Source organism: Pseudomonas zhanjiangensis, from assembly GCF_041027545.1.
Lineage (GTDB): Bacteria > Pseudomonadota > Gammaproteobacteria > Pseudomonadales > Pseudomonadaceae > Aquipseudomonas > Aquipseudomonas zhanjiangensis.
This window is the reverse complement of the sequence record NZ_JBFTEG010000012.1, coordinates 56,416-109,876: the sequence shown is the minus strand read 5'-3', so window position 1 is coordinate 109,876 and position 53,461 is coordinate 56,416. Positions and strand designations below refer to the sequence as shown.

The 53,461-nt window shown below is 68.5% G+C and carries 57 protein-coding genes and 2 riboswitches (2 of these 59 running past the window's edge); of the genes, 28 read left to right on the top strand and 29 right to left on the bottom strand.

All coding sequences use genetic code 11. The features are described from left to right. Positions 1 to 455: the 3' end of a tetratricopeptide repeat protein gene (locus tag AB5S05_RS15550; RefSeq protein ID WP_369288429.1), read on the top strand. It extends 643 nt beyond the left edge of the window; the window shows 455 of its 1,098 coding nt (coding positions 644–1,098); its start codon lies beyond the left edge, outside the window; the stop codon is at positions 453 to 455. A gap of 64 nt (positions 456 to 519) precedes the next feature. Here AB5S05_RS15550 and AB5S05_RS15545 read toward each other — a convergent pair whose 3' ends face one another. From AB5S05_RS15545 to AB5S05_RS15530, 4 genes are all read right to left on the bottom strand, one after another. Beyond that, positions 520 to 1,041, bottom strand: coding sequence for a DUF3299 domain-containing protein (locus AB5S05_RS15545; RefSeq protein WP_369288428.1), 522 nt, complete (start codon positions 1,039 to 1,041; stop codon positions 520 to 522). 8 nt (positions 1,042 to 1,049) lie between these two features. Continuing rightward, positions 1,050 to 2,312, bottom strand: a complete 1,263-nt coding sequence (locus AB5S05_RS15540; protein ID WP_369288427.1) for an ABC transporter permease — start codon at positions 2,310 to 2,312, stop codon at positions 1,050 to 1,052. 1 nt (position 2,313) lies between these two features. Then, positions 2,314 to 3,021, bottom strand: coding sequence for an ABC transporter ATP-binding protein (locus AB5S05_RS15535; RefSeq protein WP_369288464.1), 708 nt, complete (start codon positions 3,019 to 3,021; stop codon positions 2,314 to 2,316). Between the two features lie 75 nt (positions 3,022 to 3,096). After that, positions 3,097 to 3,663, bottom strand: coding sequence for a DUF2796 domain-containing protein (locus AB5S05_RS15530; RefSeq protein WP_369288426.1), 567 nt, complete (start codon positions 3,661 to 3,663; stop codon positions 3,097 to 3,099). 129 nt (positions 3,664 to 3,792) lie between these two features. On the opposite strand from AB5S05_RS15530, the gene AB5S05_RS15525 reads away from it, so the two are divergent. Beyond that, positions 3,793 to 4,152, top strand: a complete 360-nt coding sequence (locus AB5S05_RS15525) for a hypothetical protein (protein WP_369288425.1) — start codon at positions 3,793 to 3,795, stop codon at positions 4,150 to 4,152. Between the two features lie 10 nt (positions 4,153 to 4,162). Here AB5S05_RS15525 and trxA read toward each other — a convergent pair whose 3' ends face one another. The 3 genes from trxA to AB5S05_RS15510 all read right to left on the bottom strand — a co-directional run bounded on the left by trxA (position 4,163) and on the right by AB5S05_RS15510 (position 6,202). Continuing rightward, positions 4,163 to 5,035 carry a thioredoxin gene (gene trxA / locus AB5S05_RS15520; protein ID WP_369288424.1) on the bottom strand — a complete coding sequence of 291 codons (873 nt, stop codon included), beginning with the start codon at positions 5,033 to 5,035 and terminating at the stop codon, positions 4,163 to 4,165. 70 nt (positions 5,036 to 5,105) lie between these two features. Beyond that, on the bottom strand, positions 5,106 to 5,762 hold the full coding sequence (locus AB5S05_RS15515) for a class I SAM-dependent methyltransferase (protein WP_369288423.1): 657 nt from the start codon (positions 5,760 to 5,762) through the stop codon (positions 5,106 to 5,108). Then, positions 5,759 to 6,202 carry a hypothetical protein gene (locus tag AB5S05_RS15510; RefSeq protein WP_369288422.1) on the bottom strand — a complete coding sequence of 148 codons (444 nt, stop codon included), beginning with the start codon at positions 6,200 to 6,202 and terminating at the stop codon, positions 5,759 to 5,761. The genes AB5S05_RS15515 and AB5S05_RS15510 overlap by 4 nt, the downstream gene beginning before the upstream one ends. 131 nt (positions 6,203 to 6,333) lie before the next feature. On the opposite strand from AB5S05_RS15510, the gene nrdR reads away from it, so the two are divergent. The 13 genes from nrdR to AB5S05_RS15445 all read left to right on the top strand — a co-directional run bounded on the left by nrdR (position 6,334) and on the right by AB5S05_RS15445 (position 16,073). Beyond that, complete coding sequence (gene nrdR / locus AB5S05_RS15505; protein ID WP_369288421.1) at positions 6,334 to 6,798, top strand: transcriptional regulator NrdR; 465 nt, start codon at positions 6,334 to 6,336, stop codon at positions 6,796 to 6,798. After that, positions 6,798 to 7,907, top strand: coding sequence for a bifunctional diaminohydroxyphosphoribosylaminopyrimidine deaminase/5-amino-6-(5-phosphoribosylamino)uracil reductase RibD (ribD, locus tag AB5S05_RS15500; protein WP_369288420.1), 1,110 nt, complete (start codon positions 6,798 to 6,800; stop codon positions 7,905 to 7,907). The genes nrdR and ribD overlap by 1 nt, the downstream gene beginning before the upstream one ends. Before the next feature lie 133 nt (positions 7,908 to 8,040). Next, a riboswitch (FMN riboswitch) is annotated at positions 8,041 to 8,203 on the top strand. Between the two features lie 125 nt (positions 8,204 to 8,328). Then, positions 8,329 to 8,991: a riboflavin synthase gene (locus AB5S05_RS15495; RefSeq protein ID WP_369288419.1), complete on the top strand. Its 663-nt coding sequence runs from the start codon at positions 8,329 to 8,331 to the stop codon at positions 8,989 to 8,991. 12 nt (positions 8,992 to 9,003) lie between these two features. Further along, complete coding sequence (gene ribBA / locus AB5S05_RS15490; RefSeq protein WP_369288418.1) at positions 9,004 to 10,098, top strand: bifunctional 3,4-dihydroxy-2-butanone-4-phosphate synthase/GTP cyclohydrolase II; 1,095 nt, start codon at positions 9,004 to 9,006, stop codon at positions 10,096 to 10,098. 133 nt (positions 10,099 to 10,231) lie between these two features. Then, the gene (ribH, locus tag AB5S05_RS15485) at positions 10,232 to 10,708 is read left to right on the top strand and encodes a 6,7-dimethyl-8-ribityllumazine synthase (RefSeq protein WP_271349001.1); all 477 of its coding nucleotides are present in this window, start codon (positions 10,232 to 10,234) and stop codon (positions 10,706 to 10,708) included. Further along, entirely contained in the window at positions 10,705 to 11,202 is a 498-nt protein-coding gene (gene nusB, locus AB5S05_RS15480; RefSeq protein WP_438943585.1) for a transcription antitermination factor NusB, read from the top strand. The genes ribH and nusB overlap by 4 nt, the downstream gene beginning before the upstream one ends. A 16-nt stretch (positions 11,203 to 11,218) precedes the next feature. Further along, on the top strand, positions 11,219 to 12,187 hold the full coding sequence (gene thiL / locus AB5S05_RS15475; protein ID WP_369288417.1) for a thiamine-phosphate kinase: 969 nt from the start codon (positions 11,219 to 11,221) through the stop codon (positions 12,185 to 12,187). Beyond that, entirely contained in the window at positions 12,180 to 12,692 is a 513-nt protein-coding gene (locus AB5S05_RS15470; RefSeq protein ID WP_369288416.1) for a phosphatidylglycerophosphatase A family protein, read from the top strand. The genes thiL and AB5S05_RS15470 overlap by 8 nt, the downstream gene beginning before the upstream one ends. 19 nt (positions 12,693 to 12,711) lie before the next feature. Further along, entirely contained in the window at positions 12,712 to 13,440 is a 729-nt protein-coding gene (locus AB5S05_RS15465; protein ID WP_369288415.1) for a substrate-binding periplasmic protein, read from the top strand. A 53-nt stretch (positions 13,441 to 13,493) separates the two neighbouring features. Beyond that, positions 13,494 to 14,108, top strand: coding sequence for a retropepsin-like aspartic protease family protein (locus AB5S05_RS15460; protein WP_438943584.1), 615 nt, complete (start codon positions 13,494 to 13,496; stop codon positions 14,106 to 14,108). Positions 14,109 to 14,227: 119 nt separating this feature from the next. Further along, a complete protein-coding gene (gene ribA, locus AB5S05_RS15455; RefSeq protein ID WP_369288414.1) occupies positions 14,228 to 14,848 on the top strand; it encodes a GTP cyclohydrolase II in 621 nt (206 codons plus the stop codon). After that, the gene (locus tag AB5S05_RS15450; RefSeq protein ID WP_369288413.1) at positions 14,845 to 15,264 is read left to right on the top strand and encodes an MFS transporter; all 420 of its coding nucleotides are present in this window, start codon (positions 14,845 to 14,847) and stop codon (positions 15,262 to 15,264) included. Before ribA ends, AB5S05_RS15450 begins: the two co-directional genes overlap by 4 nt. Next, positions 15,261 to 16,073: a cobalamin-binding protein gene (locus AB5S05_RS15445; protein ID WP_369288412.1), complete on the top strand. Its 813-nt coding sequence runs from the start codon at positions 15,261 to 15,263 to the stop codon at positions 16,071 to 16,073. The genes AB5S05_RS15450 and AB5S05_RS15445 overlap by 4 nt, the downstream gene beginning before the upstream one ends. 54 nt (positions 16,074 to 16,127) lie before the next feature. Here the strand turns inward: AB5S05_RS15445 and AB5S05_RS15440 are convergent, their stop codons facing one another. The 4 genes from AB5S05_RS15440 to AB5S05_RS15425 all read right to left on the bottom strand — a co-directional run bounded on the left by AB5S05_RS15440 (position 16,128) and on the right by AB5S05_RS15425 (position 25,449). Then, positions 16,128 to 18,038 (bottom strand): TonB-dependent receptor, encoded by a 1,911-nt coding sequence (locus tag AB5S05_RS15440; RefSeq protein ID WP_369288411.1) that lies wholly within the window; start codon positions 18,036 to 18,038, stop codon positions 16,128 to 16,130. A gap of 99 nt (positions 18,039 to 18,137) precedes the next feature. Continuing rightward, positions 18,138 to 18,368: riboswitch (cobalamin riboswitch) on the bottom strand. Positions 18,369 to 18,417: 49 nt separating this feature from the next. Next, positions 18,418 to 20,313: a 1-deoxy-D-xylulose-5-phosphate synthase gene (gene dxs, locus AB5S05_RS15435; protein ID WP_369288410.1), complete on the bottom strand. Its 1,896-nt coding sequence runs from the start codon at positions 20,311 to 20,313 to the stop codon at positions 18,418 to 18,420. Between the two features lie 160 nt (positions 20,314 to 20,473). Then, positions 20,474 to 23,761, bottom strand: a complete 3,288-nt coding sequence (locus AB5S05_RS15430) for a carboxyl transferase domain-containing protein (RefSeq protein ID WP_369288409.1) — start codon at positions 23,759 to 23,761, stop codon at positions 20,474 to 20,476. After that, positions 23,758 to 25,449: an AMP-binding protein gene (locus tag AB5S05_RS15425; protein ID WP_369288408.1), complete on the bottom strand. Its 1,692-nt coding sequence runs from the start codon at positions 25,447 to 25,449 to the stop codon at positions 23,758 to 23,760. The genes AB5S05_RS15430 and AB5S05_RS15425 overlap by 4 nt, the downstream gene beginning before the upstream one ends. 158 nt (positions 25,450 to 25,607) lie before the next feature. Between AB5S05_RS15425 and AB5S05_RS15420 the strand changes: the two genes are divergently transcribed. Together AB5S05_RS15420 and AB5S05_RS15415 are read left to right on the top strand one after the other, a co-directional pair. After that, entirely contained in the window at positions 25,608 to 26,528 is a 921-nt protein-coding gene (locus tag AB5S05_RS15420; RefSeq protein ID WP_369288407.1) for a LysR family transcriptional regulator, read from the top strand. A gap of 98 nt (positions 26,529 to 26,626) precedes the next feature. Next, positions 26,627 to 27,433 carry a formate/nitrite transporter family protein gene (locus tag AB5S05_RS15415; protein WP_369288406.1) on the top strand — a complete coding sequence of 269 codons (807 nt, stop codon included), beginning with the start codon at positions 26,627 to 26,629 and terminating at the stop codon, positions 27,431 to 27,433. 18 nt (positions 27,434 to 27,451) lie between these two features. Here the strand turns inward: AB5S05_RS15415 and ispA are convergent, their stop codons facing one another. The 3 genes from ispA to AB5S05_RS15400 all read right to left on the bottom strand — a co-directional run bounded on the left by ispA (position 27,452) and on the right by AB5S05_RS15400 (position 29,441). After that, a complete protein-coding gene (gene ispA, locus AB5S05_RS15410) occupies positions 27,452 to 28,339 on the bottom strand; it encodes a (2E,6E)-farnesyl diphosphate synthase (protein WP_369288405.1) in 888 nt (295 codons plus the stop codon). Continuing rightward, the gene (locus tag AB5S05_RS15405) at positions 28,336 to 28,578 is read right to left on the bottom strand and encodes an exodeoxyribonuclease VII small subunit (protein ID WP_090445121.1); all 243 of its coding nucleotides are present in this window, start codon (positions 28,576 to 28,578) and stop codon (positions 28,336 to 28,338) included. The genes ispA and AB5S05_RS15405 overlap by 4 nt, the downstream gene beginning before the upstream one ends. A 92-nt stretch (positions 28,579 to 28,670) precedes the next feature. Continuing rightward, a complete protein-coding gene (locus AB5S05_RS15400; protein WP_369288404.1) occupies positions 28,671 to 29,441 on the bottom strand; it encodes a sulfite exporter TauE/SafE family protein in 771 nt (256 codons plus the stop codon). 129 nt (positions 29,442 to 29,570) lie between these two features. Here AB5S05_RS15400 and AB5S05_RS15395 point away from each other — a divergent pair, with 129 nt between their 5' ends. Continuing rightward, positions 29,571 to 29,843, top strand: coding sequence for a hypothetical protein (locus AB5S05_RS15395; protein ID WP_369288403.1), 273 nt, complete (start codon positions 29,571 to 29,573; stop codon positions 29,841 to 29,843). 35 nt (positions 29,844 to 29,878) lie between these two features. Then, on the top strand, positions 29,879 to 30,085 hold the full coding sequence (locus AB5S05_RS15390) for a DUF2905 domain-containing protein (RefSeq protein ID WP_369288402.1): 207 nt from the start codon (positions 29,879 to 29,881) through the stop codon (positions 30,083 to 30,085). Positions 30,086 to 30,097: 12 nt separating this feature from the next. On the opposite strand, the gene AB5S05_RS15385 is transcribed toward AB5S05_RS15390, so the two are convergent. The 3 genes from AB5S05_RS15385 to AB5S05_RS15375 all read right to left on the bottom strand — a co-directional run bounded on the left by AB5S05_RS15385 (position 30,098) and on the right by AB5S05_RS15375 (position 32,779). Beyond that, the gene (locus AB5S05_RS15385; protein ID WP_369288401.1) at positions 30,098 to 31,111 is read right to left on the bottom strand and encodes a type 1 periplasmic-binding domain-containing protein; all 1,014 of its coding nucleotides are present in this window, start codon (positions 31,109 to 31,111) and stop codon (positions 30,098 to 30,100) included. A gap of 222 nt (positions 31,112 to 31,333) precedes the next feature. Then, positions 31,334 to 31,861: an inorganic diphosphatase gene (gene ppa / locus AB5S05_RS15380; RefSeq protein ID WP_369288400.1), complete on the bottom strand. Its 528-nt coding sequence runs from the start codon at positions 31,859 to 31,861 to the stop codon at positions 31,334 to 31,336. A 105-nt stretch (positions 31,862 to 31,966) separates the two neighbouring features. Continuing rightward, positions 31,967 to 32,779: a M90 family metallopeptidase gene (locus tag AB5S05_RS15375; RefSeq protein WP_369288399.1), complete on the bottom strand. Its 813-nt coding sequence runs from the start codon at positions 32,777 to 32,779 to the stop codon at positions 31,967 to 31,969. A 119-nt stretch (positions 32,780 to 32,898) separates the two neighbouring features. Here AB5S05_RS15375 and AB5S05_RS15370 point away from each other — a divergent pair, with 119 nt between their 5' ends. Continuing rightward, entirely contained in the window at positions 32,899 to 34,497 is a 1,599-nt protein-coding gene (locus AB5S05_RS15370; protein WP_369288398.1) for a serine/threonine-protein kinase, read from the top strand. 39 nt (positions 34,498 to 34,536) lie between these two features. Here the strand turns inward: AB5S05_RS15370 and AB5S05_RS15365 are convergent, their stop codons facing one another. Then, positions 34,537 to 34,992, bottom strand: coding sequence for a GNAT family N-acetyltransferase (locus AB5S05_RS15365; RefSeq protein WP_369288397.1), 456 nt, complete (start codon positions 34,990 to 34,992; stop codon positions 34,537 to 34,539). Between the two features lie 256 nt (positions 34,993 to 35,248). Here AB5S05_RS15365 and mpl point away from each other — a divergent pair, with 256 nt between their 5' ends. From mpl to AB5S05_RS15350, 3 genes are read left to right on the top strand one after another with little or no spacing between them, the layout of a single operon-like run. Continuing rightward, complete coding sequence (gene mpl / locus AB5S05_RS15360; protein WP_369288396.1) at positions 35,249 to 36,601, top strand: UDP-N-acetylmuramate:L-alanyl-gamma-D-glutamyl-meso-diaminopimelate ligase; 1,353 nt, start codon at positions 35,249 to 35,251, stop codon at positions 36,599 to 36,601. Between the two features lie 2 nt (positions 36,602 to 36,603). Beyond that, positions 36,604 to 37,233, top strand: coding sequence for a flavin prenyltransferase UbiX (gene ubiX / locus AB5S05_RS15355; RefSeq protein ID WP_369288395.1), 630 nt, complete (start codon positions 36,604 to 36,606; stop codon positions 37,231 to 37,233). Next, complete coding sequence (locus tag AB5S05_RS15350; protein WP_369288394.1) at positions 37,226 to 37,510, top strand: YceK/YidQ family lipoprotein; 285 nt, start codon at positions 37,226 to 37,228, stop codon at positions 37,508 to 37,510. The genes ubiX and AB5S05_RS15350 overlap by 8 nt, the downstream gene beginning before the upstream one ends. A 5-nt stretch (positions 37,511 to 37,515) precedes the next feature. Here AB5S05_RS15350 and AB5S05_RS15345 read toward each other — a convergent pair whose 3' ends face one another. The 9 genes from AB5S05_RS15345 to AB5S05_RS15305 form a co-directional block, all read right to left on the bottom strand. Next, positions 37,516 to 37,920 carry a VOC family protein gene (locus AB5S05_RS15345; protein ID WP_369288393.1) on the bottom strand — a complete coding sequence of 135 codons (405 nt, stop codon included), beginning with the start codon at positions 37,918 to 37,920 and terminating at the stop codon, positions 37,516 to 37,518. A gap of 85 nt (positions 37,921 to 38,005) precedes the next feature. Further along, the gene (locus tag AB5S05_RS15340; protein WP_369288392.1) at positions 38,006 to 38,872 is read right to left on the bottom strand and encodes an MBL fold metallo-hydrolase; all 867 of its coding nucleotides are present in this window, start codon (positions 38,870 to 38,872) and stop codon (positions 38,006 to 38,008) included. Positions 38,873 to 39,053: 181 nt separating this feature from the next. Next, on the bottom strand, positions 39,054 to 40,826 hold the full coding sequence (locus AB5S05_RS15335; RefSeq protein ID WP_369288391.1) for an acyl-CoA dehydrogenase C-terminal domain-containing protein: 1,773 nt from the start codon (positions 40,824 to 40,826) through the stop codon (positions 39,054 to 39,056). Between the two features lie 51 nt (positions 40,827 to 40,877). After that, positions 40,878 to 43,412 (bottom strand): EAL domain-containing protein, encoded by a 2,535-nt coding sequence (locus AB5S05_RS15330; RefSeq protein WP_369288390.1) that lies wholly within the window; start codon positions 43,410 to 43,412, stop codon positions 40,878 to 40,880. Positions 43,413 to 43,875: 463 nt separating this feature from the next. Next, the gene (locus AB5S05_RS15325) at positions 43,876 to 44,487 is read right to left on the bottom strand and encodes a class I SAM-dependent methyltransferase (RefSeq protein WP_369288389.1); all 612 of its coding nucleotides are present in this window, start codon (positions 44,485 to 44,487) and stop codon (positions 43,876 to 43,878) included. A gap of 8 nt (positions 44,488 to 44,495) precedes the next feature. Continuing rightward, the gene (locus tag AB5S05_RS15320; RefSeq protein WP_369288388.1) at positions 44,496 to 44,846 is read right to left on the bottom strand and encodes a DUF5629 family protein; all 351 of its coding nucleotides are present in this window, start codon (positions 44,844 to 44,846) and stop codon (positions 44,496 to 44,498) included. Between the two features lie 43 nt (positions 44,847 to 44,889). Continuing rightward, positions 44,890 to 45,531 carry an oxidoreductase gene (locus tag AB5S05_RS15315; protein ID WP_369288387.1) on the bottom strand — a complete coding sequence of 214 codons (642 nt, stop codon included), beginning with the start codon at positions 45,529 to 45,531 and terminating at the stop codon, positions 44,890 to 44,892. Between the two features lie 31 nt (positions 45,532 to 45,562). Beyond that, positions 45,563 to 47,281, bottom strand: a complete 1,719-nt coding sequence (locus tag AB5S05_RS15310; protein ID WP_369288386.1) for a C13 family peptidase — start codon at positions 47,279 to 47,281, stop codon at positions 45,563 to 45,565. 131 nt (positions 47,282 to 47,412) lie between these two features. Next, positions 47,413 to 47,868: a MaoC family dehydratase gene (locus tag AB5S05_RS15305; protein WP_369288385.1), complete on the bottom strand. Its 456-nt coding sequence runs from the start codon at positions 47,866 to 47,868 to the stop codon at positions 47,413 to 47,415. Between the two features lie 229 nt (positions 47,869 to 48,097). On the opposite strand from AB5S05_RS15305, the gene AB5S05_RS15300 reads away from it, so the two are divergent. From AB5S05_RS15300 to AB5S05_RS15290, 3 genes are read left to right on the top strand one after another with little or no spacing between them, the layout of a single operon-like run. After that, on the top strand, positions 48,098 to 48,460 hold the full coding sequence (locus AB5S05_RS15300) for a CidA/LrgA family protein (RefSeq protein ID WP_369288384.1): 363 nt from the start codon (positions 48,098 to 48,100) through the stop codon (positions 48,458 to 48,460). Beyond that, positions 48,457 to 49,173, top strand: a complete 717-nt coding sequence (locus AB5S05_RS15295; RefSeq protein WP_369288383.1) for an LrgB family protein — start codon at positions 48,457 to 48,459, stop codon at positions 49,171 to 49,173. The genes AB5S05_RS15300 and AB5S05_RS15295 overlap by 4 nt, the downstream gene beginning before the upstream one ends. A gap of 10 nt (positions 49,174 to 49,183) precedes the next feature. Further along, on the top strand, positions 49,184 to 49,774 hold the full coding sequence (locus AB5S05_RS15290; protein ID WP_369288382.1) for an LON peptidase substrate-binding domain-containing protein: 591 nt from the start codon (positions 49,184 to 49,186) through the stop codon (positions 49,772 to 49,774). 18 nt (positions 49,775 to 49,792) lie between these two features. On the opposite strand, the gene AB5S05_RS15285 is transcribed toward AB5S05_RS15290, so the two are convergent. Together AB5S05_RS15285 and AB5S05_RS15280 are read right to left on the bottom strand one after the other, a co-directional pair. Next, positions 49,793 to 51,109 (bottom strand): bifunctional DedA family/phosphatase PAP2 family protein, encoded by a 1,317-nt coding sequence (locus tag AB5S05_RS15285; RefSeq protein WP_369288381.1) that lies wholly within the window; start codon positions 51,107 to 51,109, stop codon positions 49,793 to 49,795. Beyond that, the gene (locus tag AB5S05_RS15280; protein WP_369288380.1) at positions 51,106 to 51,822 is read right to left on the bottom strand and encodes a DNA-3-methyladenine glycosylase; all 717 of its coding nucleotides are present in this window, start codon (positions 51,820 to 51,822) and stop codon (positions 51,106 to 51,108) included. The genes AB5S05_RS15285 and AB5S05_RS15280 overlap by 4 nt, the downstream gene beginning before the upstream one ends. A gap of 249 nt (positions 51,823 to 52,071) precedes the next feature. Between AB5S05_RS15280 and AB5S05_RS15275 the strand changes: the two genes are divergently transcribed. Further along, entirely contained in the window at positions 52,072 to 53,340 is a 1,269-nt protein-coding gene (locus tag AB5S05_RS15275; RefSeq protein WP_369288379.1) for a glutamate-5-semialdehyde dehydrogenase, read from the top strand. Beyond that, on the top strand, positions 53,333 to 53,461 hold the 5' portion of the coding sequence (gene nadD / locus AB5S05_RS15270) for a nicotinate-nucleotide adenylyltransferase (protein WP_369288378.1). 546 nt of this gene lie beyond the right edge of the window; only the first 129 of its 675 coding nucleotides appear in the window; it begins with the start codon at positions 53,333 to 53,335; the stop codon falls past the right edge of the window. Before AB5S05_RS15275 ends, nadD begins: the two co-directional genes overlap by 8 nt.

Below are 53,461 nucleotides of genomic sequence, written 5' to 3'. Positions count from 1 at the left end.
GCGGCGACCACGGCAAGGCCCTGGCTACCCTGCGCGCCGCCTACCGCAAGGGCCTGCGCTTCAACGCGAGGGAGCTGGACAACCTGGTGCTGCTCGCCGGCGGCGCGCGCCAGCCGTGGCAAGGCGCCAAGCTGCTCGCCGGGATGCTCGAGCAGGGCCTACTGCCGCGCACCGCGGCCCGCGACGAGCGCCTCGGCCAGCTCTGGTGGCAGGCCCGCGAGCGTGCGCAGGCGGCGGCCATCTTCCGCGAACTGGCGGGGCGTAGCGGGCGTGCCCAGCACTGGCTCAATCTGGCCCAGCTGGAGCTGGAGCAGGCTCATTGGCAGGCCGGCCTGCAGGCGCTGGCCAAGGCCGAGCGCGCCGGCGCCGAGCGGCGTCGGGTGCGTGCCTGGCGCCAGTGGGCCGAGAGTGAACTGGATGCCGAGCGGGACAAGCGCCTGGCCAGCGCCGGCTGAGCGCTTGCGGGAACGAAAAAAGCCAGGCCCTGGAGCCTGGCTTTTTTTCGTTTCGCTGTCGGGCTCAGCCGTCCGACAATTCGTAGGCGTAGATCTTGTCCGCGCGCATCTGGTAGCCGGCCTCGGCCAGTTCGCTGCTGCTGGGGGCAACCCGCAGCGCGCCTTCGATCCAGAACGGCTGGTACAGGGCGTCGAGCAGCACGCCCAGCTCGGCGCTGACGTGGACGATCTGGTTCGACGGTGGTGGCGGCACATGGATGCAGGCGCCGAAGTAGGGCACCAGCAGGAACTCAATGACCCGGCCTTCGTCGGTCACGTCCAGCGGCACTATGTAGCCGGGCAACTTGACCTGCTGGCCGTCCAGTGCCTCGACCACGGGGGCGGCCGGCGACTGCTGGGTGGCCGCCGGCGCAGACTCGGCGAGGGCATCGGCCAGCTGCGACAGATCATGGATCGGCGTCGGCTCGACCGGTTGCGGCGGCGCATCGGCCGGGATCATCTGCGCCCAGGTCAGCTCGCGCACCTCGGTGGCTGACAACGGCAGTGCCAGGACGAGCAACAGGGCGGCGAGCAGGGGACGAAACATGCGCAACCTCATAGGCGAATGGACAGGCCGTCGGCCAGCGACTGGCGGTAGGCGCGCCAGGCCGGCACGCCACCCATCAGCAGGGCCGCCGCGAGAATAGCGCCGAGCAGCGTCCACTCATAGGCCGTCGGCAGCTTCAGCGGCAGATACAGGCCATAGTGTGCCTGCACATGACCCTGGGCGGCGGCGATACCCAGGTACAGCAGGGCCAAGCCGAGAGCGGCGCCGGCCAGGGCCAGGGCCAGGGCCTCCAGCACCAGCAGACTGGCGATGTGCCAGGGCCGTGCGCCGACCGAGCGCAAAATCGCCATCTCCCGGCGGCGCTCGTTGAGGCTGGTGAGGATGGCCGTGAGCATGCCGATCAGGCCGGTCAGCACGACGAACAGCGAGACCACCAGCAGAGCCTTTTCCGCGGTGCCCATCAGGCTCCACAGCTCCTGCAGGGCCACACCGGGGAGGATCGCCAGCAGCGGCTCGCTGCGGTACTGGTTGACCTCGCGCTGCACGGCGAAGGTGGCGATCTTGCTCTTCAGCCCCAGCAGCATGGCGGTGATGGCCCGGGGATGTAGATCCAGCGAGCGTGCCTGTTCGGCCGAGACCTTGCCGGCGCCGCGTGCCGGCATGCCGCTGCGCCAGTCGACGTGCAGCGCCTCCATGCCGGCCAGGGAGATGTGCAGGGTACGGTCCACCGGGGTGCCGGTGCGCTTGAGGATGCCGGCCACGCGGAAGGGCTTGTCGTCGTGCCGGGTCAGGCTCACCGCGCTGACCCCGTGGGCCAGCACGATCTGCTCGCCGAGGCGGTAGCCGAGCGCCGCGGCCACCTCGGCGCCGAGCACCACCTCGAACAGGTCGGCGAACGGCTTGCCCTGGGCCAGCTGCAGGGTCTGGCCGCGACCGTAGCGGTAGTGCGCGAAGTAGCCGGCGTCGGTGCCCATCACCCGGTAGCCGCGGTGCGAGTCGCCCAGGGAGATGGGGATCGCCCATTTGACCTGAGGGTGGGCGGCCAGGTGCTCGAAGCTGTCCCAGCGGATGTTGTTGGTGGCGTTGCCGATGCGGAACACCGAGTACAGCAGCAGGTTCAGCGAGCCGGAGCGGGCGCCGACGATCAGGTCGGTGCCGCTGATGGTGCTGGCGAAGCTGGCCCGCGCCTCGCTGCGCACACGCTCGACCGCCAGCAGCAGGCAGACCGAGAGGGCGATGGCGAAGACCGTGAGCAGGGCGGTGAAGCGGCGGTTGGCCAGGCTGGCCAGGGCGATGCGCAACAGGTGCATATCAAACCTCCTGCGGGCGCGCGGCGCGGTTGAGCTCGGCCAGCGACAGGCTGCGATCGAACAGCGGCGCCAGGCTCTGGTCGTGGCTGACGAACAGCAGGCTGGCGCCGGCCTCGCGGCATTCGGCGAACAGCAGCTGGAGGAAGGCCTTGCGAGCGTCGGCATCCAGCGCCGAGGTCGGTTCGTCGGCGATCACCAGCTCGGGCTGGCCGATCAGCGCCCGGGCGGCGGCCACCCGCTGCTGCTGGCCGATCGACAGTGAGTCGGCGCGGCGCTCCAGCAGTTCCGACTTCAGGCCCAGGTGGGCGAGCAGGGCCGCGGCGGCGGCATCGATGCTGCCGTGGCGCTGGCTGGCGCGGCGGGCGCGACTGTTCGAGAAGCGGCAGGGCAGCTCGACGTTCTCGCGCACCGAGAGAAACGGCAGCAGGTTGAACTGCTGGAAGATGTAGCCGGTGTGGTCGACCCGGAAACGGTCGCGGGCGCCGGCCGACAGCGTGCCCAGGTCCTGGCCGAGCAGGCGCACGCTGCCGCGCCCGGGGCGCTGCACGCCGCCGAGTAGGCCGAGCAGGGTGGTCTTGCCGCTGCCGCTGGGACCCTTGAGGAACAGGCTTTCGCCGCGCTGCAGGGTGAAGGCGGGAATATCCAGCAATTCGGCCTGGCCGGGCCAGGCGAAGCCGAGGTCGGAGAGTTCGATCAATGGGGGGAACATGGTCTGCCTGGCAGGTGCGGGGGCCGACAGCATAAAGGCTTCTCCCGCTGCTGTCGGCGGCCTTGTGGATGGGCGTCAGAAACTCAGGCGTGGCTGCTCCGGCGTCAGCTCGGCGCCTTGCTGGCCGCTGTGACCGATCAGCTGCACGGCGACCTGACGGAGGGCCGGAAAGCGCGCGAACAGCGGGCTCAGGTCCAGCGCCTGCAGGGCCTGGGGGTGCTCGCAGCGCAGTTGGTAGCTGGCGTCGATGTAGCTGTGCGGGTGGTCGTGCTCCGCATTGCCGAACAGCGGGCTTTCCAGGGCGCTCTCGGTCAGGCGGCAGTCGGCGGCCGCGGCCAGGTCGAACAGCTGCGACGGCTGCTCCAGCAATGCCCGGGCGGCGTCGAGGCGGGCCTGGTCGGCGGCGTTGCCAGGAGCGTGCTCGAAGCCGACCAGGTTCATCGCCGGGCTCTCCAGGCGGATTTCCAGGGTGCTGCCGTCCAGCGCGACATCCAGGCTGGCGACGCCATGTTCGTGCTTGCCGAGGCTGGCGTGCGCTTCTTGATGCTCATGCTCATGCTCATGCTCATGGGATTCGATTTGGGCCTGGGCGGCAGCCAGGGGGAGCAGGGCGAGGGACAGGGCGAGCAGGGTGCGGCGCATGAGAAGTCTCCGGTCAGGTTCGATTTTGTTGGTTATGTTATAACAAATTGACTCGAGGCCTGGCCAGCGGCGTTTGGCGAGTGCGGGCCGGCGTGGCAGCATGGCCTGGTTTCTGACGAGGGGATGGCGATGCTGCGAATCAAGGGGCGGATCGGCGACTGGCCGGTGGACCTGACGCTGGAGCTGGATGCCGAGGATTGGGTCCAGGTAGCTGCGCAACTGGTGGCCCAGCTGCCGCCGCGCGAGGAAGCCGACGCCACGACGCAGGCGCCAGTGGCCGTGCAGGGCGATGCGTTATGGCAGAGCTGTCTGCAGCTGCTGCGCCAGGCCGGGCGGATCGAGGGGCCGCAACTGCTGGCGCAGCTGGTCGGGTTGGCCGGCGGCGAGGCAGCCGGCAAGCGCCTGCTGGTGCGCCTGCGCCACTGCCCGCAGGTGCGGGTGGAGGCCGGCGAGGACGCGCCGGTCTATCACTGGACGGGCACGAGCTAGCCGCAGGCGCTCAGTAGATCGCCTGGTACAGCTTGCGCCGGTAGGCGGTGACCAGCGGGTGCTCGTTGCCGAGCAGGTCGAACACCTGCAGCAGGGTCTTGTGCGGCAGCCCGTCGGCATAGTTGCGGTTGCGCACGAACAGCTTGAGCAGGCCGTCCAGGGCCGGCTCGTACTGCTGGCGGGCCAGTTGCTGGATCGCCAGCTGGTGGGCCGCCTCGTCGTCCTCGGGGTTCTGCGCCAGGCGGGTCTTCAGCTCGGCGATCTCCGGCAGGTCGACGACCTGGCGCAAGAAGGTCAACTGGGCGCGGGCGCCGGCCAGGGCCTGCTTGTGTTCATCGCCCTTGACCGCGTCGAGGATGGTTTCGGCTTCGCCCAGCTCGCCGCGCTCGGCCAGGCAGCGGGCATAGAGAATCAATGCGGCGGCGTTTTCGCTGTCTTCGCCGAGCAGCTGCTTGAGCAGCGCTTCGGCCTCGCCGATGCGGCCCTCGGCGAACAGCTCCTGGGCGCTTTGCAGCAGGTCGGCCTCGGGGGCTGGGGGCTCGGCGACATGTGGCTTGAGCATCTCGCGGATTGCCGACTCCGGTTGGGCGCCGGCGAAACCGTCGACCGGCTGGCCGTCCTTGAACAGCACCACGGTGGGCAGGCTGCGGATGCCGAAGCGGGCGACTATGTCCTGTTCGGCGTCGCAGTCGACCTTGGCCAGTAGCAACTCGCCCTGGTAACTCTCGGCGATCTGCGCCAGCAAGGGCATCAGCGCCTTGCACGGCGCGCACCACTCGGCCCAGAAGTCCACCAGTACCGGCTTGTGGAAGGAGTTCTGGATCACCAGTTGCTCGAAGTTGGCGGCGCCGGATACGTCAAAGATATAGGGGGTGTCGCTCATGGTCGGTCTCGCTGGGCGAAAGTGCTAAGCACTATAGATGTGGGCGCATCCTTGCAGAATCAAGGCGGCGTCAGGGGCGTTGTGCGTGGTAGAGGCTGACGTGGCGGAACTCGGCCGGCTCGGCCAGGTCCGGCCAGGTGCAGGCCTCCATCAGGTCCAGGCGCTGATACAGCGGGTGCTGGAAGTCGCGCACCCGTGAGTCGGCGACCAGGGCCTGGCGGCCGCGGCTGAGAAATTGGTCGAGCAGCGGCAGGTTGGCGCGGTCGTAGAGCACGTCGGCGACGATGATCAGGTCGAAACGGTCCTGCTCCTGGAAGAAGTCCGTCGAGTAGCTCAGCTCGACGCCATTCAGCGCGGCATTCGCCCGGCAGGCCTCGAGGGCCAGCGGGTCGAGGTCGCAGGCCACCACTTCGGCGGCGCCGGCCTTGGCCGCGGCGATCGCCGCCACGCCGGAGCCGGCGCCGAAATCCAGCACGCGCTTGCCGCGCACCCAGTCCGGCCGCTCGGCCAGCCAGCGCGCCAGGACCAGGCCGCTGGCCCAGCAGAAACACCAGTACGGCGGTTCCTCGAGGATGCGCCGGGTCTCCTCGGGGCTGAAGGCGCGGTCCATGTTCGCCGCATCGATCAGCCACAGTCGCAGGTCGGTGCCGGGCAAAGTCGCGGCGCCCAGGCGGGCATCGCCGAGCAGTTGGTTGAGGGCGGCTTGCAGTTGTGCGGGGGCATTCATCGCATGGGCACCAGGCGCAGTTCGCCGACGTTCTGGTCGGCAGCGTGGGGAATGGTCAGCGGTGGCAGGCGCAGGATCAGGCGCCCGGCCAGGTGGGCGCGGCCGCGCAACTCGACACGGATGCCACGGGCGAAGTCGCGCGGATTGAAGATCAGCTGGAACGCCTGGGGTTCGCCGTTGCCATGGAACTGCAGGATGCCGAGCATGTCCCGTGGCAGGCCGCGCTCGTCGATCACCAGCAGGGCCAGTTCCACCTCGGCCCCCTCGGGGGCACCGTGCAGGAGGCCGCTGAGCGCGTGCCAGTCGGCCGGCTTCACCTCGGCCGCTGGCGGCGCGACAGGCGCGGGTTCGGCTGATGGCGCGGGGGGCGTGGGCGCCTGGCCGCCGCAGGCCGAGAGCAGGCCGACCAGGGCGAGCGGTGCAAGCGAGCGCAGCAGCATGGGAATGTCCATCGAAACAGGTGTCAGCAAGAGTAGTAGGGCGGGCGTCTGTATACCGCAAAGCCCTCGGCTTGTCTTGCCTTGGGGATGCGCTACCATGGCGCTTTTCCGTCCAAGGCGATTGCCCTCCTATGCACTGCCCCTTCTGCGCCGCCAACGATACCAAGGTCATCGACTCGCGCCTGGTCGCCGAGGGCGAGCAGGTGCGCCGCCGCCGCGAATGCCTGGCCTGCGGCGAGCGTTTCACCACCTTCGAGACCGCCGAACTGGTGATGCCGCGCCTGATCAAGCAGGACGGCAGCCGCCAGCCGTTCGACGAGGACAAGCTGCGCGCCGGCATGCAGCGCGCCCTGGAGAAGCGCCCGGTGAGTATCGAGCGCCTGGAGGCGGCCATCGCCCACATCAAGCACAAGCTGCGTGCCACCGGCGAGCGCGAGATCAAGTCGCTGGTACTCGGCGAGCTGGTCATGGGCGAGCTGCAGAAGCTCGATGAAGTGGCCTACATCCGTTTCGCCTCGGTCTATCGGCGCTTTCAGGACCTCAACGAGTTCCGCGAGGAAATCGATCGGCTGTCCCGCGAGCCGGCGAAAGAGTGATGGGCGCCAGCGATCACGGCTTCATGGCCCTGGCTCTGGAACTGGCGCGCAAGGGCCTGTATTCCACCCACCCCAACCCGCGGGTCGGCTGCGTCATAGTCGCTGACGGACAGGTCGTCGGCGAGGGCTGGCACCTGCGCGCCGGCGAGCCGCACGCCGAGGTGCACGCGCTGCGCCAGGCCGGCGAACGGGCCCGCGGTGCCACCGCCTATGTGACCCTGGAGCCCTGCAGTCATCACGGGCGCACGCCGCCCTGTGCCGATGCGCTGATCGCCGCCGGCGTCGCCCGGGTGGTCGCGGCCATGCAGGACCCCAATCCGCAGGTCGCCGGCACGGGCCTGGCGCGCCTGGCCGAGGCCGGCATCGCGGTGCACAGCGGCGTGCTCGAGGCCGAGGCGCGCGCGCTCAATGCCGGTTTCGTCAAGCGCATGGAGCAGGGCCTGCCGCTGGTGCGGGTCAAGCTGGCGATGAGCCTGGACGGGCGCACCGCCATGGCCAGCGGCGAGAGCCAGTGGATCACCGGGCCGGCCGCGCGCAGCGCGGTGCAGCGCCTGCGCGCCCGCTCCAGTGTGGTCCTGAGCGGCGCCGATACGCTGTTGGCCGACGCAGCCCGGTTGACCGTGCGCGGCGAGGAACTGGGCCTGGATGCCGAACTGACCGATCTGGCCGTTGCCCGGCCGCCGTTGCGGGTGCTGGTCGACGGCCGCCTGCGGGTACCGCTCGATGCGCCCTTCTTCCAGGCTGGATCGACTCTGGTGGCAAGCTGCGCCGGTGAGCAGGGCGAGCGATACCGGGCCGGCGGCCATGAGTTGCTGGCGTTGCCGGGCGAGGGCGGCCATGTCGATTTGCGCCGGCTGCTGGTGGAGCTGGCGGCGCGCGGGGCCAATGAGGTGCTGGTCGAGGCCGGCCCGCGCCTGGCCGGGGCCTTCGCCGAGCAGGGCCTGGTCGACGAGTACCAGTTGTTCGTCGCGCCCAAGCTGCTCGGCTCCAGCGCCCGGCCGCTGCTGGAGCTGCCGCTGGCGCGGATGGCCGAGGCCAAGGCGCTGAAGATAGTCGAGGTGCGGGCGGTCGGCGACGACTGGCGGATCATCGCGGTGCCGGTCGAGTAGGGCGGGGGCCGCTTCGAGCATTTCGCCGCGACGCCGGCATTGGCGGATACGACGGCACCGGCACGACTTGTCGCGCGGCCATGCAGCGACGCGACAAATATGGTAAAACGCAACGCGGTCACGCAGGTGGCCACAACGTTCTCAGGGCGGGGTGTGATTCCCCACCGGCGGTAATGGCGCCACGCGTCTAGCCCGCGAGCGCTTGCCGAGGGCCCTTCAGTGGCGCATCGGCAGGGTCAGCAGACCCGGTGCGATTCCGGGGCCGACGGTATAGTCCGGATAAAGAGAGAGCGGGATTCCCTCCTCGGGCACCCATTGTGTGGCCGTGAAATCCCTATCGATCGGCACTGCCCTGTTTTGACCAAAACAGGAGTTCGTCCATGCTGTTCTGCATCACCTTCAGCCGCGCACCGGAGGACCCATGTTCACCGGCATAATCGAATCCATCGGCAGCATCCGGGCGATGACGCCCAAGGGTGGCGACGTGCGCGTGTACGTGGCTACCGGCAAGCTCGACCTCGGCGACGTCAAGCTAGGCGACAGCATCGCGGTCAACGGCGTGTGCCTGACCGCGGTGGAGCTGCCCGGCGACGGCTTCTGGGCCGACGTCAGCCGCGAGACCCTGGCGCGAACCGCCTTCATCGACCTCAAGCCCGGCAGCCGGGTCAACCTGGAGAAGGCCCTGACCCCGACCAGCCGCCTCGGCGGGCATCTGGTCAGCGGCCATGTCGACGGTGTCGGCGAAGTGGTCTCGCGCGAGGACAACGCCCGCGCAGTGCAATTCAAGATCCGCGCGCCGCGTGAACTGGCCAAGTACATCGCCCACAAGGGTTCGATCACCGTCGACGGCACCAGCCTGACGGTCAACGCGGTGGACGGCGCCGAGTTCGAGCTGACCATAGTGCCGCACACCCTGGCCGAGACCATCATGGTCGACTACCGCCCCGGGCGCCGGGTCAATCTCGAGGTCGACCTGCTGGCGCGCTACCTGGAGCGCCTGCTGCTCGGCGACAAGGCCGCCGAACCCAAGGCGTCGGGCCTGACCGAAGGCTTTCTGGCCGAACACGGCTATCTGAAGAATTAAGGAACCGCTTGCATGGCACTCAATAGCATCGAAGAGCTGATCGAAGACATCCGCGCCGGCAAGATGGTCATCCTCATGGATGACGAGGACCGCGAGAACGAGGGCGACCTGATCATCGCCTCCGAATGCGTCACCGCCGAGCACATCAACTTCATGGCTAGATTTGCCAGAGGATTGATCTGCATGCCGATGACCCGCGAACGCTGCGAGCTGCTCAAGCTGCCGCTGATGGCGCCGCGCAACGGCTCCGGCTTCGGCACCAAGTTCACCGTCTCCATCGAGGCCGCCGAAGGCGTCACCACCGGCATCTCCGCCGCCGACCGCGCGCGCACCGTACAGGCGGCCGCGGCGAAGAACGCCAAGGCCGACGACATCGTCAGCCCCGGCCACATCTTCCCGCTGATGGCCCAGCCCGGCGGCGTGCTGGCCCGCGCCGGCCACACCGAGGCGGCCTGCGACCTGGCGCGCATGGGCGGTTTCGAGCCGAGCGGGGTGATCTGCGAAATCATGAACGACGACGGCACCATGGCCCGCCGTCCCGAGCTGGAAGAGTTCGCCGCCGAGCACGGCATCAAGATCGGCACCATCGCCGACCTGATCCACTACCGGCTGATCCACGAGCGCACCGTCGAGCGGGTCAGCGAGACCCTGCTGGACACCGAGCTGGGCCAGTTCAACCTGGTCAACTACCGCGATGCGGTGGAAGGCGACGTGCACATGGCCCTGACCCTGGGCAGCATCTGCGCCGAACAGCCGACCCTGGTGCGGGTGCACAACATGGACCCGCTGCGCGACCTGTTCATGGTCAAGCAGGAAGGGCGCTGGAGCCTGCGCGCGGCCATGGCCGAGGTGGCCAAGGCCGGCAGCGGCGTGGTGCTGCTGCTGGGCAATCCGCTGACCGGGCCGGACCTGCTGGCCCATCTGGAGCGTCAGCTCGGCCATGAGCAGAAGGCGGTCAACCCGACTACCTACAGCACGGTCGGTGCCGGTTCGCAGATTCTCCGCGATCTCGGCGTGCGCAAGATGCGCCTGATGAGTTCGCCGATGAAGTTCAACGCGATATCCGGCTTCGATCTGGAAGTTGTAGAATACCTGCCCTCCGAATAACGCGGCCGCCGGCCGTGACCTCAAGCCGACTCCCCCGGGAGTCGGTGGCGCACGGCGCCGGGAGCGGGACCATTATCTGTTTCGGGGTGCCCAGCGGGCGCCCCGGCTCTTTAAACACTGTGAGATTTCGTTTATGACCCTGAAGACCATCGAAGGTACTTTCATCGCTCCCAAGGGCCGTTTCGCCCTGGTGGTCGGCCGCTTCAATAGCTTCGTCGTCGAGAGCCTGGTAAGCGGCGCCGTCGACGCCCTGGTGCGCCACGGTGTGAGCGAGAGCGAGATCACCATCATCCGCGCGCCGGGTGCCTTCGAGATCCCGCTGGTGGCGCAGAAGGTCGCCCAGCGCGGTGACTTCGACGCCATCATCGCCCTCGGTGCGGTGATCCGCGGCGGCACCCCGCACTTCGAATACGTCGCCGGCGAATGCACCAAGGGCCTGGCCCAGGTGTCCATGGAGTTCGGCGTGCCGGTCGCCTTCGGCGTGCTGACCGTCGACTCCATCGAGCAGGCCATCGAGCGCTCCGGCACCAAGGCCGGCAACAAGGGCGCCGAAGCGGCCCTCTCGGCCCTGGAAATGGTCAGCCTGCTGGCGCAGTTGGAGGCCAAGTGAGCCAGAACGACAGCAACGGCCAGAAGCCGCAGCCGGCCAAGGGGCCGAAAGCACCCAGCGGCAAGATTCTCGCGCGCCGCCAGGCGCGCTCCCTGGCCATGCAGGCGCTGTACTCCTGGCACATGGCCGGGCAGGCGCTGAACGAGATCGAAGCGCAGTTCCGCGTCGATAACGACTTCAGCGCGGTCGACGGCGCCTATTTCCACGAGATCCTGCATGGCGTGCCGCGCCAGAAGAGCGAGATCGACGGCCTGTTCGAGCCCCTGCTCGATCGCCCGCTGGATGAAATCGACCCGGTCGAGCTGGCCATCCTGCGCCTGAGCACCTACGAGCTGAAGAACCGCATCGACGTGCCCTATCGCGTGGTGATCAACGAAGGCATCGAGCTGGCCAAGGTGTTCGGCGCCACCGACGGGCACAAGTTCGTCAACGGCGTGCTGGACAAGTTGGCACCGCGCCTGCGGGCCGACGAAGTCCGCGCCAACAAGCGCTGAGACGGGCGCCCCGGCCTTGGGTGAGTTCGAGCTGATCCGTCGCTACTTCGCCGCCGCGTCCTGTGCGCGGGCGGGCGAAGGCGTGGCCCTGGGCATCGGCGACGACTGCGCGCTGCTGGCGCTGCCGCCGGGCGAGCAGCTGGCGGTGTCCACCGACACCCTGGTCGCCGGGGTGCATTTCCCCGAGGCCTGCGAGTCCTTCCTGCTGGCGCAGCGCGCCCTGGGCGTGGCGGTCAGCGATCTGGCGGCGATGGGCGCCACGCCCATCGGCTTCACCCTGGCCCTGACTATCCCCAGCGCCGATCCGGCCTGGCTGCAAGGCTTAGCCGCAGGCCTGGACCGCATGGCTCAGGCCTGTGGCGTGCGCCTGATCGGTGGCGACACCTCGCGCGGCCCCCTGTGCCTGACCCTCACCGTGTTCGGCCGGATCCCGGCCGGCCAGGCCCTGACCCGCAGCGGTGCCAGGGCCGGCGAGCTGCTCTGTGTCGGCGGCTATCCGGGCGAGGCGGCGGGCGCCTTGCCGCTGGTGCTGGGCCAGCGCCAGGCCGCCGCCGAGATCGCCGAGCCGTTGCTGGCGCGTTATTGGGCGCCGCAGCCGCAGCTGGACCTCGGTCAGGCCCTGCGTGGCAAGGCCACGGCGGCGCTGGACGTGTCCGACGGCCTGCTGGCCGACTGCGGCCATATCGCCAAGGCGTCGGGCGTGGCCTTGCTGGTCGAGCAGGCGCGCCTGCCCCTGTCGCCGGCCCTGGTGGCCTTGGTCGGCGAAACGATGGCGCGCGACTGCGCCCTGAGCGGTGGCGATGACTACCTGCTGGCGTTCACCCTGCCGGCCGAGCACCTGGCTGATCTGCAGGCTCAGGGCTGGCCGATCCATGTGATCGGCCGGGTCGAGGCCGGCCAGGGCGTGCAGCTGCTGGATAAACAGGGCCGTCCTGTCACGCCGCCGGTGCGCGGCTACGAGCATTTCCGGAGTGACGGTGACTGAAGCCCCCCGCGTGCCGCCATCGGTATGGCGCAATCCCTGGCATTTCCTCGCCTTCGGCTTCGGCGCCGGCACCCTGGCGAAGGCGCCGGGCACCTGGGGGTCGCTGGTGGCCCTGCCGTTCGTGCCGCTGTGGCAGCTGCTGCCGGGCTGGGGCTATTGGCTGATGCTCGGTGTCACCCTGCTGTTCGGCTTCTGGCTGTGCGGCAAGGTCGCTCGCGACCTGGGCGTGCATGACCATGAAGGGATCGTCTGGGACGAGATGGTCGGCATGTGGATCACCCTCTGGCTGGTGCCGGAGGGCTGGGTCTGGTTGCTGCTAGGCTTCCTGCTGTTCCGCCTGTTCGACATCCTCAAGCCCTGGCCGATTGGCTGGGTCGACAGGCATGTGCACGGCGGCGTCGGCATCATGCTCGACGACGTGCTCGCCGGGGTGTGTGCCTGGCTGGCCCTGCAGCTGCTGGTGTGGGGCTGGGCCAATGGCCTGGCGACAGGATTGGGCGTCTAGCGCAACCGGAGGTACTGGCATGCGAGGCTGGTGGCTGGTGATATTGCTGGGGGTGCTTGGAGCCGCCGGGGCTCGGGCCGAGTCGAGCCTGCCCGCGCAGATCCGTCTGGCCAGTGAGGTCTGGGAGGGCCACACCCAGGCCGATGGCCGCGGTCTGGCCTGGGACATCCTGCGTCAGGTGTTCGAGCCGGAAGGTGTCCAGCTGGTGATTCAAAGTGTGCCCTACACCCGCTCGATCGGTCTGGTGCAGCGGGGCGAGGCCGATGCCTGGGTCGGCTCCTACCGCAATGAGGTCGACCAGGGCGTGTTCTACCCGCGCAGGCATTACGACACCGACCAGATCAGTGCCCTGGGGCGGGTCGAGCAGCCGCGGCCGCGTCTGGAAGAACTGGGCGAATTTCGCCTGGTGTGGATGCGCGGCTACGCCTACCAGCGCTATCTGCCGAACCTGCAGCGCTATCAGGAGGTCCAGCGTCGCAGTGGCATCCTGGGCATGCTCGAGCGGGGTAATGCGGATTTCTATATCGATGCCCGTACCGAGGTCGAGGAGGTGCTCGCCGGCGCCGCCGATCCGGCGCGTTACCGGATCACCGACCTGACTCACTTGCCGTTGTACCTGGGCTTTGCCGACAACCCGCGCGGCCATGCGCTGGCCGAACTCTACGATAGGCGCATGGGGCGGCTGATCGAGCGCGGCAGTCTGCGTCCGCTGTTCATCCGCTGGAAACAGCCCTATCCCTTCGACTGACCAGGAGTACATGTCGTTTGATTCGAAGTCTGATCGTTGTAATTGGTGTCTTGATGCTGGCAGCGGCCGGTTCGATCCGGGCGGCGTCGCAGGTGCAGGTGGTTGGCCTGTTTCCCGGTGCCGCGGTGATCAACGTCGATGGCCAGCGCAAGCTGGTCAAGGTCGGACAGACCGGGCCGGGCGGCGTGGTGGTGGTCAGCGCCGACAGCCGCGGCGCGGTGCTGCGGGTCGATGGCGTCGAGCGCGCCTTTGGCCTCAGTCGTGAATACAGCGAAGGTTTCGCCGAGCCGAGCAAGCGCCGCCTGAGTATCGCCAAGGGCCTTGGCGGTCATTACTGGGTGGCCGGTTCGATTGACGGCCATCCGGTGCAGTTCCTGGTCGACACCGGCGCCACCTCGGTGGCCCTCAACGAAGGCCAGGCCCGGCGCTTGGGCATCGACTTCCGGGTGGTCGGCCGACCGCTGCAGGTCAGCACCGCCAGCGGTACTGCGCGCGGCTGGCGGGTCAGCCTCGACCGCGTCAAGGTTGGCAGCCTGGAGGTGTTGGGGGTCGAGGCGGTGGTGCTCGAAGGCGGCTCGCCGAGCGAAGTGCTGCTGGGCATGAGCTTTCTCAACCGGGTCGGCTGGAAGGTCGAGCAGGACGTGCTGGTGCTGGAGTCGAAGCTGTAAACGCGCGGCGAGTCGCAGGCAGTCGATGGTTATCATCGGCAATTCAGGCTGACCGGCCGGTGAGGCCTGCTGTTACAATGCCGTCCTTGTATTTCCGATCTTATTTTTAGGAGCATCCGGTGCCTGTCGTGTTCGTCGCCGCCTCCCAGCTGCCTACGCCGTTTGGCGTGTTTACCATGCACGGCTTCCTCGAAGAGGCCACCGGCAAGGAACACGTTGCCCTGACCTTTGGCGATGTCGCCGACGGCAAACCGGTGCTGGGGCGCCTGCATTCCGAATGCCTGACCGGCGATGCCTTGTTCAGCCTGCGCTGTGACTGCGGCTTTCAGCTCGAAGCCGCGCTGCGGGCAATCGCCGCCGAGGGCCGTGGCGTGCTTCTCTACCTGCGCCAGGAGGGTCGTGGCATCGGCCTGCTGAACAAGATCCGCGCCTATGAGCTGCAGGATGGTGGCGCCGATACCGTGGAGGCCAATGAGCGTCTGGGCTTCGGTGCCGACCAGCGTGACTACGCTATCTGCCGGCCGATGCTCGAGCACCTGGGCATCAAGGAACTCAAGCTGATGACCAACAACCCCCGCAAGGTCAAGGCGCTGGGCGACATGGGCATCAACGTGGCGGCCCGCGTGCCGCTGCAGATCGACCACAACCCGCACAACAAGAAGTACCTGGCGACCAAGGCCGGCAAGCTCGGGCACATGCTCGGCAGCCTGCACCAGGGCGAGGTCGAGGAAAGCCTGTGACCCGCGGCGAGGTGCGCCGCCGCCTGGCGCTGGCCTGGTGGCGTCAGCTGGGCCTGACCCTGGCGCCGCTGTTGCTGCTCAACCTGCTGTTCGGTGCCGACCAGCAACTGGGCGTGCTGGCCATGCCCCTGTTCATCGCCGGTCTGGCGTCGTTGTTCGTCAGTCTGCCGCTGTTCCATGCCTACAAGCGCGAGTTGATCGCCACCGAGAAGGCGCTGGACAGCCCGCAGGAACCGGCCGCCTGGCTGGCTCTGGCCCATCGCCGGCGCCTGGCCTTTCTCGGTGCCGGCCTGCCAGCCTGGATCGCCGCTTTGGCGGTCTTCGCCGGGCTGGAGGCCATCCCCCTGATGCTCCTGGCGCTGGCCAGCGTGGTGCTGCTCTACCTCTACCGCATACCCCGCCAGCTCGGCCAATGATCCGCCTGCTCGCCTGTCTGCTCGCCTTGCTGGCCTGGCCCGGCCTGGCCAGCAAGGCGCAGGCGGTCGAGCGCCTGGTGAGCCTGGCACCTTCGCTCAGCGAGATCGTCCTGGAGTTGGAAGCGGCCGACCTGCTGGTCGGAATGCTCGACGGCGGCGAGCGCCCGCCGGCCTTGGCCGAAGTGCCTTCGGTGGGCCGCTACGGCCAGCTGGAAATGGAAAGCCTGCTCAGGCTGCAGCCCGACCTGGTGCTGCTCTGGCCGGACAGCATTGGCCCGGCCCAGCGCCAGCAGCTGCTCGACTTCGGTATCCCTTTGCTGATCGTCGAGCCCCGCGACCTGGCGACTCTGGCCGAGCAGTTCGCCGAGATCGGCAGGCGCATCGGGCGCGCCGAGCAGGGCCGGCAATTGCGCCAGCGCTTCGGTACGCGTCTGCACGGGCTCGCCACGCGCTATCGGCGCGAACGGCCGTTGCGGGTGTTCTACCAGATCTGGGACAAGCCGCTGTACACCATCGGCGGCCGCCAGATCATCAGCGATGCCCTGCGCGTCTGCGGCGCCGAGAACGTATTCGCCGACCTCAGCCTGCCGGCACCCCAGGTCAGCATCGAGGCGGTGTTGCAGCGCGACCCCGAGGTGATACTCGCAGGCTCGGGCGCCCAGCTGGATATCTGGAAGCACTGGCCCGACCTGGCGGCGGTGCGCCTCGATCAGCTGTGGGCGGTGCCGGACAAGGGCCTGGAGCGCCCCAGCTTCCAGATGCTGGATGCCACCGAGCAACTCTGCGAACGGTTGGCCGCAGCGCAGTAGCACCCTGAACGACAAGGCCCCGCCAATGCGGGGCCTTGTCGTTGGCGGCAGCTGTTAGAAGCGGTAGCCGACGCTCAACTGAACGTCTTCCTCGGTCGCTGGATAGAGGCCCTTGTTGCCGGGCAGGAAACTCGCATAGGACGCATAGCTGTCGTAGCGCTTGCCGGTCAGGTTGTTGATTCGCAGCCTGGCGCTGAGTTGTTGAAAGTCGTAGGTCAGGCCGACGTTGAACAGCGTGTAGCCGCCTTCGCGTGGCATCACATGGCCGTCGTCGCCGGCCAGAAAACGTGGCCCTGTGTAGTTGGCTTCGAGGTAACCGGCCAAGCCCTGCAGCAATAGATAGTTAAGCTTGAGGGCGGCGGTATGCCGGGCTACCCAAGGAACATCGTTGTCTTCGAAGGCCCCGGCGCGATAGCGGGCGTCGGTGAAGCTGTACTGGCCACCGAGGCTCAGGCGGTCAGTGAGCTGACGCTGCGCCTCTAGCAGCACGCCGTCGCGACGAGTCTCATCCAGATTGATGGTGACGAAATTCACCGGGTCGAAGATCAGCTCGTTGTCCAGGTCCAGACGGTACAGGCTTAGCTGATAGCGCTGAATGCTGTCCTGCCATTCGATGCCGCCTTCCCAAGACTGGCCGGTCTGGGGAGCCAGGAAGTCGACGCCGGGCAGCGTGAAGGCGTTGTCTTCTACGTTGGCGAAGCGCAGCACGTCCTCGCGCTTGAGAAACAGGCGAGTCTGCGCATTGGCCTGCCAGCTCAAACCCAGGCTGTTGCTGTCCTCGCGGTCACTGTGTTTGCGGCCGGCTACCTTGTTGTGATCCTTCGCCTCGCTGGTGCGGTAGCCCAGGGTCAGGGTGAGATCGTTGCCCAGCGGCTGGCTGAGCTGGCTATACCAGTCGCGCAGGGTCTGCCGCGAGCGGGTGTCGCCGAATATGGAGCTGAGTTCGTAGTCGCTGACGATCTGGTCATGACCGAGAAGCCATTCGCTGCGACCCAGGGAGGTATTCCAGTGCCCGGTCAGGCGTGGGCTCAGGCTCTCGACACGGTTGCCCTGGACGAACGGCGTGGCGAACAATGCGCCCACTCCATCGGTGTCACGGTGGCTGTAGTCGATATCGGCAGTCCAGTTACTGCCGAGGTTTTGCTGGATCGCGACGCGGTGCACCTGGGTCTTGCTGTCGTTGAAGTCCTGCGGGCTCCCCGCGGCCTTGCGGTCGGCGCGGCGCTGCGCCAGGGTCAGACTGCCCGGATAGCGCAGTTCGTCGTCGATGCTCTGGTATTCATACAGGGCCCAGCCCTCGTCATGGTCGTGGCGCAGGCGGCCGAAGGCGTTGCTGTAGCTGGCGTTGTTGTTGTCGCGGTAGCCGTCGGCATGTCGCGCTTCCCCGCTGCCATAAACGGAAAAGCCGGCGCCCAGAACCCGGTTGAAGTGGCCGCGATAGGCTTCCAGGTCATGGCTGCCGCGGCTGGTCTCCACGTAGGCCTCATTCTCGCTGGGGCGGCGGGTGATGATATTGATCACCCCGCCAACCGCCTGATCGCCGTAGAGCACCGTGCCGGCGCCGCGGATGATCTCGATGCGCTCGATATTGGCCAAAGGTACGCTATTGAGATCTGGGCCACTCTGGTTGGAGTTGTTCAGGCGCCGACCGTCGACCAGTACCAGGGTATTGTTGATCGCATTTTCGCCGAATCCACGCAGGCTGATGGCGACCCGATTGCCGTCCCCGAGCGTGTCGAGGATCTGCAGGCCGGCCTGGGTGCGCAGCACCTCCACCAGGCTGCTCGCGGCGCTGGTTTCGATCTGTTTGCGGTCGATGACCGCGATGCTGGCCGGCGCCGGCTGTTGCAGCGGGGTGCCGCGGGTGATCACCAGCGGTGGCGTCTGGTAGGGATCATTGGCATCGGCGGCCAAGGCCAGGCCTGGGGTCAGGGCCACGGCCAGGGCAAGAGGGGATAGCTTCATCGATAAGTCCTCAAAAGGAAGAATTCTTTTGAGGAGGGCAGGGACAAGCACGGGCAAGCGATGGGCAGCCAGCGCTTGACGGTGATGCCCTCCGCAACACCTGTCAAATGTGCCGAGGCAGGTCTACGGGCTGCCGACTGGCCCTTTCCCGCCTTCCCAGGCGAACCCAGTGGCGTATCGGGAAAGGCTACGTGCGAGTGCTGAGCGCTCGCACGCCGTCGGTTACCGTTGCGGGGGCAGCGCAGGCCTTGTCGCTGTTCGAGACAGCGGCGCACCTGCTTCCCTTTTCACGCGGCTAGTGTGGCCGCGACCTCGGACAAGCAAAACGCCGCTACCTTAGGTGGCGGCGGCGGGTAAAGCAATGCAGCCTGTCGGCTGCTCAGTCCTGCAATCCGGCCAGGCGCTCGCGCACGCTGGCCTCGATGCCGGCGGCGTCCAGGCCGCACTCGGCGAGCATCTGCGCCGGCTTGGCGTGCTCGACGTAGCTGTCCGGCAGGCCGAGGTGAAGCATCGGCTTGAGGATGTTCTCGCGGGCGAGGAACTCGCTGACCGCGGAGCCAGCGCCGCCCATGATGCTGTTTTCCTCGATGGTCACCAGCAGCCCGTGGTCGGCGGCCAGTTGCCTCACCAGGGCCTCGTCCAGCGGCTTGACGAAACGCATGTCGGCGACCGTGGCGTTCAGCGTCTCGGCCACTTGCAGCGCCTCGGCCAGTTGCACGCCGAATACTAGCAGAGCGACGCCCTGGCCCTGGCGGCGGAGCACGCCCTTGCCGATCTCCAGGGGGAGCAGGCCGGGCTCGATGCTGGCGTTGGGGCCGCTGCCGCGCGGGTAGCGCACCGCGGCAGGGCCGTCGAACAGGTGGCCGGTGGTGAGCATGCGGCGCAGCTCGTTCTCATCGCTCGGCGTCATCACCAGCATGCCGGGGATGCAGCGCAGGTAGGACAGGTCGAAGCTGCCGGCGTGGGTTGGGCCGTCCTCGCCGACCAGGCCGGCGCGGTCGATGGCGAACAGCACGTCGAGATTCTGCACCGCCACGTCGTGGATCAGCTGGTCGTAGGCGCGCTGGAGGAAGGTCGAGTAGATCGCCACCACCGGCTTGACGCCGTCGCAGGCCATGCCCGCGGCCAGGGTCACCGCGTGCTGCTCGGCGATGGCCACGTCGAAGTAGCGCTCGGGGAAGCGCTCGCTGAAGGCCACCAGGTCCGAGCCTTCCTTCATCGCCGGGGTAATACCGACCAGGCGCGGGTCCTGCGCGGCCATGTCGCACAGCCACTGGCCGAACACATTGGAGTACTTGGGGCCGCCGGTCTTCTTCGGCGCGACCTCGGCCTTGATCGGCTCGAGCTTGGTGATCGCGTGGTAGCCGATCGGGTCGATCTCGGCCGGAGCGAAGCCCTTGCCCTTCTGGGTGATCACATGGAGGAACTGCGGGCCCTCCAGGTCGCGCATGTTGCGCAAAGTCGCGAGGAGGGTGGGCAGGTCGTGGCCGTCGATCGGGCCGATGTAGTTCCAGCCCAGCTCCTCGAACAGGGTGCCGGGCACCAGCATGCCCTTGGCGTGCTCCTCGACCTTGCGCGCGATCTCCCAGGCGCCGGGCAGGCGCGACAGCACCTTCTTGCTGCCCTCGCGCATGCTCGCGTAGGAGCGGCTGGAGATTATCTTGGCCAGGTAGTTGGACAGGCCGCCGACATTCTTGGAGATCGACATGTCGTTGTCGTTGAGGATCACCAGCATGTTGGCGTTGACGTCAGAGGCGTGATTGAGCGCCTCGAAGGCCATGCCGGCGGTCAGCGCGCCGTCGCCGATCACCGCCACCGCCTTGCGCCGCGAGCCTTGCAGGCGGGCGGCGATGGCCATGCCCAGGGCGGCGCTGATGCTGGTGCTGGAATGGCCGACGCCGAAGGTGTCGTACTCGCTCTCGCAGCGGCGCGGGAAGGCGGCGATGCCGTCCTTCTGGCGCAGCGTGCCCATGCGTTCGCGGCGGCCGGTGAGGATCTTGTGCGGGTAGGCCTGGTGGCCGACGTCCCACACCAGGCGATCGTCCGGGGTGTCGAAGACGTAGTGCAGGGCCACGGTCAGCTCGATCACGCCGAGGCCCGCGCCGAAATGCCCGCCGGTCTGGCCGACCGTATAGAGCAGGTACTGGCGCAGCTCGTTGGCCAGGATTTCCAGTTCCGCTTCGCCCAGGCGGCGCAGCTGATCCGGCGTGGTGGCGCGGTCGAGCAGGGGCGTCAGCGGGCGAGCGCGGGGAATCTCATGGAAGGTCGTCGGCATCGGGCGGATCGTTATAGGCGTAAAAGATGCGGCAGTTTACCCGAACCACCGGAAACTGCCCAAACAAGCTGCGGCGTCCTATCGCCGCTGGCCCTCCCGGGCGCGCCGGTCACGACGCACCGGGAAAGCCGGACGGCGAAAGTGGGGCTGTTGCCGCGCACTACCAGGTATCGACGGCGCGCTTCCTGCCCGAGCGCGGCGCCGGTTTCGGCGTGGCATTGAGCCCACGCAGCAGCCAGCTGCGGGTCTCCTGCGGGTCGATCACCGCGTCGATCTCGAGGAAACTGGCCATGTTGATGGCCTTGCCGCTCTGGTAGGCCTTCGCCACCAGCTTGTCGAACAGCTGCTGGCGCTCGGCGGGCTCCTCCACGGCCGCCAGCTCCTTGGCGAAGCCCAGGTGCACCGCGCCTTCCAGGCCCATGGCGCCGAACTCGGCGCTGGGCCAGGCGATGGTGAACAGCGGCGAGTGAAAGCTGCCGGCGGCCATGGCCTGGGCGCCGAGGCCGTAGCCCTTGCGCAGGACCACGGTGAAGAAGGGCACCGACAGGCTGGCGGCGGCGACGAACAGGCGCGAGACGTGACGCACCGTGGCCTGCTTCTCCGCTTCCGGCCCGACCATGAAACCGGGGGTGTCACAGAGGGAAATCATCGGCAGATCATGGGCGTCGCATAGCTGCATGAAGCGCGCGGCCTTGTCGCCTGCGACCGCATCGATGGCGCCGCCCAGGTGCATGGGGTTGTTGGCCAGCAGGCCGAACGGCCGGCCCTCGATGCGCACCAGGGCGGTGATCAGCCCCGGGGCGAACTCGCGGCGCAGCTCCAGGACGCTGCCGGCGTCGGCCAGGGTGGCGATGACCTGGCGGATGTCGTAGACCCGCAGGCGGTTCTCCGGGATCAGCTGACGCAGCTGGCGCTGGTCGGCGCACTGCCAGTCGGCCAGCGTGCCCTGGAAGTAGCCCAGGTACTGCTTGGCCACCCGCACCGCTTCGGCCTCGTCGGTCACGCGCACGTCGATCACCCCGTTGGGCCCCTGCACGGCGACCGGGCCGACCTGTTCCGGGGTGAAACGACCCAGGCCGCCGCCCTCGATCATCGCCGGGCCGGCCATGCCGATGCTGGCGTCGTCGGTGGCGATGATCAGGTCGCAGCAGCCGAGCAGGGCGGCGTTGCCGGCGAAGCAGCGCCCCGACACCACCCCGACCAGCGGCACCAAGCCGGACAGCCTGGCCATGCTGACGAAGGTGTGGCAGTCCAGGCCGGCCACGCCGACGAAGTCGCTGTCGCCCGGCCGGCCGCCACCGCCCTCGGCGAACAGCACCAGCGGCAGGCGCCACTGCTCGGCCAGCTGCAGCATGCGGTCGGTCTTCTTGTGGTTGAGCACCCCCTGGGTACCGGCGAACACCGTGTAGTCGTAGGCGATGGTCATGCAGCGCACCGCCTGCTCGCCGAAGCTGGCGGCGTTGACCGTGCCGATGCCGGCGACCAGGCCGTCGGCCGGGCTCTGCTCGATCAGTTCTTCCAGCGAGCGGCGGTGGCGCTGGGCGGCCAGGGCCAGGGCGCCGTATTCGATGAAGCTGCCGTCATCGAGCAGGTCCGCGAGGTTTTCCCGGACCGTGCGCTGGCCGCTCTTGCGCCGCCTGGCCACGGCCTGGGGGCGGCGCTCGTCGCGGGTCAGGGCGTGGCGCTCGAGCACCTCGGCCAGGTCGGCGCGGATGTGCCCGAGGTCGAGGCTCTGCTCGCTGTGCGCCTGCTCGCCGGCGACCTCGGCCGGTTCGAGGAACAGCAGCGGCTGGCCCTCGCCGAGGCTGCCGCCCGGTTGCACGGCCAGGGCGCGGACGATGCCGCTGTGGCTGGCCTTGACCACGAACTCCATCTTCATCGCCTCGAGCACCGCGACGCTCTGGCCGACGGCCACCGCGTCGCCCTCGGCGACCTCCAGGCAGACCAGCACGCCGCTGCTTGGCGCCAGCAGTGGCAGGCAGCCGGGCGGCGCGTCGATCGCTTCCGGCACCGCGTCGGCAGCCGCCGGGCTGGCGCTGAAATAGCGGTGCGGATGGGCCTGCGCCTGCGGCGCCAGCAGGCGCTCGAGCTGGCTTTCGACGAAGCGGGTGTGCACCTGGTTGGCGGCCAGCTCCGGCAGGCGCAGCAGGTTCTGCAGCAGGTGCAGGTTGCTCGCCACCCCCTCCAGGCGGAATTCGCACAGGCCGTGGTAGGCGCGGCGCAGGGCGCTCGGGTAGTCCGCCGCCTGGACGATCAGCTTGGCCAGCAGCGAGTCGTAGCTGGGGCTGACCGGGTAGCCGGCGTAGCCGTAGCCGTCGACGCGCAGGCCGGGGCCGCTCGGCGGCTCGTAGGCCGTCAGGGTGCCGACGGCCGGGCGGGTGCTGCCGTCGGCGTGCAGGGTTTCCAGGTTGACCCGCAGCTGCAGGGCGCAGCCGTTGACGGCCGGCGGCTGCGCCAGGCCGAGCTGTGCCAGCGAGGCGCCAGCCGCCAGCCTGAGCTGGGTGTGCAGCAGGTCGACGCCGGTGACCTGCTCGGTGACCGTGTGCTCGACCTGGATGCGCGGGTTGGCCTCCATGAAGTAGAAGCGCTCGGGCTGTTCGGCATCGACCAGAAATTCGAAGGTGCCCAGGCCCCGGTAGTTCACCTCGGCGGCCAGCTTGAGCGCGGCGGCGATCATCCGCTCGCGGGTGGCGGCCGGCAGGTCGGGGCTGGGGGCGATCTCCACCAGCTTCTGCTGGCGCCGCTGCAGGCTGCAGTCACGCTCCCACAGGTGGCTGACCGCGCCGCTGCCGTCGCCGAGCACCTGGATCTCGATATGCCGGGCGTGGCTCACCAGTTGCTCGACGTAGAGCGCGTCACAGCCGAAGGCGGCGCGGGCCTCCGACTGGCAGCGGGCGAAGGCCTGTTCCAGCTCGGCCTCATTGAATACCGGGCGCATGCCGCGGCCGCCACCGCCGGCCAAAGCCTTGAGCATCACCGCGCCGCCTTCGCCCAGCTCGCGGAGGAAGGCGCGCGCCTCCTCCAGGCCGACCGCGCGGCTGAGGCCGGCCACCAGTGGCACCTCGCAGCGCTCGGCCAGGGCGCGGGCGGCGGCCTTGTCGCCGAACAGCTCCAGCACCTCGGCGTCGGGGCCGATGAACACGAGGCCGGCGGCCCGGCAACGACGGGCGAACTCGGCGTTCTCGGCGAGAAAACCGTAGCCGGGGTGGATGGCCTGACAACCTTCGGTGCGGGCGATGTCGATCAGCTGGTCCATGTCCAGGTAGGCCGCCACCCCGCGGCCCTGGAGGGCGACCGCGCTGTCGGCCTTGCGCCGGTGCAGGGAGGCGGCGTCGTCCTCGGCGAACACCGCCAGCGAGCGGATGCCCAGCTCGTGGGCGGCGCGGGCGATACGGATGGCGATCTCGCCACGGTTGGCGATCAGCAGGGCGTCAAAGGGCGCGGTCACAGCAGTTCCTCCAGTTCGTTCTTCTTCACCTTGCCGGTGGCGGTCATCGGCAGGCTGTCGAGCAGGCGGATCTGCGGCACCTTGTAGACCGCCATGGCCTCGCGGCACCAGGCCTGCAGGCTGTCGGCCGTCTCCGCGCCGCCCGGCTTGAGCACCACGAAGGCCACCGGCAGCTGGCCGCGCGCAGGGTCGGGGCGACCGAGCACGGCGCTGGCGAGGATCGCCGGATGCTGGCCGAGCAGCGCCTCCAGCTCGCTGGGGAACACGCTCATGCCGTTGACCTTGAGCATTTCCTTGCGTCGGCCGAGGTAGCGGATAAAGCCCTGTTCGCTGATCTGGCCGAGGTCGCCGGTATGCAGCCAGCCATCGCGCAGCGCCTCGGCACTGGCCTGTGGGCGGTTCCAGTAGCCCTTGAGCAACGACGGGCTGCGCAGGCACAGCTCGCCTTCCTGGCCCAGCGGCAGCAGCTCGCCGCTGGCGAAGTCGCAGACCTTGAACTGGGTGCCCGGCACCGGCAGGCCGACGAAGGTCGGCGCGCTCCTGAGGTCGAAGTCGTCGTCCTGCAGGCCGGCGGTGAAGGTGTCGCAGGTGTGGCTCTCGGTCATGCCGAAGCTGAACTCGAACAGGCTGGTGCCGGTCAGCTCGCGCCAGCGCCGGCGGTACTCGGGGGTGAGCTTCTTGATGAAAGAGATGCTCCCGGTCCTTTCCAGGGAGGTGAAATCGAAGTCGCCGACCCGCGGGTGCTCGAGCACCTCGGCGGCGCTGTCGACCAGCAGGCCGCAGTGGCTGACCCGGTAGTGCTCGACTGCCGTCATGAAGGCCAGGGCATCCCAGCGCGCCAGCAGCACCAGCTGGCAGCCGCTGAACACCGGGAACAGCAGGCCGGCGTTTTCCCCGGCGATCCAGAATTCGGGGAGGAAGTTCAGCAGCACGCTGTCCGGGCGCAGCTGCAGGGCCACCGGCAGGAAGCTGGCGCAGGTGTAGAGCATGTCGCCGTGGCTGTGCACGCAGCCCTTGGGCAGGCCGGTGGTGCCGCCCGTATAGTTGAGCGCGGCGATGTCCTCCAGCTGCGGGCGATGGCTCGGCACCGGAGCGGTGCAGGCGGCCAGGGCCGGGTAGAAGTCGAGAAAGTCGTCGCCCTCGACTTTGGGCGCCAGCAGCAGGTCGGGCAGCGGCAAGCTCGGTTCGGCCGGGCACAGCTCGGACAGGCTGGTCGCCAGTACCTGCTCCAGCGAGCACTGCTCGCGCACCGCCCGCACCACCGGCAGCAACTGGTCGAAGCAGAGGATGATGCGCGCGCCGCTGTCCTCGAGCTGGTAGCTCAGCTCCAATGCCTTGCTCAGCGGGCTGACCGGTGCATAGACGGCGCCGCACTTGAGGATGGCGTAGAAGGCGATATGCAGCTGCGGGCAGTTGGGCATGAACACCGCCACCCGGTCGCCGACGCCGACGCCCAGCTCGCGTAGCAGCGCCGCGCAGCGATCGCTCTGCGCATCCAGTTCGGCATAGCTCAGGCGCATGCCGTAGAAGTCCAGGGCCGGCGCCTGCGGTTGCAGGCGGGCCCAGGCGCGCAGGTATTCGCTCAGTGGCTGGCGGCCTTGCGGGTAGTGCGGCTCGCGCGGGGTGCCGGCTGGCCAGGCGGCGGCCTGCAGCGCATGCAGGCGTTCGAGGTAGGCGTCTTGGTTCATGGGGAGACCCTGGTTGTGCTGATCTGCCGGCCAGCTTAGGCGGGGGTCGCAGGGGGCAGAACTGATGCTTATGCATCGCTATCCATGAATCTCATGCATGGTTATCTGCAGGCCTGTGAATGCTAGGCTCAAGGTCCGGGCATCGGGTTGGAATAACCATGAATCAACCACATGAATGGTCGGCGCTGAGCCGCCTCGATCTCAACCTGTTCCGCGTGTTCGAGGTGATCTACCGCGAGCGCAACCTGACCCGCAGCGCGGTGATCCTGCACCTCAGCCAGTCGGCGGTCAGCCATGCCCTGGCGCGCCTGCGCGAGCAGATCGGCGACCCGCTGTTCGTCCGCGACGGCCGTGGAGTGGCGCCGACGCCGCTGGCCGAGCAGCTGGCGCCGAGCATCCAGGAGGCCCTGAGCAGCCTGCGGCGCAGCGTCAGCGCCTGGCAGGCCTTCGACCCGCAGCGCGACCGGCGCAGCTTCACCCTGAACATGGCCGAGCAGCTCGAGCCGCTGGTGCTGCCGGCGGTGCTCGGCCACGTGCAGCGGGTCGCGCCACAGGTGCAGGTGCGCAGCAGTTGCGTGCACTGGGCCGAACTGCAGCTGGAACTGGCGGCCGGGCGGGTCGACCTGGCCATCGAGATCGCCCGGCCGACGGACGCCGAATTGCGCCAGCAGCAACTGTTGCGCGACCCGCTGTGCGTGATGGCCGGGCCGGCCTTCAGCGGCGAGCTGACGGCGCAGCGTTATCTGAGCGCCGAGCACGTGGCGGTGACCTCGCGCCGCCGCGGCATCTGCGTCGAGGACCTGGCGCTGGCCAACCTGGGCCTGGCCCGGCGCGTGCGCCAGCACTGTCAGCACTACCTGTCGGCGGCGCTGCTGGTGGCCCAGGGCGAGCTGCTGCTGAGCCTGCCCAGTCGTTATGCCGAACTGCTCAATCGCGGCTTGGGCAACCGCCTGCTGCCGATGCCGCTGGACCTGCCGCCGGTGACCCTCAACCTGTACTGGTCGCGCCATGCCGATGGCGAGGCGGGCAACCAGTGGCTGCGTGGCCAGTTGCTGGAGCTGGCGCGGCTGCAGTTCTGACGGGGCCCTGGCGGCAGCCGAGCCCGGCTGGACTAGGCTGATCAAGGCAGCCAGCGGCACCCGGCGGTGCTGCTTCTTTGCGTGAGGAGGAGCCCCCCATGGTTGACCAACACCTGTTCGGCGATGCCTACCAGCCCCGCGAGATTGCCCGGCGGGTCGAGGAGATGGGGGTGGCCAAGGCGCGCGCCGATGCCCTGACGCTGTTCGTCCTGGCCGTGCTGGCCGGTGCCTTCATCGCCCTGGGCGCGCTGTTCTACATGGTCGTCACCACCGGCAGCAGCCTGGGCTTCGGCGTGACCCGCCTGCTCGGCGGCCTGAGTTTCTGCCTCGGCCTGGTGCTGGTGGTGATTGGCGGCGCCGAGCTGTTCACCGGCAACAACCTGATGGCCATGGCCTGGGCCAGTCGCCTGATCAGCACCGGCGAGGTCCTGCGCAGCTGGGCGCTGGTCTACCTGGGCAACGTGGTCGGCGGCCTGGGCATGGTGCTGCTGGTGTGCTGGGCCGATGTCGCCAGCCTGGACGGCGGCGCCCTCGGCGAGACGGCGCTGCAGATCGCCCGCAGCAAGGCCACGCTGGGCCTGGGCGAGGCCTTCGCCCGCGGCATCCTGTGCAATGCCCTGGTGTGCCTGGGGGTATGGCTGGCGATGGGCGGGCACAGCGTCACCGACAAGATCCTCGGGATCGTCTTTCCGATCAGTGCCTTCGTCGCCCTGGGCTTCGAGCACTCGATCGCCAACTGGTTCTTCCTGCCCTACGGGCTGGTGCTGGACGGCCAGGGGCTGGTGGCGGTCGAGGGGGCGCTGGGCAACCTGCTGGCGGTGACCGCCGGAAACATCGTCGGCGGTACCCTGCTGGTCGCCGGGGTCTACTGGCTGGCCTACCGCCGCGGTGCTGGTGGCGACTAGCGCGGCGCGGCCCGCTGGTTAGTGGCGCCGCTCGACGATGTAGCGGGCCAGGTCGCGCAGCGGCTCGGCCCTGTGGTCGAACGGACGCAGAGCATGCAGGGCCTGGTCGCGCAGCTCCAGGGCGTAGGCCTTGGCCTGCTCCAGGCCGAGCAGGGCCGGGTAGGTCGGCTTGTGGTTGGCCTCATCCTTGCCCTGGGTCTTGCCCAGGGTGGCGGTATCGCTTTCCACGTCGAGGATGTCGTCCTGCACCTGGAACGCCAGGCCGATGGCCTGGGCGTACACCTCCAGGGCCTTGAGCGTGGAGGGTTCGGCGGCCCCGCTGGCCAGGGCGCCGAGGCGCACGCTGGCTTCGATCAGGGCGCCGGTCTTGTGCCGGTGCATGATCTCCAGCGCCGCCTGATCGAGCTCGCGGCCGACCGAACCGAGGTCGATGGCCTGGCCGCCGACCATGCCTTGCGGGCCGGCGGCGCGGGCCAGTTCGGCGACCATGGCCAGGCGCAGTTCGGCGTCGTGCGGGTTGCGTCCCGCGTCGGTCAGCACCTCGAAGGCCAGGCTCTGCAGGCCGTCGCCGGCGAGGATCGCGCTGGCCTCGTCGAAGGCACGATGGGTGGTGGGCTGGCCGCGGCGCAGGTCGTCGTCGTCCATCGCCGGCAGGTCGTCGTGCACCAGCGAATAGGCGTGGATCAGCTCGACCGCACAGGCGGCGCCGTCGGCCCGTTCGGCGTCACCGCCGAGGGTTTCGCAGGCGGCGTACACCAGCAGCGGGCGGACCCGCTTGCCGCCGTTGACCACGCTGTAGCGCATGGCCTGGTAAAGGCGCTGCAACTCGCCACGCGGGGCCTGCAGCAGGCGTTCCAGGGCGGCATCGACGCGGGCCTGGCACTGCGCCTGGTAGGCCGCGATCATGCCGGGCGGTCCGCGTCGAAGGGGGCTTCCTCCAGTTCGCCGTCGCGCTCGAGGAGAATCTGCACCTTCTGTTCCGCCTGGCTCAGGGCCGCCTGGCAGTCGCGGGTCAGGCGGATGCCCTGTTCGAAGGCAGTCAGCGAGTCTTCCAGCGACAGCTCGCCGCTTTCCAGGCGTTCGACCAGGTTCTGCAGGTCGGTCAGGGATTGCTCGAAATCGAGCGCGGCTTTCTTGCGGGCCATGGCGGGCGTTCTCTGGCGGGGGACTCGGGCAGGGGGTTGACCGCCGCGACACTAGCAGAGCCGGGTCCCCCGGGCAAATCGGCGGGGGCTTTTCAGGCGACGAAATAGGTGGCCCAGAAGTAATAGCCGGTCATGCTGGCGCCGACCAGGATGACCAAGGCGCGCAGCAGTGCCGGCGGCAGGCGCTGGCCGAGGGCGCCGCCGGCGTAGCCGCCGAGGGTGGCGCCCGTCAGCAGGATCGCCAGCTCGTACCAGCTGACCCGTCCGGCGACCACGAAGGTGACGGTGGCGACGCTGTAGATCACCGCCGAAATCAGGTTCTTCAGGGCATTGGCGCGGGCCAGGGGGTGGCCCTCGATGGCGAAGGCCGCCAGCTGCAGGATGCCCATGCCGGCGCCGAAGTAGCCACCATAGACGGACACGCCGACATGGGCGGTGATCGACAGCGGCCCGTGTGGCGGTTGCGCGGCGGGTGCCCGACGTGCCGCCAGGGCGCGGCTGAGCCAGGGGCTGGCGGCGAACAGCGCGGTGGCGGCCAGCAGCAGCCAGGGGATCAGGCCGCGAAACAGTTCGTCGCCGCCGGCCAGCAGCAGCAGGCCGCCGCCCAGGCCGCCAAGCAGTCCGGCCAGCAGCAGTGGCAGCAGGTAGCGGCCGAGCGGGCGCAACGAGCTGCGCGCGGCCCAGGCCCCGGCCAGGCTGGCCGGCCACAGCGCCACGGCATTGGTGGCGTTGGCGGTGACCGGCGGCAGGCCAGCGGCGAGCAGGGCCGGGAAGGAGAAGAAGGTGCCGCCGCCGGCCAGGGCATTCATGCCGCCGGCGGCGCAGCCGGCGAGCACCAGCAGGAGGATATCGGTCGGGCTCATCGGCGATCCGTGCAAAAAGAGCGCAGCTTACGCAGCTCGCAGGTTTCGGCCAAGGAGCAGCGGCGCGGCTGGGGCAGGGTGGGCTGCTATTCTTCTGCACAGGGTGCGGCGTCGAAAGGAGGTTGGGCCATGAGTCACAAGCAGCGCAATCTCCTGAACTCGATTTTCCAGGATCCACTGCGTAGCAATATCCACTGGCGCGAGGTCGAGTCCTTGCTGCATCACCTCGGTGCCACGGTCGAGCCGATCCTGGGCGCGCGCTTTCGCGTGCTGCTGAACCAGCACGAATTTATCCTCCACCGCCCGCACCAGGGTAACGTCTGCAGCAAACAGGACATCAAGCACCTGCGCGACTGCCTGAGCCAGGCCGGCATCAGCCTGTCCAGCTACGACCAGCCTTGAGGCTGAGCGGCTGCCAGCTAGAGACGGAGGCGGATATGGCGCGTGGCTTGATGATCATCGGTGCAGTGCTACTGCTGCTCGGCGCGCTGCTGCATTTCGCGCCCGGGCTGCTGAGCTGGTTTGGCCGTTTGCCGGGAGATATCCACATCCAGTCCAAGCGCGGCGAGCTGTTCATTCCGCTGACATCCATGCTGGTGCTCAGCATCGCCCTGACCCTGCTGGTCAACCTATTCCGGCGTTAGCCGGGACGAACCTCACTTCGGCTGCCACAGGCGCAGGTAGCCGGCTTCGTGCTGGCGGTCGGGGGCGGCGTCGCCGTTGGCGGTGCGCCCGGTCACCAGCAGCGGCCGGGCGACATAGCCACTGGGCGGCTCGCCGGCCAGGGCCCGGTTCAGCTCGTCGAGCACCTGCCAGCCGTGGGCCTCGAGCGGTTCGGCCACGGTGGCGATCTGCTGGGACAGGCCGGACTGGATGCGCCCCAGTGCCTTGGCCGAACCGTCACCGGCCGAGACCAGGCGAATATCGCGGCGGCCGAGGCGGGCCAGGGGCACGTTGATATGGTCGAAATACAGGTCGTTGATCGCCAGGGCGTGCGTCCAGCTCGGGCCGAAGCGTCGTTGCAGCTGCAGGGTGCGGGTGGCGATGTCCTCGGCGGCCCGGGCGATGGGCAGGTCCTCGATGCTCAACAGGCGGCAGCTGGCGCAGCGGGCGATACGGGCAGCCATGCGCTCGGCCTTGGCGGTGGCGATGGCGAACTGGCTGTCGGTGAAGATCACGATACCGCTGGGGTGCTCGCCGATCACCAGGTCGGCGGCCAGGTCCGCCACCAGCAGCGGGTCGGTGGAGACATTGTTGAACAACCAGCGGGTCGGCCCCGGCTTGTCGGCGGCGTGCCAGCCGACCAGGGGGATCTTGTGCTGCCGGAACGACGCCGGCAGGTTGCCGAGCATGTCGGCGCCGAAACCGCCGAGGACCACGCCATCGGGCGCTTCGCGCAGGGCCTGGGCGGCGAGGCGGCGCAGATGGGCGGCGTCGCCGCGTCCGTCCAGGGCATGTACCTGCCAGCCGACCCGACGGGCGGCCTGCTTGATGCCGCGGTAGACCCCCGCGACGCCACCATTGCGAAAGTCGGCGGCGATGAACAGCACCCGCTTGCCCGGTGGTACCGCCGGCCCCTGCGTCGGCCCGGGCCATTGAGCCTGGGCCAGGCTGGCCGTGGCGGCAAGCAGCCAGGCAATCAACAGTCCTGCGAGGGTACGGCAACTCACGGCATCTCTCCCTGTGTCCCTACGGCATGCGCTCCGCGCTTACGGGGCAGACCTACGGTCGGCTCGCTGGGCTACAGCATAGCGGCAGATCGCCGATGAGGTCGGGGCCGACGGCCCAGGTCGGCACAGGGCGCCCGAACAGTCCCCGCGAGCCGTCGGGGCGCCCGACGCGCAGGCATAAAAAAACCGGCTTGTGGCCGGTTTTCAGGGGGTGGTGTCGGCTTATTTTTGGTAAGCCGCCACTGCCTTGGTGATTTCCGCGCGGGCTTCGTCGGCGTTGCCCCAGCCTTCCACCTTGACCCACTTGCCCTTCTCGAGATCCTTGTAGTTCTCGAAGAAGTGCTTGATCTGCTCGAGCAGCAGGGCCGGCAGGTCGGTGTATTCCTTCACGTCCACATACAGCTGGCTCAGCTTGTCGTGCGGTACGGCGATCAGCTTGGCGTCGCCGCCGGCTTCGTCGGTCATGTGCAGCACGCCAACCGGACGGGCGCGGATCACCGAACCCGGGGCGACCGGATAGGGGGTCACGACCAGCACGTCGAGGGGGTCGCCGTCATCGGCCAGGGTGTGCGGGATGAAGCCGTAGTTGGCCGGGTAGAACATCGGCGTGGCCATGAAACGGTCGACCATCAGGCAATCGGTCTCGTGGTCGATCTCGTATTTGATCGGCGCATGGTTGGCCGGGATCTCGATGGCGACGTAGATGTCGTTCGGCAGGTCTTTGCCGGCTGGAATCTTGCTGTAGCTCATGGGGCGACTCCCAGGGATGGGCCAAAAAAAGTGGCGCGATTATAGGCACATTCCCTGGCCGTTACCATGCCGGGATACCTAGCCATTGGTCGTGCCCGGGACATCCTAGGGCGTAGTGCGATAGTCCGGGTCGGCCGCCTGCAGGCGGCGCAGACGCTCCAGCGGGTCCTGGCGGAAGAACAGCGCGAGCTGCCCATAGACCGCGGGGAAGGCCGCCGCCAGCAGGTCCGGGGCACTGAAGAAGTACTCGCAGGTGACCGCGAAGAACTCCGCGGGGTTCTCCGCGGCATAGGCGTCGATGGCGCCGGCGCCGTGCGGATGGGCATCGAGCTGGGCATTGAGCCGGTCGTAGGCACCCTGCATGGCCTCGGCCCAGTCGCTGATGCGCATGTTGCGGTGCAGCGGCGGCAGGCCGTTGGCGGCGCCGTTGAGCATGTCCAGCTTGTGCGCCAGCTCGTGGATCACCAGGTTGTAGCCCTCCCAGCCGCCGCTGGTCTGGACCCCGGGCCAGGCCAGGATCACCGGACCCTGCAGCCAGGCTTCGCCGCTGTGCGCGCCATCCCACTCGTGCACCACGCCGCTGGCGTCGCGGTGGCGCTGCGGGCTGACGAAGTCGTCGGGGTAGAGGACGATCTCGTGAAAGCCCTGGTACCAGTTCAGCTCGGCCAGGTGCAGCAGCGGCAGCTCGGCCTGGGCGGCCAGGCACAGCCGATCGACCCTGTCCAGTTCGACTCCGGGCAGGGCGGTCAGGTGCTTGTGGTGCAGAAACAGCACGGCGCGCTCGCGCAGAAGCCGGTCCTCGGTCTCGCTCAGGCCGTCGAGCAGCGGCAGGCGCTGGCGCACAGCGGCCCAGGCGGCGGGTGGCACGGGATGACGGGCGAGGATGCGCCGGCGGCGCCAGGCGCGCAGTGACCACATGATGCGGGTAGGGCTCGGAGGGCTGGGCCGTTCACCATATGCGCGACGGCATCCGCGCGGCAAGTCGGCATAAAGGCTGCAACGGCAAGGGCAGTTAGGCGGTGAGGGGGGAACAGCCGATGTCGATAGAGCGCATGGACCATCCGGCCGTCAGCCTGGTGCAGGGGGGTGGTATTGATCTGCCGAGGCAGGCGGCGCGGGGCCGGGCGATGTGGATCGCCGGCCGTCAGGGGCGCCCGCCGCTGCTGCTGGTGGCGTTGCTCTGGGCGCGCGAATGCCCCGATGTGGTGCAGCAGCTGGAGCAGTACCTGGACGCGCTGTTCGCCGACTACCGCTGCACGCCGGCGGGCTGGAGCGAGGCGCAGGCCGCGCGGCAGGTGTTGGCGGCACTCAACCAGCAACTGTACTGGCGCCAGCGCAGCGGGCGCAGCATCGCGCAACTGGACGCCGGGTTGCTCCTGCTGCAGGAAGGCGAAGCCCAGTTTCTCCAGGCCGGCGCCATGGGGCTGCTGCGCTGTCAGGCCGGCAGCCTGCACAGCCTGGTTGGTCGCGAGGGCCTGCAGCTGGGCTTGCAGGCCGAGCTGGCGCTGATGCAGTACAGCCTGCCGCTGAGCCCGGGCGAGGTGCTGTTGCTGGCGCCGCAGCCGTTGCTCGCGGTGGCCGATCTGCAGGCGTTCCGCGCGGGCTGCCTGGGGCTTACGGCCAATGGCCTGCCGGACCTGCTCGCCCCGCTGCTCGGCGCGCCGGGTGCGGCGACGCTGCTGCTGACGGGGACCAGCGATGCCGGCCCGGCGCCGCCTGTCGTGCGCGAGCAATGGCCGGCCCTGAGCGAAGCGCGGGTGGGCATGCAGGTGGATGGTTGGACCCTGCTCGCCGATTGCTCGTTCGGGCCGCCGGGACGGCTGTTTCGCGGCCGCGACGAGCGTGGTCGCGAGGCCCTGCTGTGGTTCGCCGAGGCGGCCGCCGACGAAGCCTTCTGGCAGCGCGAGTGGGCCCTGCGCCGCAGCCCGGTGGCCAGCCTGCCGCAGGTGCTGTCGGCCTATCGACCGCGTCGCCATGCCTTTCTGCTGTTCGAACCGCCGGTGGCGGGAACCCGCAGCCTGGCCGACTGGGCCGCCGCCCATGGGCCTCTGGACGGGCAGGCCCTGCTGGCCCTGCTCGAGCAGCTGATCGCCGGGGTGCGCGCGCTGCAGCGCCGGGGCATGCAGGGCCTGTGGCTGAGTCCGCGGCATATCCTGATCGACGAGGGTGGGCGCCTGCTGCTGATACCCGAGCATGCCGCGTTGCTGCCGGGCGTGCCGCGCGAGCCACTGCCGGCCGAGGCCATCCCGCTGGCGCCGGAGTTGCGTGGCGGGCAGCCGGTGGATGGTCGCGCCGACCAGTTCGCCCTGGCCGCACTGGCCTACTGGTTGCTCAGTGGGCAGTGGCCGGAAGTGGCCCGGCCGGAGGGCGGAGCCGGCAGTCGCTATGTGCCGCTGGCGAGTTTCTCCGTGCACTTGCCGGCCGGGTGGGACGGCGTTTTGGCGCGGGCCCTGGCGCCGCAGCCGGCGGCCCGTTTCGAGGCCCTGTCGGAGTTTCAGCAGGCGCTGCGCCAGCCCCTGCAGCATGCTCCGCAGTCGCCGCGCCCGCGCGGCGGGCCGGCGATTTGGAAGCTGGCGCTGCTGGGCGTGTTGCTGCTGCAGTTGGGCCTGGGCCTGTACCTCAGCCTGCTAGGCTGACACGCCGGTGCCGGCCTGGGCCGGCGAGGCGGCCCAGGCTCAATCGCCGTTGATCGGCAGCACGTAGTTCTTGAATTGCTCGTCCTCGACGAAACCGATCGACTCGTAGACTTTCTGCGCCACCTCGTTGTCGCGGCTTGTGGCCACGCGCATGCGCACGGCGTTGGTCTCCTTGGCCATCTTCTTGGCGGTCTGCAACAGGCGGTCGGCGACCAGCTGACGACGCGCGTCTTCGGCGACGTAGATGTCGTTGAGGATCCACACCCGCTTGAGCGACAGCGAGGAATAGCTCGGGTAGAGCTGGCAGAAGCCGAGCAGCCTGTCCTCGTCGTCGGCCAGGGCCAGGTAGATCATCGACTCCTTGCGACGCAGGCGGGTCTCGAGGAACTTGCGCGAGGAGTCCGGAAAGGGCAGCTCGCCGTAGAACTCACGGTATTTGACGAACAGCGGGGTCAGCAGGTCCAGGTGCTCGAGTGTGGCTGGGACGATGCGCATGGCAGGCCTCGACGTTGGTTTGCGGATGGGCGGCTTGGGCAATGCATGTGCTATGCCAGCGGACCGGGTCGATGCTGCCTAAAGCTTTTGGAAAGCGCAATCCAAGCAAGCGTTTGATTGATTTTCCTGTGGCGGGCCCGTTCACCGCGGCGAGCCGCCCCGGGGAAGGCGGCGCGCCGAGATCGAACCCAGGGGGCTGTGCTAACCTGCGGCGAGTTTCCACCGGGCCCGAACGCGCCCGTTTCAGGGGTTTTCCATGCATATCCATATTCTCGGCATCTGCGGCACCTTCATGGGCTCGCTGGCCGTGCTGGCCAAGGAACTGGGGCACCGGGTGACCGGCTCCGACGCCAATGTCTATCCGCCGATGAGCACCCAGCTGCAGGCCCAGGGCATCGAGCTGACCCAGGGCTACGACGCCGCGCAACTGCAGCCGGCGCCGGACCTGGTGGTGATCGGCAACGCCCTGTCGCGCGGCAACCCGGCGGTGGAATATGTGCTCGACCAGGGCCTGCCCTACGTCAGCGGCCCGCAGTGGCTGGCCGACCATGTGCTGCAGGGGCGCTGGGTGCTGGCGGTGGCCGGCACCCACGGCAAGACCAGCAGCTCGAGCATGCTGGCCTGGGTGCTGGAGCATGCCGGCATGAGCCCGGGCTTCCTGATTGGCGGAGTGCCGCAGAACTTCGGCATCTCCGCACGCCTGGGCGGCACGCCCTTCTTCGTGGTCGAGGCCGACGAGTACGACAGCGCCTTCTTCGACAAGCGCAGCAAGTTCGTCCACTACCGTCCGCGCACCGCCATCCTCAACAACCTGGAGTTCGATCACGCGGACATCTTCCCGGACCTGGCGGCCATCGAACGGCAGTTCCATCATCTGGTGCGGACCATCCCCGGCGCCGGGCTGATCATCCACCCCACCGGCGAAGCGGCGCTGCAACGGGTCATCGAGATGGGCTGCTGGACCCCGGTGCAGACCACCGGCGAGGGCGGCCAGTGGCAGGCACGGCTGCTCAGCGCCGATGGCTCGCGCTTCGAGGTGCTGTTCGAGGGCGTGGCCCAGGGCGTGGTCGACTGGCAGCTGACTGGCCGGCACAACGTCGCCAACGCCCTGGCGGTGCTCGCCGCGGCGCGCCACGTCGGCGTACTGCCGGCACTGGGCATCGCCGCCCTGGGTGAATTCAAGAACGCCAAGCGGCGCATGGAGAAGGTCGCCGAGGTCAGGGGCGTGACCGTCTACGACGACTTCGCCCACCACCCGACCGCCATCGCCACCACCCTCGACGGCCTGCGCCAGCGCATCGGCGATGCCCGGTTGATCGCGGTGATCGAACCGCGCTCCAACTCGATGAAGCTTGGCGCCCACCGCGACGGCCTGCCGGCCTCGGTGGCGCAGGCCGACTCGGTGTACTGGTACGCGCCGGCCAACCTCGGCTGGGACCTGGCCGCCAGCGTGGCGTCCTCGACCGTGCCGACCCGGGTCTGCGATTCGCTGGAGGCGATCATCAAAGGGGTCAAGGCCGAGGCCGCGCCCGGCACCCAGGTGGTGATCATGAGCAATGGCGGCTTCGGCGGCCTGCACGGCAAGCTGGCCCAGGCCCTGGAGGAGTGAGCATGTCCGGACCCGAGCGGATCACCCTGGCCATGACCGGCGCCTCCGGCGCGCAATACGGCCTGCGCCTGCTCGACTGCCTGGTGCAGGAAGACCGCGAGGTGCACTTCCTGATCTCCAAGGCGGCGCAGCTGGTGGTGGCCACCGAAACGGACGTCACCCTGCCGGCCAAGCCCCAGGCCATGCAGGCCTTCCTCAGCGAGTACACCGGCGCCGCCCCCGGGCAGATCCGCGTCTACGGCAAGGAAGACTGGATGGCGCCGGTTGCCTCCGGCTCCGGCGCGCCCGGCGCCATGGTGGTGGTGCCTTGCAGCACCGGCACCCTGTCGGCGATTGCCACGGGCGCCTGCAACAACCTGATCGAGCGCGCCGCCGATGTGGTGCTCAAGGAACGCCGTCAGTTGATCCTGGTGCCGCGCGAGGCGCCGTTCTCCAGCATCCACCTGGAGAACATGCTCAAGCTCGCCAACCTGGGGGTGACCATACTGCCGGCGGCGCCGGGCTTCTATCACCAGCCGCAGACCCTCGACGACCTGATCGACTTCGTGGTCGCGCGCATCCTCAATTGCCTGGATATCCCCCAGGACATGCTGCCGCGCTGGGGCGAGCATCACCTGAGCAGCGATGACTAGGGCGGCGTTGCTGCTGGGCCTGCTCGTGCTGGGCGGCTGCGCCAGCGTGCGGGTGCTGGATGCGGCCAAACCGGGGGCGCCCTTGATCTATGCCGGTGCGCGCCTGGACTGGTACAGCCTCAACGGCGGCTGCTGCCCGCTGGATCGCTTCGGTGCCGAGGCGCCGAAGTACGCCGCCCTCGACCTGCCGGCCAGCGTCCTGTTGGATACCCTGCTGCTGCCCTTCGCCCTGGCGGTCGAATTGGGTGTCAACCTGGGCGTCAGCGGCGGGCTCTAGTCGCCTCAGTGCTGGTCCGGGGCGGCGGACAGGTGCACCAGTTCCCAGATATGCCCGTCCAGGTCCTGGAAGCCGTGGCCGTACATGAAACCGTGGTCCTGCGCCTCGCTGTAGGTCGAGCCGCCGGCCGCGACGGCCGCGCGCACCAGCTCGTCGATGCGCTCGCGGCTCTCGGCGGACAGGCACACCAGCACCTCGGTGGCCTGGTGGGCGTTGCAGATCGGCTTGGGGGTGAAGCCCTGGAACTTGGCCTCGGTCAGCAGCATGACGAAGATGTTCTCGGCCACCTGCATGCAGGCGGCCGTGTCGTCGCTGAACTGCGGGTTGAAGTCGAAGCCCAGGCGGGCGAAGAAGGTGCGGCTGCGGGCGAGGTCCTTGACCGGGAGGTTGACGTAGATCTGCTGATTCATGGGAAGTCCTTTTGCACAATCGGGAGACGCAGACACCCTAGTCGAGCCTGATCCGGGCCGCCAGGGCGCGGATGATCCCGGTTGTTCAGTCTGTGAGTTGGCGCACCTGCTGCAGGCTGTCGGCCAGGCCATGGCGGCCCTTGGCGTCGCGCACCACCCGGCCCATGGCGATGCTCGGGTCGTGGGTGAACACCAGGCGGCCGCCGCGCGCCAGCAGGTCGTCGAGCAGGGCCTGCTTCTCCTCGATCAGGCCCTCGGGGAAACGGTCGTAACCCATGGTGATCGGCAGGTTCAGCCAGGGCGCGCCGGGGATCAGGTCGGCGGCAAACACCACCGGACCGCCGGGCATCGCCACTTCCGGCAGCAGCTGGCCCGGGGTGTGGCCATCGCTCCAGTGCAGGCGCCAATCTTCGCCGAGCAGTGCGCAGTGCTGGCCGTCGTCGATCAGTTCCAGGCGGCCGCTGGCCTCCAGCAGTTCGAGCAGCTCCGGAATGTAGGAGGCGCGGTCGCGCGGGTGCGGGTGGCAGGCGCGCTGCCACTGGCGCCGGCCGGTGACGAAGCGGGCGTGGGGGAACAGCAGACGCGGCGGCTGATCGGCCTTCCAGGCGGCGAGCAGACCGCCGGCGTGGTCGAAGTGCAGGTGGCTGAGCACCACGATGTCGATGTCGGCATCGCACAGGCCCAGCTCGGCCAGGCTGTCGAGCAGCACGTGGTGCTGTTCCTGGACGCCGAAGCGCTGTTTCAGTTCGGGGCTGAAGAAGGCGCCGATGCCGGTTTCCATCAGGATATTGCGCTCGTCTTCCTGCACCAGCAGGGCGCGGCAGCCAAGGTCGATGCGGTTCTCCGGGTCCGGCGCCATCCAGCGCTGCCACAGGGCCTTGGGCGCGTTGCCGAACATGGCGCCGCCGTCGAGTTTCTGACTGTTGCCGGTGAGGGTGGAGATGCTGCGCATGCGGGTCTCTGGTTGGTGTCCGGGTAGGGAATGCCTAGGGTGACAGACGCCTGTGGGAGTTGCCATTGAGCCCTTGGCACGCAAGGCAAACCGCCTTCGTGCTCGAGGGGCAGGCGAACGAGGATAGGTTAACCACGGGCGCCCAAGGGCATGCTCCTGCCGGGGGCGACACGCTGCATCTTCAGAACTGCTCGGCATCCAGGCCGTACAGCGGCGCGCTGCCGGCGCGGATGCTCGCCTCCAGGCTCAGGCTGCGCGGCAACAGGCGGGCGAAATAGAACGCCGCGGTGGCCAGCTTGCCGGCGGAGAAGGCCTCGTCCTCGGCGCGTCTGGCCTCGGCCACCGCTGCCATGCGCGCCCACATGTAGGCATAGGCGACGTAGCCGAATAGGTGCAGGTAGTCGACCGCCGCGGCGCCTATCGCGTGCGGATCCTCCTTGGCCTGGTCGAGCAGCCAGCCGCTGATCGCTTCCAGGCGCTCCAGGGCGGTGATCAGCTCGCTGCCGTAGGGCGTTTCGTGCTGGTGGGCGAAGTGACGGACTTCGGCGGCGAACTGGCGCAGCGCCGCGCCGCCGTTGCTCACCACCTTGCGCCCGAGCAGATCGAGGGCCTGGATGCCGTTGGTGCCCTCGTAGATCTGCGCGATGCGTACGTCGCGCACCAGCTGCTCCTGGCCCCACTCGCGAATATAGCCGTGGCCGCCGAGCACCTGCTGGCCGTGGAGGCAGCTTTCCAGGCCGCTGTCGGTGAAGAAGGCCTTGGCCACCGGGGTGAGCAGGGCGACCAGGGCATCGGCGGCCTGGCGCTCCTCGGCATCCTCGCTGAACTTGCTCAGGTCGAGCTGCTGGCCGACGTAGCAGGCGAAGGCGCGGCCGCCCTCGGTCATGGCCTTCATGCACAGCAGCATGCGCCGTACCTCGGCATGCACGATGATCGGGTCCGCGGCCTTGTTCTGCTCCTGCACGCCGGCGGCGCCGCGACCTTGCAGGCGCTCGCGGGCATAGCGGGTGGCGGCCTGGTAGGACGCCTCGGCGCAGCCGATGCCCTGGATGCCGATCGACAGGCGCTCGTAGTTCATCATGGTGAACATCGCCGCCAGGCCCTTGTTGGCCTCGCCGATCAGCCAGCCCTGGGCACCGTCGAAGTTCATCACGCAGGTGGCCGAGGCCTTGATGCCCATCTTGTGCTCGATCGAGCCGCAGCTCAGCGCATTGCGCGCCCCCAGGCTGCCGTCGGCATTGACCAGCCACTTGGGCACCAGGAACAGCGAGAGCCCCTTGGAACTGGCCGAGGCGCCCGGCAGCTTGGCCAGCACCAGGTGGACGATGTTCTCGGTCAGGTCCTGCTCGCCGCCGGTGATGAAGATCTTGCTGCCGCTGATCGCATAGCTGCCGTCGGCCCGGGGTTCGGCGCGGGTGCGCAGTAGCCCCAGGTCGGTGCCGGCGTGGGCTTCGGTCAGGCACATGGAGCCGGCCCAGCGGCCCTGGTACATGGGCGGCAGGTAGCGGTTCTTCAGTTCTTCGCTGGCATGGGCGTCGATCGCCAGGCAGGCGCCGGAACTCAGCGCCGAATAGAGGGCGAAGCTGGAACCCGCGGCGTAGAGCATTTCCTCGAAGGCCACCGCGAGCATCTTGGGCATGCCCATGCCGCCATAGGCCGGGTTGCCGGACAGGCCCACCCAGCCGCCCTCGATATAGGTGGCGTAGGCCTCTCGGAAGCCATCCGGGGTGTGTACCTCGCCGGCGACCCATTGCGCGCCTTGCTCGTCGCCGCTGCGGTTGAGCGGGGCGATCAGCATGCCTGTGACCTTGGCCGCCTCTTCCAGGATGGCGTCGGCGGTGTCGGCATCCACCAGCTCGGCCAGGGCCGGCAGGCGCGCCCACAGGGCAGCGGCATCGAAGACCTCGTGGAGGACGAAGCGCATATCGCGCAGGGGGGCATTGTACTCGGGCATGGTGCACCTCCAATGGCAGGGCGCCGACACAGCGGCGGCGCAGGCGACAGTTCATCGGCCTGTAGCGGGCAGCGCCGTGCGGTGCAACTGCTCGGCTGGTCCGGGCGCACCGAAGTGGTAACCCTGGAATGCCCGACAACCCAGGCTCAGCAGGGCATCGCGCTGCTCGGGGGTTTCTACCCCCTCGGCGATCACGCTCAGCTCCAGGCTGTCGCCGAGGGCGACTATGGTGCGCACGATGGCGGCATCGTGGCGGTCGCTGAGCAGGTCGCGGACGAAGCAGCGATCGATCTTCAGCTGATCCAGCGGCAGGCGCTTGAGCTGGCTGAGCGACGAGTAGCCGGTGCCGAAGTCGTCCAGGGAAAAATGCACGCCGTGGGACCTGAGCTCGCTCATCTTCTCGATCATGGCCTCGACGTCCTCGATCAGCAGGCTTTCGGTCAGCTCCAGCTCCAGGCGCTGCGGGTTGGCGCCGGTTTCGTCGAGCACGGCCAGTACCTCGGCGACGAAATCGGGGTGATGGAACTGGCGCGCGCTGACGTTGACCGCCAGGTGCAGCCCGCTCGATTCGGCGCTCTGGGCCCAGCGGACCAGCTGCCGGCAGGCATACAGCAGGATGCAGCGGCCCAGCGGCAGGATCAGGCCGGTGCTTTCCGCCAGAGCGATGAACTGCCCCGGCTGCACCAGGCCCCGCTCGGGGTGCTGCCAGCGCACCAGGGCCTCGGCGCCGATCAGCTTGCCCAGGTGGTTCACTTGCGGCTGGTAGTACAGGATGAACTGGTGCAGCTGCATGCCCAGGCGCAAGTCGCGGTCCAGCGCGGCACGAGCATTGACCTGGGCCTGCATCGCCGGGTTGAAGAAACGCAGGCCGTTGCGCCCGGCCGCCTTGGCTTCGTACATGGCCATGTCGGCCCGCTTGAGCACCTCATCGGTGCTGCTGGCGGACTCGAAGAACAGGCTGACGCCGATGCTCACGCTGCTGGTGTAGGTCTCGCCCTGCAGGCTGTAGGGCTCGGCCAGGGCCTCGAGCAGCTTGCCGGCCACCGCCTCGATCTGTTCGATGGCCAGTGGCGTCTGCGCCGGCAGCTCTTCGAGCACCAGCACGAACTCGTCGCCGCCCAGGCGTGCCAGAGTGTCTTCCTTGCGCGCCTGCTGGCTCAGGCGCTGGGCGACCTGCTGCAGCAGCTGATCGCCCCGGTCGTGGCCCAGGCTGTCGTTGAGGTCCTTGAAGTTGTCTAGATCGATGAACAGCAGGGCGCCTTCGGCCTGATTGCGCTCGGCCCTGTCCAGGGCATGCTGCAGGCGATCGAGGAGCAGGCGGCGATTGGCCAGGCCGGTGAGCTGGTCATAGAAGGCCAGGCGGTGGATCTGCTCGAGGTTGCGCTTGTGTTCGCTGATGTCGGTGGCGATGCCGCACAAGGCATAGATGTCGCCATCCGGCCGGCGCAATGGCAGCTTCACCGACAGGTAGGTGTGCTCGGCCCCACCGTCCAGGCTGAGGTTGGTGTCCTCGCTTTCCACCCGCTCGCCGTGGTGCAACACGCGGTGGTCGTCGGCGCGCAGCTGGTTGGCGGTGCGGGCGTCGAAGAACGCCTCGTCGGTGCAGCCGATCACCTGCTCCAGTGGCCGGCCGAAGCGTTCGCAGAGCTTGCGATTGGCGTACTGGTAGCGCAGCTGCGGGTCCTTGATATAGATGTAGGCCTCGACGCTGTCGAGGATGGTATTGAGCCGCGTCTCGCTGGCCTGCAGGCGATGGGTCTTCTCCGAGACCTGCCGGCGCAGCAGCAGTGCGCCGCCGGCACTGGCCAGCAGCAACAGTGCCAATAGCGCCAGGCTCCACCAGAGGCTGCTGGGAATGAAGGGGCGTGGCTGTTCGCCGGCCCAGCGCTGCAGTATCTGTTGGTAGGGCGAGTTGCTGGAGGCGCGCCAGCTCAGCAGGTAGTGATCGAGGGTCTGCAGCAACTCGCCGTTGCGGCCCTTGCCGGTACTGAAATACAGGCGCGTGGGCTGGATGACGATGGGGTTTTCGCGCAGGCCATAGTCGGGGGCGTGGTAGTCGCCGAAGTGCTGATTGGCGACCGCGACTTCGGCGGCCCCCTCGCTGACCAGCTGGAAGGCCTGGTCCAGGGTCGGCACCGCGAGCAATTGCGCCTGCAGGGAGAAGCCGGCCACCAGACCGGCGAGGTAGTCGTACTGCAGAGAGCCGGCCAGCACGGCGATACGGGTGTTCTTCAGGTCCAGCACCGAATCGAGCTGCAGCTGCGGGTCGCTGTAGAACTGCGACCAGCTGTACAGTGACGGTTGCTGCTGGAAGTCGAGGAACTGGGCGCGCGTCTCGTTGAACGGCACATCGGGCAGCAGGTCGATCTGGCCGCTGCGCAACAGGCCCAGACACTCGGCCCAGACACACTGGACCGCCTGCAGGCGCCAGTTTTCCCGCGCCGCCACGTTGAACAGGATATCGCCGAATATTCCCGACACCTGGCCGTTCTGGTCGAGCAGCAGTTGCGGCGCGTTGTCGAACACGCCCACGCGCACCTCGCGCGGCTCGGCCGCGGCCATCAGGGCGAGCAGGGGGTAGAGCATTAGCAGAGCGATCAGGCGAACGCCGTACTGCGTGGGCGGTTCAGGCGATGCGCAGGCCATAAACAAGCCGTCCTCGAGTCGAGGGTGCCCTATCTAGGATAGACCCGAGTGATGGCAGTGGCGCGACGACATTACCAAAGGTGGTCGCCTACTGGCTGAGGATCGATAGCCGTTGCCAAATTCATCCAGCGAGAAGTGACCCCCCCCCGCGCTCCTTGAACCGGTGCTCCTTGGCGATGCTGATGTCCACCTCTGCCACCAACAGACTTTGCGTCAGTTGCGGCCCGAGGTGCGCCGGGAACCGCCGGCACATTGCTGACCAAGTCGGGGGTGATGGCGCTGGCGGGCACTGATATCGGCCGTCAGGGATCATGGAACGATCTCGCCGCGCAGCAGTTGCTCCAGGCCATGCGGCCCATCACATGCTAGCGGCTTCGGGTGCCAGTCTTGCCGGCCGGTGCGCTTACTCGGCCCAGCCGCGGTAGACGAAGGTCATGGGTCTGGGCCCTTTCAGGTAGCCGGTCTGCAGCTGGCCGAGGCTGAAGCCGCCGGCCACCAGCAGCGCCGGAATGTCGCGGTCGAGGTGGCAGCCACCGGCCAGGGGCTTCCAGTAGGGCGTCAGGCGATGCTGCCAGCGCGCCACGCTGGCGTCCGGCGCCAGGCCGTGCTCGCAGAACAGCAGGCGCCCGCCGGGCTTGAGCACCCGGCGCATTTCCTTCAAGGCAGCCACGGCGTCGGCGATGGTGCACAGGGTGAAGGTGCAGACGATGCAGTCGAAACTGGCGTTGGCGGCCTGGATCTGCCCCAGCTCCAGGGCGATCATCTCGACCGGGATGCTTATTCGCGCGGCACGCTCGCGGGCCAGCCGCTGCATGGCGGCGCTGGGATCGACGCCGACGATGGCGCTGACCTGGGCGGCATCGTAATACCCCAGGTTGAGGCCGCTGCCGATGCCGATCTCCAGCACCCGGCCGTGGGCCTGGGGGACGATCTGCGCGCGGGCCTTCATCACCTCGCCCATGCCGCAGGCGAAGTCGATCAGGTGCGGCAGAAGATAGCGCTGGTAAACATTCATGCGGCGGCTCAGCGCTCGTCGGCGTCGTCCGCCTCATCCTCGTTGTCGCCGCGGAAGGCGGCGAAACAGCGCAGCCGGTGTGGTCCGCCGGCGTCGTTCAGGGTCCAGCTGTCACTCGCCGCGTCGTAGGTCGCGGCCATCACCTCGGCCAGGGAGAACTGCCACTGGCGACGGTCGCGGCCGTCCATGCAGACGATTTCCAGCAGCGGCTGTTGCTGGCTGTCGGCGCCGTCCGTGCCGGCGCTGACCTGGGCCAGCAGGTCGTTGTCGAGGCTGAAATGGCCGGCGTGCAGGTCGTCGATTTCGAGCATGTCGGCCGCGCTCAGGGCGTCGATCAGGCTGCTTGGGGCTGTGCTCATGGTTGGGCTCTATCTCTCTGGTTGGGCGGCCGTCAGGGCCGGGTCAGCGGCCGAGGCGGCGCAGCTGGTCGGATTCGACGGTGCGCACACCATCGTCTTCTTCCAGGGCCAGGCGCCAGAGGGCGCGGGCCAGCACCGTGGCTTCGATGCCGCGCAGCTTGCCCGGCACCCAGCGCATCAGCGGGGCGGCCAGGCGTTCGCCGAGACGGAACTGGCTGCGTGGCCCCAGCAGCAAGGAGGGCCGGGCGATGGTCAGTTGCGGCCAGTCCTGGGCCTTGAGCGCCTGTTCCATCTCGCCCTTGACCCGGTTGTAGAACACCGCGGACTTGGCGTCGGCGCCCAGGGCACTGATCACCAGCAGGTGGCGCGCACCCATTTCGCGGGCCCGTTCGGCGAAGGCCAGCACCAGGTCATGGTCGACGGCGCGAAAGGCTTCCTGCGAGCCGGCCTGGCGGATCGTCGTGCCGAGGCAGCAGAAGGCGGTGTTGATCGGGCCTTCGAGTCGCGGCAGCAGCTCGAGCAGTTCGCCCACCGGGTTCTCCAAGTGCGGGTGCTCTGCCAGCGGCCGGCGGCTCGGTGCCAGCACGCGGCTGACCGTGGGCTCGCTGAGCAGGCGATCCAGCAGGTGCTCGCCGGTCAGACCGGTCGCGCCGGCGAGGAGGATGTGCTGCGGCGTCAAATACATATTCGTCGGGTCTCCACAGGTATCAATCAGCTTAGTGGCTGACCGTCGGTTTGTCGGTTGGCGCGGCGCCCGGGGCGGGGCCGGAGGATTGCTCGCGCAAGCGTTGCCATTGCGCCAGCACCGCCTTGGGCGCCCAGATCTGCGGCTCGGAGGGCTCGAAGCCGTCGGCCTGCTCGCGTTCGGCGATGCTGGTCTTGGCCAGCTCGAATGCTTGCTGCAGGTCATCGGTCTGGTTCAAGGCCTCGGCGAACAGCGCCCGGCCGAAATAGGTGAAGTCGTTTTCTTCCGAGCAGCCGAACGACACCCGGTCGGCGCGGGCGGCGCTGATCACCAGGGTCTTGTCATCCTGCAGCGCTGGGATGAAGCCGCCGGAGAAACAGGCCGAGATCACCAGCACCTTGTGCCTGTCCTGCAGCGGTTGCAGCAACGCGGCCAGCTCGTGGGCGGGAAGATCGGCCAGCTGCAGGCGCGGCAGGTCGAGGGTCAGTTCATGTTCGCGTGAGCCATGGCTGGTCAGATAGAGGAAGATCAGGTCCTCCGGGCCGCTGCGCTCGGCCAAAGCCTTTATCGCCCGGCTCAGGCTTTCACGGGTGGCCAGGGGACGGTCGGCGAGGTGATCGCGGTGATTGACCAGGGTGATCTGGCCGCGGGCGGCGAAACGTCGCTCGAGCAGCCGGGCGACGTAGTCGGCCTCGCGCAGGAACACGCTCTGCTTGCCGTCGCCGGCCAGGGTCAGGGCGTAGAGTTCGACGGCCGGCGTGGAAGCGGGCAGAGCGGCGATGGCCGTATCGAGCAAGCGCCCCTGCTCCAGCAGGCCAAGCTCCAGTGAGTCGGGCAGGGCCTGGCCCTGGGCGTCGCGCAGGCGCTGGCCGCGGCGCCAAGTGCCCGCCTGCTGGCTGCCGTCGGCCAGGGTCAGGGTGCCGCTGCCGGAATACTCGCCCTTGGCGAACCGGCCCTCGTAGACACTGCCGTCGGCCAGGGTCAGAAGGCCCTGGCCCTGGTAGCGCCAGTCGCGGAACTGGCCGCGGTAATGGCTGCCGTCGGCGCCGCTGAATTCGCCGCTGCCGTTGAGCGCGCCGTCGGCGAACTGGCCACTCCAGACATCGCCGTCGGCGCTCTGGTAGCGGCCTTCGCCGTGAAACCGGGTGTCGCGAAAGTCGCCGCTGTAGGTGTCGCCGTTGGCCCCGGTATAGATCCCCGGCCCCTGCAGTTGGTCCTGCTCGAAGTGGCCGCTGAACTGGTCGCCATAGTCGTCGCGACGCACGCCCTGGCCCTGCGCCCGGCCCTGACTGAACAGACCCTGGTGGCGGCGGCCGTCGGCCCATTCGAGGATGCCCGGACCATCGAACAGGCCCTGGCGGAACTGGCCGCGGTAGACCTGGCCGTTCTGCTCGAGGCGACCTTCACCGTCGAACCGGCCGTCGGCGAACCCGCCCTCATAGCGGCTGCCGTCCGCCTGCTGCAGTCGGCCCTGGCCATGGTAGACACCGAACTGGAAGTCCCCGAGGTAGTGTTCGCCGTGCGCGCCCTGCCATTCGCCGCTGCCGTGGCGCTGACCATCCTTGAACTCGCCCGCGTACCAGCTGCCATCGCGGTAGTCCAGGCGGCCGGGGCCCTGCAGCAGGCCATCGATGACCTCGCCGCGATAGCGAGCGCCGTCGGGCAGGATGGCGTCCGCGGGCAGCAGCGACTGGGCATCGCCGCAGGCGGCCAGCAGCAGGGCGAGACTCAGGGGGGAGAGGCAGCGCATGAAGAGCATCCGGTTCTAAGCGTTGCTGCAAGTATGCCGCAAAGAGAGGGGATGACGCTGAATCGGCGCACGCTCCGGAGGGAAAACGGGACGCCAGGCCCGGGGGCGGCGTCCCGTCGCGAGGCTGTCGGTCAGACGAAGCAGAGGGTCAGCGGTTCGGCGATGTAGGCGGGTTTTTCCTGGCCTTCGATCTCCAGCACGGCGCGGGCCTTGAGCAGCCACTGGCCGGGATTCTTCTCGTTGGCATCGGTCAGGGTGACCACCAGGCGCACCTTGGAGTCGACCTTGACCGGCTGGATGAAGCGCACGCTGTCCAGGCCATAGTTCACGGCCATCTTCAGGCCCTCGGGCATGATCATGATCTTTTCCATCAGCATCGGGATCAGCGACAGGGAGAGGAAGCCGTGGGCGATGGTGCTGCCGAACGGGGTCAGCTTGGCCTTCTCCGGGTCGACGTGGATGAATTGGTGGTCGCCGGTGCACTCGGCGAACTGGTTGATACGTTGCTGGTCGATGGTCAACCAGTCGGAGCGACCCAGTTCCTTGCCTACATACGCTTTGAGTTCTGTTACGGGGACAGACGGCATAGTTCCTCCTTGAGGAAACGGGGGTTGGTGTTATTCGAGTTAACCGCTCGGGCCTAAGATCATCATGCCGGGCGATTGCGGTCAAGCGCGGGGGGTGTGGCTGAATGACGGGTTATAGACGGGCGCCGGGCCTGCCATAATGGCCGAGGTTTACCAGAGTCATTGGTGTTCAGGCGTCGACTTGTGGCGCCGCCGTGCCCTGCACGGTCACTCGTTTCGGAGATTGCCCATGCTGCTGCGCGGCCTGTCCTGGCTGGTATTGTGCCAATTGCTCGGCACCGGGCTGAATGCCCTGTTCCTGCCGATGTTGCCCGGCCCGATCATTGGCCTGGTGCTGTTGTTCGTGTTCCTGGTGTTGCGCGGCGAAGTCGGCGAGCCCCTGCAGCTGGCGGCCAGCAGTCTGCTCAGGTACCTGCCGCTGCTGCTGGTGCCGCCAGCCGTCGGGGTGATGGCCTATGCCCAGGCGATAGCCGCGGACTTCTGGGCGGTGGCCGGCGCCCTGCTGCTGTCGCTGTTGCTCTCGGTGGCCTTCGCCGGCTGGCTGATGGAGAAACTCATCGAGCGCCAGCAGCGCCGCAAGGAGCAAGCATGACCCTCGACTGGCAGGGTGCCTGGTTGGCGGTGACCCATCATCCGCTGTTCGGCGCGGGGATCACCCTGGGCGCCTACCAACTGGCCATGGTGGCCTACGAACGGACCCGCTGGATGCTGTTGCAGCCGGTACTGGTGTCGATGACGCTGGTGATCGGCGTGCTGCTGTTGTGCGGCCTCGACTATGCCGAGTACCGCATCAGCGCCGAGGCCCTGACCCTGTTCCTCGGCCCCGCCACGGTGGCGCTGGCCGTGCCCTTGTTTCTCAACCTGCGCAGGATTCGCCAGCTGTTCTGGCCCACGGTATTGACCCTGCTGCTGGCCGGTGTGCTCGCCACCGTGCTTGGCACCGCACTGGCCTGGGCCTTCGGCGCCGAGCGGATCATGCTGATGAGCATCGCGCCCAAGTCGGTGACCTCGCCGATCGCCATGCTGGTGGCCAGCCAGATCGGCGGGATCGCGGCCCTGGCGGCGGTGTTCGTGATGCTCACCGGCGTCGCCGGGGCGATGCTCGGGCCGGGCGTGCTGCGCCTGTGCGGGGTGCGCCATAAGGCGGCCCTGGGCATGGCCCTGGGGATGACCGCCCATGCGGTCGGTACCGCCCGGGCGATGCAGGAAGGCGAGGAGTGCGGCGCCTTCGCCGCGCTGGCAATGAGCCTGATGGGCGTGGCCACGGCGGTGCTGCTGCCGTTGGCGATTGCCGTGTTGGCCTAAGGAGTCGTCGATGAATCTGCCGCTGTTTCCCCTCAAAACCGTGCTGTTTCCCGGCTGTGCAATGGACCTGCAGATCTTCGAGGCACGCTACCTGGACATGATCGGACGCTGCATGAAGCAGGCCGAGGGTTTCGGCGTGGTCGGCATCGTCGAGGGCGAAGAGGTCGGCGAGGCCGCCGCACGCTTCGCCGCCGTGGGCTGCGAGGCACTGATTCGCGATTTCCAGCAATTGCCCAACGGCTTGCTGGGCATCCGGGTCGAGGGTGGCCGACGCTTCAGGGTCGGCCGTGCGCAGGTGCTTCCCGACCAGCTCACCGTTGCCGATGTCGACTGGCTGGACGACTACCCGGAGCGGCCCTTGCTCGCCGAGCATGCCGACCTGCTGGCGCTGCTCAACGCCCTGGCCGAACACCCGCTGGTCAGCGGCCTGGGCATGGACGGCACGGTAGCCGGCCAGGCCGACCTGGCCAACCAGCTGGCCTACCTGTTGCCCCTGGAGGTCGACCAGAAGCTGCAGTTGCTGGCCCTGGACGACCCGCTGGCGCGCCTGGAGCTGCTGCAACGGGTACTCGACCAGTTGCAGGGTGAGCTGAACGCCTAGCCGCGCGGCGCGGGTTGCTCAGTGGCGATACAGCAGCAGGCTGGCCGACAGGTGCCAGGTGGCGATCGCGCCGAGCAGGGCCAGGCAGCCGGGCAGCACCAGCCACCAGATTCGTGCCGACAGCGGCGCCAGCGGCGTGCGCCATTGGCTCAGGCTCAGGCTCAGGGCGCAGAGGCTGCAGGCCAGCAGCGCGCCGGCGATCACGTCTGTCGGCCAGTGCGCACCCAGGTAGACCCGCGACAGGGCGATCGCCAGGGCCGGCAGGCTGGCCAGCACCAGCCAGGCCAGGCGCAGGCGCACCGGCTGGCCGCGACCGGCGAGCACGCCGAGGACCAGAAAGAAGGCGAACGCCGCCGAACTGTGGCCGCTGGGGAAGCTGAAGCTGTCCAGGGGTTCGAGCAGCACATCCGGGCGATGACGGGCGAACAGATCTTTCAGGGTACCGTTGGCCAGTGCGCTGCCGAGCAGGGTAACGCCGGCGAACAGCGCGGCGCGCCACTGCCGGGCGAGTAGCAACAGCAGGCACAGCAGCATGCCGGCGGCCAGCTGCGCGTCGATGTTGCCAAGGCGGGTGATCAGCACCATCCATTCATCGAGGCCGGGGCTGCGCTGCTCCTGAACCAGCGCCAGCAGGCCCTGGTCCAGTTCGGCGAACTGCGGCCAGGCGAGAAACAGGCCGAGCAGCAGCAACAGGCAGGCGCCGGCGCTGACCAGGCTGGCGTGGCGCCGCTTGCGCAGGCTGCTCTGGATGCTGACCAGCAGCAGCAGCCCCAGGCCGCTCGCGAGCACCGCCGCCTGGCTCCAGAACCCCGGTGGCAGCGGCAGGCGCAACGCGGCACCCGTGGCCCAGCCCGGCAGCAGATAGGCCACCGCCCAGCCAGCGGCGGCGACCAGGCTGACGGCGATGAAGCGGCCCAGGGGCATGTTGAACATGCCGGCCACCATCGGCAGCATCGGGCGCAGCGGGCCGATATAGCGGCCGACCAGCAGGCTGGCGATGCCGTAGCGCTGGAAGTAGCCCTCGGCCCCGCTCAGCCATTGCGGGTGATGGCGCAGCCCGGGCAGGCGCCGGATGTCCTGATGAAAGTAGCGGCCCAGGGCATAGGACAGGCCGTCGCCGAGCAGGCCGCCGGCATAGCCCAGGACCAGGGTCTGGCCCAGGCTCAGGGCGCCGCTGCCGGCCAGCACCGCCACGCTGAACAGCAGAAGGGTGCCGGGCACCAGCAGGCCGACGATCGCCAGGCATTCGGTGCAGGCAATCAGGAACAGCGCCAGGCCCAGCCACTGGGGGTTGGCGGCTAGCCAGCTGGCGCTGCTGTCGAACCAGGCGCTCATCGTGGCGCATCCTGCGGGCCGAGCAGGTGGAAATCGCGGCCTTCGCGCTGGCCGCGGCGCTGCGGGTTGCGGGTGCAGTGGCGGGCATGCGCGGCATCGACGAAGCGATAGGGCAGGTGTTCGTCGCGCCCGGTGGGAATACCCAGGCGGGTCGTCTGGATGACCTGCGCCGGCTGCTCGCCGACGTCCTCGACGAACAGCCGCTGTGGATCGAAGCGCTGGCCATCCCACTGCGGTACCTTCAGGCCAAGCGCCCGGCACAGCAGGGTCTGGCCGGCACAGAGTCGCTCCAGGGGGCGGGGGTGGCCCTGGGCATCCGGGTTGTTGGCCAGCATCAGTGCCAGGCTGGCCGGGCCCGAGATCGCGTCGAGCCAGGGCTGGGCCGATTTGATCAATACCGCGTTGCCGGGGCCGCCGGCGCTGAAGTTCAGCGAGTCGCCGCCACGGGCGTAGTACATGTAGATGTGCCCGCCATCGAGAAACAGCGCGCGGCGCTTGTCGGTATAGCCGAGCGAGGCGTGGCTGCCCTTTTCCGCCAGGTAGTAGGCCTCGGTCTCGATGATTCGCGCCGCCAGCCACAGTTCGCCGACGCGGTGGCGGATCACCTTGCCCAGCAGCTCGCGGGCCACTTGGCGTGCATCGCGGTCGAAAAAACAGTCGGCTAGCGGCCTGGCCTCGGGCCAGGGCAGGTTGGCGGTGGCGACGTAGGGCATGGATTGCACGGGTTCCGGGCTCGGCGGTGTCTGGTCGCGATCATAACAACAAGCGCGCCCTCGATGCCCGCGTCCCAGGGCCTTGTGGCAGGCCACCGCGGCCGCGTGGGTGATCTGCGCCAGGCCGCTGCGGACCCTGCGCGAGGGGCAATTGGCGGCAGCGCGCAACCATCCGCCCGGCGCCGCTGTGCGCGGGGGGCCGGCACCGCTATAATCAGCCGCTTTCCTTGTTGCCAGGCCTGCCAGACCATGACCGAGTCCGTACTCGACTATATGACCCGCCTGGGCCGTGCGGCCCGCGCGGCTTCGCGGGTGATCGCCGGTGCCAGCACCGGGCAGAAGAACCGCGCCCTGCTTGCCGCCGCCGACGCGCTGAACAGCGCCCGTGCCGAACTGACCGCCGCCAACGAGCAAGACCTCGCTGCCGGCCGCGCCAATGGCCTGGAACCGGCCCTGCTCGACCGCCTGGCGCTGACCCCGGCGCGTATCGACGGGATGATCGAGGGGCTGCGCCAGGTCGCCGGCCTGGCCGACCCGGTGGGTGCGATCCGCGACATGAGTTACCGTCCGTCGGGTATCCAGGTCGGCAAGATGCGCGTGCCCCTGGGGGTGATCGGCATCATCTACGAGTCGCGGCCCAACGTGACCATCGATGCCGCCAGCCTGTGCCTGAAGTCCGGCAACGCCACCATCCTGCGCGGCGGCTCGGAAGCCATTCACTCCAATCGCGCGATCGCCGCCTGCATCCAGCAGGGTCTGGCCGCCGCCGATCTGCCGGCGGCCTGCGTGCAGGTGGTGGAAACCACCGACCGCGCCGCCGTGGGCGCGCTGATCACGATGCCGGAGTTCGTCGACGTGATAGTGCCGCGTGGCGGCAAGGGGCTGATCGAGCGCATCAGCCGTGACGCGCGGGTGCCGGTGATCAAGCACCTGGACGGCATCTGCCATGTGTACGTCGATGCCCTGGCCGAAATGCCCAAGGCGCAGAAGATCGCCTTCAATGCCAAGACCTACCGCTACGGCATCTGCGGGGCGATGGAGACCCTGCTGGTCGACCAGGCCATCGCCGCCGTGTTCCTGCCGGGCATGGCGCAGATGTTCGCCGAGAAAGGCGTCGAACTGCGTGGCTGCGAGCGCACCCGCGCGCTGATCGAGGCCAAACCGGCGACCGAGGAAGACTGGAATACCGAATACCTGGCGGCGATCCTGTCGATTCGGGTGGTCGACGGCCTGGACCAGGCCATCGAGCACATCAACCGCTACGGCTCGCACCACACCGACAGCATCGTCACCGAACACCAGGGCCATGCCCGGCGCTTTCTCGCCGAGGTCGACTCCAGCTCGGTGATGCTCAATACCCCGACCTGCTTCGCCGACGGCTTCGAGTACGGCCTGGGCGCCGAGATCGGCATCTCCACCGACAAGCTGCATGCCCGGGGGCCGGTCGGCCTCGAAGGCCTGACCTGCGAGAAGTATGTGGTCATCGGCGACGGCCAGCTGCGCGGGCAGAATGACTAGACGTAGCGGCGCCCGGCGTAGCGACGTGCGACGCATCGGCATCTTCGGTGGCACCTTCGACCCCGTGCATATCGGTCACCTGCGCAGTGCGCTGGAGGTGGCGGAGTTCATGGCGCTCGAC

Bases quoted from the DNA above. Each gene is read 5' to 3' on its own strand.
- AB5S05_RS15545 (WP_369288428.1), bottom strand. From the start codon at position 1,041: ATGTTTCGTCCCCTGCTCGCCGCCCTGTTGCTCGTCCTGGCACTGCCG.
- AB5S05_RS15540 (WP_369288427.1), bottom strand. From the start codon at position 2,312: ATGCACCTGTTGCGCATCGCCCTGGCCAGCCTGGCCAACCGCCGCTTC.
- AB5S05_RS15535 (WP_369288464.1), bottom strand. From the start codon at position 3,021: ATGTTCCCCCCATTGATCGAACTCTCCGACCTCGGCTTCGCCTGGCCC.
- AB5S05_RS15530 (WP_369288426.1), bottom strand. From the start codon at position 3,663: ATGCGCCGCACCCTGCTCGCCCTGTCCCTCGCCCTGCTCCCCCTGGCT.
- AB5S05_RS15525 (WP_369288425.1), top strand. From the start codon at position 3,793: ATGCTGCGAATCAAGGGGCGGATCGGCGACTGGCCGGTGGACCTGACG.
- trxA (WP_369288424.1), bottom strand. From the start codon at position 5,035: ATGAGCGACACCCCCTATATCTTTGACGTATCCGGCGCCGCCAACTTC.
- AB5S05_RS15515 (WP_369288423.1), bottom strand. From the start codon at position 5,762: ATGAATGCCCCCGCACAACTGCAAGCCGCCCTCAACCAACTGCTCGGC.
- AB5S05_RS15510 (WP_369288422.1), bottom strand. From the start codon at position 6,202: ATGCTGCTGCGCTCGCTTGCACCGCTCGCCCTGGTCGGCCTGCTCTCG.
- nrdR (WP_369288421.1), top strand. From the start codon at position 6,334: ATGCACTGCCCCTTCTGCGCCGCCAACGATACCAAGGTCATCGACTCG.
- ribD (WP_369288420.1), top strand. From the start codon at position 6,798: ATGGGCGCCAGCGATCACGGCTTCATGGCCCTGGCTCTGGAACTGGCG.
- AB5S05_RS15495 (WP_369288419.1), top strand. From the start codon at position 8,329: ATGTTCACCGGCATAATCGAATCCATCGGCAGCATCCGGGCGATGACG.
- ribBA (WP_369288418.1), top strand. From the start codon at position 9,004: ATGGCACTCAATAGCATCGAAGAGCTGATCGAAGACATCCGCGCCGGC.
- ribH (WP_271349001.1), top strand. From the start codon at position 10,232: ATGACCCTGAAGACCATCGAAGGTACTTTCATCGCTCCCAAGGGCCGT.
- AB5S05_RS15465 (WP_369288415.1), top strand. From the start codon at position 12,712: ATGCGAGGCTGGTGGCTGGTGATATTGCTGGGGGTGCTTGGAGCCGCC.
- AB5S05_RS15460 (WP_438943584.1), top strand. From the start codon at position 13,494: ATGCTGGCAGCGGCCGGTTCGATCCGGGCGGCGTCGCAGGTGCAGGTG.
- AB5S05_RS15445 (WP_369288412.1), top strand. From the start codon at position 15,261: ATGATCCGCCTGCTCGCCTGTCTGCTCGCCTTGCTGGCCTGGCCCGGC.
- AB5S05_RS15440 (WP_369288411.1), bottom strand. From the start codon at position 18,038: ATGAAGCTATCCCCTCTTGCCCTGGCCGTGGCCCTGACCCCAGGCCTG.
- dxs (WP_369288410.1), bottom strand. From the start codon at position 20,313: ATGCCGACGACCTTCCATGAGATTCCCCGCGCTCGCCCGCTGACGCCC.
- AB5S05_RS15425 (WP_369288408.1), bottom strand. From the start codon at position 25,449: ATGAACCAAGACGCCTACCTCGAACGCCTGCATGCGCTGCAGGCCGCC.
- AB5S05_RS15420 (WP_369288407.1), top strand. From the start codon at position 25,608: ATGAATCAACCACATGAATGGTCGGCGCTGAGCCGCCTCGATCTCAAC.
- AB5S05_RS15415 (WP_369288406.1), top strand. From the start codon at position 26,627: ATGGTTGACCAACACCTGTTCGGCGATGCCTACCAGCCCCGCGAGATT.
- ispA (WP_369288405.1), bottom strand. From the start codon at position 28,339: ATGATCGCGGCCTACCAGGCGCAGTGCCAGGCCCGCGTCGATGCCGCC.
- AB5S05_RS15405 (WP_090445121.1), bottom strand. From the start codon at position 28,578: ATGGCCCGCAAGAAAGCCGCGCTCGATTTCGAGCAATCCCTGACCGAC.
- AB5S05_RS15400 (WP_369288404.1), bottom strand. From the start codon at position 29,441: ATGAGCCCGACCGATATCCTCCTGCTGGTGCTCGCCGGCTGCGCCGCC.
- AB5S05_RS15395 (WP_369288403.1), top strand. From the start codon at position 29,571: ATGAGTCACAAGCAGCGCAATCTCCTGAACTCGATTTTCCAGGATCCA.
- AB5S05_RS15390 (WP_369288402.1), top strand. From the start codon at position 29,879: ATGGCGCGTGGCTTGATGATCATCGGTGCAGTGCTACTGCTGCTCGGC.
- ppa (WP_369288400.1), bottom strand. From the start codon at position 31,861: ATGAGCTACAGCAAGATTCCAGCCGGCAAAGACCTGCCGAACGACATC.
- AB5S05_RS15375 (WP_369288399.1), bottom strand. From the start codon at position 32,779: ATGTGGTCACTGCGCGCCTGGCGCCGCCGGCGCATCCTCGCCCGTCAT.
- AB5S05_RS15370 (WP_369288398.1), top strand. From the start codon at position 32,899: ATGTCGATAGAGCGCATGGACCATCCGGCCGTCAGCCTGGTGCAGGGG.
- AB5S05_RS15365 (WP_369288397.1), bottom strand. From the start codon at position 34,992: ATGCGCATCGTCCCAGCCACACTCGAGCACCTGGACCTGCTGACCCCG.
- mpl (WP_369288396.1), top strand. From the start codon at position 35,249: ATGCATATCCATATTCTCGGCATCTGCGGCACCTTCATGGGCTCGCTG.
- ubiX (WP_369288395.1), top strand. From the start codon at position 36,604: ATGTCCGGACCCGAGCGGATCACCCTGGCCATGACCGGCGCCTCCGGC.
- AB5S05_RS15350 (WP_369288394.1), top strand. From the start codon at position 37,226: ATGACTAGGGCGGCGTTGCTGCTGGGCCTGCTCGTGCTGGGCGGCTGC.
- AB5S05_RS15345 (WP_369288393.1), bottom strand. From the start codon at position 37,920: ATGAATCAGCAGATCTACGTCAACCTCCCGGTCAAGGACCTCGCCCGC.
- AB5S05_RS15340 (WP_369288392.1), bottom strand. From the start codon at position 38,872: ATGCGCAGCATCTCCACCCTCACCGGCAACAGTCAGAAACTCGACGGC.
- AB5S05_RS15335 (WP_369288391.1), bottom strand. From the start codon at position 40,826: ATGCCCGAGTACAATGCCCCCCTGCGCGATATGCGCTTCGTCCTCCAC.
- AB5S05_RS15330 (WP_369288390.1), bottom strand. From the start codon at position 43,412: ATGCTCTACCCCCTGCTCGCCCTGATGGCCGCGGCCGAGCCGCGCGAG.
- AB5S05_RS15325 (WP_369288389.1), bottom strand. From the start codon at position 44,487: ATGAATGTTTACCAGCGCTATCTTCTGCCGCACCTGATCGACTTCGCC.
- AB5S05_RS15320 (WP_369288388.1), bottom strand. From the start codon at position 44,846: ATGAGCACAGCCCCAAGCAGCCTGATCGACGCCCTGAGCGCGGCCGAC.
- AB5S05_RS15315 (WP_369288387.1), bottom strand. From the start codon at position 45,531: ATGTATTTGACGCCGCAGCACATCCTCCTCGCCGGCGCGACCGGTCTG.
- AB5S05_RS15310 (WP_369288386.1), bottom strand. From the start codon at position 47,281: ATGCGCTGCCTCTCCCCCCTGAGTCTCGCCCTGCTGCTGGCCGCCTGC.
- AB5S05_RS15305 (WP_369288385.1), bottom strand. From the start codon at position 47,868: ATGCCGTCTGTCCCCGTAACAGAACTCAAAGCGTATGTAGGCAAGGAA.
- AB5S05_RS15300 (WP_369288384.1), top strand. From the start codon at position 48,098: ATGCTGCTGCGCGGCCTGTCCTGGCTGGTATTGTGCCAATTGCTCGGC.
- AB5S05_RS15295 (WP_369288383.1), top strand. From the start codon at position 48,457: ATGACCCTCGACTGGCAGGGTGCCTGGTTGGCGGTGACCCATCATCCG.
- AB5S05_RS15290 (WP_369288382.1), top strand. From the start codon at position 49,184: ATGAATCTGCCGCTGTTTCCCCTCAAAACCGTGCTGTTTCCCGGCTGT.
- AB5S05_RS15285 (WP_369288381.1), bottom strand. From the start codon at position 51,109: ATGAGCGCCTGGTTCGACAGCAGCGCCAGCTGGCTAGCCGCCAACCCC.
- AB5S05_RS15280 (WP_369288380.1), bottom strand. From the start codon at position 51,822: ATGCCCTACGTCGCCACCGCCAACCTGCCCTGGCCCGAGGCCAGGCCG.
- AB5S05_RS15275 (WP_369288379.1), top strand. From the start codon at position 52,072: ATGACCGAGTCCGTACTCGACTATATGACCCGCCTGGGCCGTGCGGCC.